The organism is Cyanobium sp. A1C-AMD (assembly GCF_024346495.1).
Taxonomy (GTDB): Bacteria; Cyanobacteriota; Cyanobacteriia; order PCC-6307; family Cyanobiaceae; genus Cyanobium_A; species Cyanobium_A usitatum.
Map to the genome: position 1 here is coordinate 1 of NZ_JAGQDB010000008.1, position 49,717 is coordinate 49,717.

61 protein-coding genes are annotated in these 49,717 nt (G+C 65.0%); 31 read left to right on the forward strand and 30 right to left on the reverse strand.

Features of this window, described 5'->3' with window-relative positions:
- Nucleotides 1-1,239, reverse strand: a 1,239-nt coding sequence (locus tag KBY74_RS02580; RefSeq protein ID WP_396123067.1) for a heavy metal translocating P-type ATPase, incomplete at its 3' end; no start/stop codon positions are given.
- Between the two features lie 71 nt (nucleotides 1,240-1,310).
- Here KBY74_RS02580 and KBY74_RS02585 point away from each other — a divergent pair.
- Nucleotides 1,311-1,832 carry a photosystem I assembly protein Ycf3 gene (locus KBY74_RS02585; protein WP_106632645.1) on the forward strand — a complete coding sequence of 174 codons (522 nt, stop codon included), beginning with the start codon at nucleotides 1,311-1,313 and terminating at the stop codon, nucleotides 1,830-1,832.
- 6 nt (nucleotides 1,833-1,838) lie between these two features.
- On the opposite strand, the gene radA is transcribed toward KBY74_RS02585, so the two are convergent.
- The gene (gene radA, locus KBY74_RS02590) at nucleotides 1,839-3,293 is read right to left on the reverse strand and encodes a DNA repair protein RadA (protein WP_254941378.1); all 1,455 of its coding nucleotides are present in this window, start codon (nucleotides 3,291-3,293) and stop codon (nucleotides 1,839-1,841) included.
- A gap of 112 nt (nucleotides 3,294-3,405) precedes the next feature.
- Here radA and rpaB point away from each other — a divergent pair, with 112 nt between their 5' ends.
- The 5 genes from rpaB (at nucleotide 3,406) to KBY74_RS02615 (ending at nucleotide 8,202) form a co-directional block, all read left to right on the forward strand.
- The gene (gene rpaB / locus KBY74_RS02595) at nucleotides 3,406-4,176 is read left to right on the forward strand and encodes a response regulator transcription factor RpaB (RefSeq protein WP_254941379.1); all 771 of its coding nucleotides are present in this window, start codon (nucleotides 3,406-3,408) and stop codon (nucleotides 4,174-4,176) included.
- Nucleotides 4,157-5,488, forward strand: coding sequence for a phosphate acyltransferase PlsX (gene plsX, locus KBY74_RS02600; RefSeq protein ID WP_254941380.1), 1,332 nt, complete (start codon nucleotides 4,157-4,159; stop codon nucleotides 5,486-5,488). Before rpaB ends, plsX begins: the two co-directional genes overlap by 20 nt.
- A gap of 79 nt (nucleotides 5,489-5,567) precedes the next feature.
- Nucleotides 5,568-6,560, forward strand: coding sequence for a beta-ketoacyl-ACP synthase III (locus KBY74_RS02605; RefSeq protein ID WP_254941424.1), 993 nt, complete (start codon nucleotides 5,568-5,570; stop codon nucleotides 6,558-6,560).
- 38 nt (nucleotides 6,561-6,598) lie between these two features.
- Nucleotides 6,599-7,492, forward strand: coding sequence for an ACP S-malonyltransferase (fabD, locus tag KBY74_RS02610; RefSeq protein ID WP_254941381.1), 894 nt, complete (start codon nucleotides 6,599-6,601; stop codon nucleotides 7,490-7,492).
- Complete coding sequence (locus tag KBY74_RS02615) at nucleotides 7,489-8,202, forward strand: 1-acyl-sn-glycerol-3-phosphate acyltransferase (protein ID WP_254941382.1); 714 nt, start codon at nucleotides 7,489-7,491, stop codon at nucleotides 8,200-8,202. Before fabD ends, KBY74_RS02615 begins: the two co-directional genes overlap by 4 nt.
- On the opposite strand, the gene KBY74_RS02620 is transcribed toward KBY74_RS02615, so the two are convergent.
- Genes KBY74_RS02620 through KBY74_RS02630 form a run of 3 tightly spaced genes read right to left on the reverse strand, consistent with a single transcriptional unit; the run spans nucleotide 8,144 to nucleotide 9,688 of the window.
- Nucleotides 8,144-8,809 carry a YdcF family protein gene (locus tag KBY74_RS02620; protein ID WP_254941383.1) on the reverse strand — a complete coding sequence of 222 codons (666 nt, stop codon included), beginning with the start codon at nucleotides 8,807-8,809 and terminating at the stop codon, nucleotides 8,144-8,146. The two genes, KBY74_RS02615 and KBY74_RS02620, sit on opposite strands and share 59 nt — an antisense overlap.
- A complete protein-coding gene (gene tsaB / locus KBY74_RS02625) occupies nucleotides 8,809-9,426 on the reverse strand; it encodes a tRNA (adenosine(37)-N6)-threonylcarbamoyltransferase complex dimerization subunit type 1 TsaB (protein WP_254941384.1) in 618 nt (205 codons plus the stop codon). Before tsaB ends, KBY74_RS02620 begins: the two co-directional genes overlap by 1 nt.
- Before the next feature lie 10 nt (nucleotides 9,427-9,436).
- Nucleotides 9,437-9,688: a Ycf34 family protein gene (locus KBY74_RS02630; protein ID WP_254941425.1), complete on the reverse strand. Its 252-nt coding sequence runs from the start codon at nucleotides 9,686-9,688 to the stop codon at nucleotides 9,437-9,439.
- 28 nt (nucleotides 9,689-9,716) lie between these two features.
- On the opposite strand from KBY74_RS02630, the gene KBY74_RS02635 reads away from it, so the two are divergent.
- The 3 genes from KBY74_RS02635 (at nucleotide 9,717) to KBY74_RS02645 (ending at nucleotide 12,519) form a co-directional block, all read left to right on the forward strand.
- On the forward strand, nucleotides 9,717-11,045 hold the full coding sequence (locus KBY74_RS02635; protein ID WP_254941385.1) for a CCA tRNA nucleotidyltransferase: 1,329 nt from the start codon (nucleotides 9,717-9,719) through the stop codon (nucleotides 11,043-11,045).
- 68 nt (nucleotides 11,046-11,113) lie between these two features.
- A complete protein-coding gene (locus KBY74_RS02640; protein WP_106632655.1) occupies nucleotides 11,114-11,542 on the forward strand; it encodes an RNA-binding protein in 429 nt (142 codons plus the stop codon).
- A gap of 65 nt (nucleotides 11,543-11,607) precedes the next feature.
- Nucleotides 11,608-12,519, forward strand: a complete 912-nt coding sequence (locus KBY74_RS02645) for an alpha/beta fold hydrolase (protein WP_254941386.1) — start codon at nucleotides 11,608-11,610, stop codon at nucleotides 12,517-12,519.
- Here the strand turns inward: KBY74_RS02645 and KBY74_RS02650 are convergent.
- Nucleotides 12,516-13,424, reverse strand: coding sequence for a phytoene synthase (locus KBY74_RS02650; RefSeq protein WP_254941387.1), 909 nt, complete (start codon nucleotides 13,422-13,424; stop codon nucleotides 12,516-12,518). The genes KBY74_RS02645 and KBY74_RS02650 overlap by 4 nt on opposite strands.
- A gap of 5 nt (nucleotides 13,425-13,429) precedes the next feature.
- On the reverse strand, nucleotides 13,430-14,803 hold the full coding sequence (pds, locus tag KBY74_RS02655; protein ID WP_106632657.1) for a 15-cis-phytoene desaturase: 1,374 nt from the start codon (nucleotides 14,801-14,803) through the stop codon (nucleotides 13,430-13,432).
- 105 nt (nucleotides 14,804-14,908) lie between these two features.
- On the opposite strand from pds, the gene KBY74_RS02660 reads away from it, so the two are divergent.
- Nucleotides 14,909-15,301 (forward strand): NAD(P)H-quinone oxidoreductase subunit M, encoded by a 393-nt coding sequence (locus KBY74_RS02660; RefSeq protein WP_254941388.1) that lies wholly within the window; start codon nucleotides 14,909-14,911, stop codon nucleotides 15,299-15,301.
- Complete coding sequence (locus KBY74_RS02665) at nucleotides 15,298-15,984, forward strand: DUF3172 domain-containing protein (protein ID WP_254941389.1); 687 nt, start codon at nucleotides 15,298-15,300, stop codon at nucleotides 15,982-15,984. Before KBY74_RS02660 ends, KBY74_RS02665 begins: the two co-directional genes overlap by 4 nt.
- A 6-nt stretch (nucleotides 15,985-15,990) precedes the next feature.
- On the opposite strand, the gene KBY74_RS02670 is transcribed toward KBY74_RS02665, so the two are convergent.
- Nucleotides 15,991-16,965, reverse strand: a complete 975-nt coding sequence (locus KBY74_RS02670; protein ID WP_254941390.1) for a LysR family transcriptional regulator — start codon at nucleotides 16,963-16,965, stop codon at nucleotides 15,991-15,993.
- Nucleotides 16,966-17,105: 140 nt separating this feature from the next.
- Between KBY74_RS02670 and KBY74_RS02675 the strand changes: the two genes are divergently transcribed.
- The 6 genes from KBY74_RS02675 to KBY74_RS02700 all read left to right on the forward strand — a co-directional run bounded on the left by KBY74_RS02675 (nucleotide 17,106) and on the right by KBY74_RS02700 (nucleotide 24,446).
- Nucleotides 17,106-17,807, forward strand: a complete 702-nt coding sequence (locus KBY74_RS02675; RefSeq protein ID WP_254941426.1) for an NnrU family protein — start codon at nucleotides 17,106-17,108, stop codon at nucleotides 17,805-17,807.
- A gap of 100 nt (nucleotides 17,808-17,907) precedes the next feature.
- Nucleotides 17,908-19,926: an NAD(P)H-quinone oxidoreductase subunit 5 gene (locus KBY74_RS02680; RefSeq protein ID WP_254941391.1), complete on the forward strand. Its 2,019-nt coding sequence runs from the start codon at nucleotides 17,908-17,910 to the stop codon at nucleotides 19,924-19,926.
- A 281-nt stretch (nucleotides 19,927-20,207) separates the two neighbouring features.
- Nucleotides 20,208-21,788: an NAD(P)H-quinone oxidoreductase subunit 4 gene (locus KBY74_RS02685; RefSeq protein ID WP_254941392.1), complete on the forward strand. Its 1,581-nt coding sequence runs from the start codon at nucleotides 20,208-20,210 to the stop codon at nucleotides 21,786-21,788.
- A 79-nt stretch (nucleotides 21,789-21,867) separates the two neighbouring features.
- On the forward strand, nucleotides 21,868-22,257 hold the full coding sequence (locus KBY74_RS02690) for a lipopolysaccharide assembly protein LapA domain-containing protein (RefSeq protein WP_254941393.1): 390 nt from the start codon (nucleotides 21,868-21,870) through the stop codon (nucleotides 22,255-22,257).
- 93 nt (nucleotides 22,258-22,350) lie between these two features.
- Nucleotides 22,351-23,241: a segregation/condensation protein A gene (locus KBY74_RS02695; RefSeq protein ID WP_254941394.1), complete on the forward strand. Its 891-nt coding sequence runs from the start codon at nucleotides 22,351-22,353 to the stop codon at nucleotides 23,239-23,241.
- A gap of 23 nt (nucleotides 23,242-23,264) precedes the next feature.
- The gene (locus KBY74_RS02700; RefSeq protein ID WP_254941395.1) at nucleotides 23,265-24,446 is read left to right on the forward strand and encodes an NDP-sugar synthase; all 1,182 of its coding nucleotides are present in this window, start codon (nucleotides 23,265-23,267) and stop codon (nucleotides 24,444-24,446) included.
- Here KBY74_RS02700 and KBY74_RS02705 read toward each other — a convergent pair.
- Nucleotides 24,443-25,357: a methylenetetrahydrofolate reductase gene (locus KBY74_RS02705; RefSeq protein ID WP_396123071.1), complete on the reverse strand. Its 915-nt coding sequence runs from the start codon at nucleotides 25,355-25,357 to the stop codon at nucleotides 24,443-24,445. The two genes, KBY74_RS02700 and KBY74_RS02705, sit on opposite strands and share 4 nt — an antisense overlap.
- Before the next feature lie 50 nt (nucleotides 25,358-25,407).
- Here KBY74_RS02705 and KBY74_RS02710 point away from each other — a divergent pair, with 50 nt between their 5' ends.
- A complete protein-coding gene (locus KBY74_RS02710; RefSeq protein ID WP_106632665.1) occupies nucleotides 25,408-25,689 on the forward strand; it encodes a response regulator transcription factor in 282 nt (93 codons plus the stop codon).
- On the opposite strand, the gene KBY74_RS02715 is transcribed toward KBY74_RS02710, so the two are convergent.
- The 9 genes from KBY74_RS02715 to KBY74_RS02755 form a co-directional block, all read right to left on the reverse strand.
- Nucleotides 25,686-26,252 carry an adenylate cyclase gene (locus tag KBY74_RS02715; RefSeq protein ID WP_254941397.1) on the reverse strand — a complete coding sequence of 189 codons (567 nt, stop codon included), beginning with the start codon at nucleotides 26,250-26,252 and terminating at the stop codon, nucleotides 25,686-25,688. The genes KBY74_RS02710 and KBY74_RS02715 overlap by 4 nt on opposite strands.
- A 31-nt stretch (nucleotides 26,253-26,283) precedes the next feature.
- Nucleotides 26,284-27,219: an NAD(+) kinase gene (locus tag KBY74_RS02720; protein WP_254941398.1), complete on the reverse strand. Its 936-nt coding sequence runs from the start codon at nucleotides 27,217-27,219 to the stop codon at nucleotides 26,284-26,286.
- 14 nt (nucleotides 27,220-27,233) lie between these two features.
- The gene (gene nuoK, locus KBY74_RS02725) at nucleotides 27,234-27,575 is read right to left on the reverse strand and encodes an NADH-quinone oxidoreductase subunit NuoK (RefSeq protein WP_254941399.1); all 342 of its coding nucleotides are present in this window, start codon (nucleotides 27,573-27,575) and stop codon (nucleotides 27,234-27,236) included.
- Between the two features lie 69 nt (nucleotides 27,576-27,644).
- On the reverse strand, nucleotides 27,645-28,247 hold the full coding sequence (locus KBY74_RS02730; protein WP_106632669.1) for an NADH-quinone oxidoreductase subunit J: 603 nt from the start codon (nucleotides 28,245-28,247) through the stop codon (nucleotides 27,645-27,647).
- Nucleotides 28,244-28,840 (reverse strand): NAD(P)H-quinone oxidoreductase subunit I, encoded by a 597-nt coding sequence (gene ndhI / locus KBY74_RS02735; RefSeq protein ID WP_106632670.1) that lies wholly within the window; start codon nucleotides 28,838-28,840, stop codon nucleotides 28,244-28,246. The genes KBY74_RS02730 and ndhI overlap by 4 nt, the downstream gene beginning before the upstream one ends.
- Before the next feature lie 80 nt (nucleotides 28,841-28,920).
- Nucleotides 28,921-30,051: an NADH-quinone oxidoreductase subunit NuoH gene (nuoH, locus tag KBY74_RS02740; RefSeq protein WP_254941400.1), complete on the reverse strand. Its 1,131-nt coding sequence runs from the start codon at nucleotides 30,049-30,051 to the stop codon at nucleotides 28,921-28,923.
- 24 nt (nucleotides 30,052-30,075) lie between these two features.
- Nucleotides 30,076-31,230, reverse strand: coding sequence for a citrate synthase (locus KBY74_RS02745; protein ID WP_254941401.1), 1,155 nt, complete (start codon nucleotides 31,228-31,230; stop codon nucleotides 30,076-30,078).
- A 27-nt stretch (nucleotides 31,231-31,257) separates the two neighbouring features.
- Complete coding sequence (locus tag KBY74_RS02750; RefSeq protein ID WP_254941402.1) at nucleotides 31,258-31,764, reverse strand: histidine phosphatase family protein; 507 nt, start codon at nucleotides 31,762-31,764, stop codon at nucleotides 31,258-31,260.
- A 5-nt stretch (nucleotides 31,765-31,769) separates the two neighbouring features.
- Entirely contained in the window at nucleotides 31,770-33,401 is a 1,632-nt protein-coding gene (locus KBY74_RS02755; RefSeq protein ID WP_254941403.1) for a DUF3352 domain-containing protein, read from the reverse strand.
- A gap of 30 nt (nucleotides 33,402-33,431) precedes the next feature.
- Here KBY74_RS02755 and KBY74_RS02760 point away from each other — a divergent pair, with 30 nt between their 5' ends.
- From KBY74_RS02760 to KBY74_RS02770, 3 genes are all read left to right on the forward strand, one after another.
- Complete coding sequence (locus KBY74_RS02760; protein WP_254941404.1) at nucleotides 33,432-33,788, forward strand: rhodanese-like domain-containing protein; 357 nt, start codon at nucleotides 33,432-33,434, stop codon at nucleotides 33,786-33,788.
- A 126-nt stretch (nucleotides 33,789-33,914) separates the two neighbouring features.
- On the forward strand, nucleotides 33,915-34,823 hold the full coding sequence (locus tag KBY74_RS02765) for a heat-inducible transcriptional repressor HrcA (protein WP_254941427.1): 909 nt from the start codon (nucleotides 33,915-33,917) through the stop codon (nucleotides 34,821-34,823).
- An 87-nt stretch (nucleotides 34,824-34,910) separates the two neighbouring features.
- The gene (locus KBY74_RS02770; RefSeq protein ID WP_254941405.1) at nucleotides 34,911-35,360 is read left to right on the forward strand and encodes a hypothetical protein; all 450 of its coding nucleotides are present in this window, start codon (nucleotides 34,911-34,913) and stop codon (nucleotides 35,358-35,360) included.
- Between the two features lie 16 nt (nucleotides 35,361-35,376).
- Here KBY74_RS02770 and trpB read toward each other — a convergent pair whose 3' ends face one another.
- A complete protein-coding gene (gene trpB, locus KBY74_RS02775; protein ID WP_254941406.1) occupies nucleotides 35,377-36,648 on the reverse strand; it encodes a tryptophan synthase subunit beta in 1,272 nt (423 codons plus the stop codon).
- Nucleotides 36,649-36,756: 108 nt separating this feature from the next.
- On the opposite strand from trpB, the gene KBY74_RS02780 reads away from it, so the two are divergent.
- A complete protein-coding gene (locus KBY74_RS02780; RefSeq protein WP_254941407.1) occupies nucleotides 36,757-36,933 on the forward strand; it encodes a diacylglycerol kinase in 177 nt (58 codons plus the stop codon).
- A 41-nt stretch (nucleotides 36,934-36,974) separates the two neighbouring features.
- On the opposite strand, the gene KBY74_RS02785 is transcribed toward KBY74_RS02780, so the two are convergent.
- On the reverse strand, nucleotides 36,975-37,373 hold the full coding sequence (locus KBY74_RS02785) for a type II toxin-antitoxin system VapC family toxin (protein ID WP_254941408.1): 399 nt from the start codon (nucleotides 37,371-37,373) through the stop codon (nucleotides 36,975-36,977).
- Nucleotides 37,373-37,609 (reverse strand): AbrB/MazE/SpoVT family DNA-binding domain-containing protein, encoded by a 237-nt coding sequence (locus KBY74_RS02790; RefSeq protein ID WP_254941409.1) that lies wholly within the window; start codon nucleotides 37,607-37,609, stop codon nucleotides 37,373-37,375. Before KBY74_RS02790 ends, KBY74_RS02785 begins: the two co-directional genes overlap by 1 nt.
- A gap of 113 nt (nucleotides 37,610-37,722) precedes the next feature.
- On the opposite strand from KBY74_RS02790, the gene KBY74_RS02795 reads away from it, so the two are divergent.
- Nucleotides 37,723-38,067, forward strand: a complete 345-nt coding sequence (locus tag KBY74_RS02795) for a translation initiation factor (RefSeq protein ID WP_254941410.1) — start codon at nucleotides 37,723-37,725, stop codon at nucleotides 38,065-38,067.
- A 9-nt stretch (nucleotides 38,068-38,076) separates the two neighbouring features.
- Here KBY74_RS02795 and KBY74_RS02800 read toward each other — a convergent pair whose 3' ends face one another.
- Both KBY74_RS02800 and KBY74_RS02805 read right to left on the reverse strand, forming a co-directional pair.
- Nucleotides 38,077-38,448, reverse strand: coding sequence for a type II toxin-antitoxin system VapC family toxin (locus KBY74_RS02800; RefSeq protein ID WP_315859025.1), 372 nt, complete (start codon nucleotides 38,446-38,448; stop codon nucleotides 38,077-38,079).
- Complete coding sequence (locus KBY74_RS02805) at nucleotides 38,445-38,687, reverse strand: type II toxin-antitoxin system VapB family antitoxin (RefSeq protein WP_254941411.1); 243 nt, start codon at nucleotides 38,685-38,687, stop codon at nucleotides 38,445-38,447. Before KBY74_RS02805 ends, KBY74_RS02800 begins: the two co-directional genes overlap by 4 nt.
- Nucleotides 38,688-38,820: 133 nt before the next feature.
- On the opposite strand from KBY74_RS02805, the gene cysC reads away from it, so the two are divergent.
- Nucleotides 38,821-39,477: an adenylyl-sulfate kinase gene (gene cysC, locus KBY74_RS02810; RefSeq protein ID WP_254941412.1), complete on the forward strand. Its 657-nt coding sequence runs from the start codon at nucleotides 38,821-38,823 to the stop codon at nucleotides 39,475-39,477.
- On the opposite strand, the gene KBY74_RS02815 is transcribed toward cysC, so the two are convergent.
- Nucleotides 39,434-40,546: an AI-2E family transporter gene (locus KBY74_RS02815; protein WP_254941413.1), complete on the reverse strand. Its 1,113-nt coding sequence runs from the start codon at nucleotides 40,544-40,546 to the stop codon at nucleotides 39,434-39,436. The genes cysC and KBY74_RS02815 overlap by 44 nt on opposite strands.
- Nucleotides 40,546-41,103, reverse strand: coding sequence for a 5-(carboxyamino)imidazole ribonucleotide mutase (gene purE / locus KBY74_RS02820; protein WP_254941414.1), 558 nt, complete (start codon nucleotides 41,101-41,103; stop codon nucleotides 40,546-40,548). The genes KBY74_RS02815 and purE overlap by 1 nt, the downstream gene beginning before the upstream one ends.
- Before the next feature lie 50 nt (nucleotides 41,104-41,153).
- On the opposite strand from purE, the gene KBY74_RS02825 reads away from it, so the two are divergent.
- The 4 genes from KBY74_RS02825 (at nucleotide 41,154) to KBY74_RS13830 (ending at nucleotide 43,508) form a co-directional block, all read left to right on the forward strand.
- Complete coding sequence (locus KBY74_RS02825; protein WP_254941429.1) at nucleotides 41,154-42,323, forward strand: N-acetylglucosamine-6-phosphate deacetylase; 1,170 nt, start codon at nucleotides 41,154-41,156, stop codon at nucleotides 42,321-42,323.
- A 26-nt stretch (nucleotides 42,324-42,349) separates the two neighbouring features.
- Nucleotides 42,350-43,063, forward strand: a complete 714-nt coding sequence (bchM, locus tag KBY74_RS02830) for a magnesium protoporphyrin IX methyltransferase (RefSeq protein ID WP_254941415.1) — start codon at nucleotides 42,350-42,352, stop codon at nucleotides 43,061-43,063.
- Nucleotides 43,064-43,152: 89 nt separating this feature from the next.
- Nucleotides 43,153-43,359: a 2-oxoisovalerate dehydrogenase gene (locus KBY74_RS02835; protein WP_254931865.1), complete on the forward strand. Its 207-nt coding sequence runs from the start codon at nucleotides 43,153-43,155 to the stop codon at nucleotides 43,357-43,359.
- Nucleotides 43,356-43,508 carry a type II toxin-antitoxin system HicA family toxin gene (locus KBY74_RS13830; RefSeq protein WP_396123070.1) on the forward strand — a complete coding sequence of 51 codons (153 nt, stop codon included), beginning with the start codon at nucleotides 43,356-43,358 and terminating at the stop codon, nucleotides 43,506-43,508. The genes KBY74_RS02835 and KBY74_RS13830 overlap by 4 nt, the downstream gene beginning before the upstream one ends.
- Before the next feature lie 117 nt (nucleotides 43,509-43,625).
- On the opposite strand, the gene KBY74_RS02845 is transcribed toward KBY74_RS13830, so the two are convergent.
- From KBY74_RS02845 to KBY74_RS02860, 4 genes are read right to left on the reverse strand one after another with little or no spacing between them, the layout of a single operon-like run.
- Nucleotides 43,626-44,270: an alpha-ketoglutarate-dependent dioxygenase AlkB gene (locus KBY74_RS02845; RefSeq protein ID WP_254941416.1), complete on the reverse strand. Its 645-nt coding sequence runs from the start codon at nucleotides 44,268-44,270 to the stop codon at nucleotides 43,626-43,628.
- On the reverse strand, nucleotides 44,263-45,234 hold the full coding sequence (locus KBY74_RS02850; RefSeq protein WP_254941417.1) for an RluA family pseudouridine synthase: 972 nt from the start codon (nucleotides 45,232-45,234) through the stop codon (nucleotides 44,263-44,265). Before KBY74_RS02850 ends, KBY74_RS02845 begins: the two co-directional genes overlap by 8 nt.
- Nucleotides 45,224-45,952, reverse strand: coding sequence for a response regulator transcription factor (locus tag KBY74_RS02855; RefSeq protein ID WP_254935541.1), 729 nt, complete (start codon nucleotides 45,950-45,952; stop codon nucleotides 45,224-45,226). Before KBY74_RS02855 ends, KBY74_RS02850 begins: the two co-directional genes overlap by 11 nt.
- A 34-nt stretch (nucleotides 45,953-45,986) precedes the next feature.
- The gene (locus KBY74_RS02860; RefSeq protein WP_254941418.1) at nucleotides 45,987-46,487 is read right to left on the reverse strand and encodes a hypothetical protein; all 501 of its coding nucleotides are present in this window, start codon (nucleotides 46,485-46,487) and stop codon (nucleotides 45,987-45,989) included.
- A 19-nt stretch (nucleotides 46,488-46,506) separates the two neighbouring features.
- On the opposite strand from KBY74_RS02860, the gene KBY74_RS02865 reads away from it, so the two are divergent.
- Nucleotides 46,507-47,652, forward strand: a complete 1,146-nt coding sequence (locus KBY74_RS02865; RefSeq protein ID WP_254941419.1) for a cysteine desulfurase family protein — start codon at nucleotides 46,507-46,509, stop codon at nucleotides 47,650-47,652.
- 23 nt (nucleotides 47,653-47,675) lie between these two features.
- Here KBY74_RS02865 and KBY74_RS02870 read toward each other — a convergent pair whose 3' ends face one another.
- Complete coding sequence (locus KBY74_RS02870) at nucleotides 47,676-48,188, reverse strand: DUF456 family protein (RefSeq protein WP_254941420.1); 513 nt, start codon at nucleotides 48,186-48,188, stop codon at nucleotides 47,676-47,678.
- A 65-nt stretch (nucleotides 48,189-48,253) separates the two neighbouring features.
- Between KBY74_RS02870 and KBY74_RS02875 the strand changes: the two genes are divergently transcribed.
- Both KBY74_RS02875 and KBY74_RS02880 read left to right on the forward strand, forming a co-directional pair.
- Nucleotides 48,254-49,021: a hypothetical protein gene (locus KBY74_RS02875; protein WP_254941421.1), complete on the forward strand. Its 768-nt coding sequence runs from the start codon at nucleotides 48,254-48,256 to the stop codon at nucleotides 49,019-49,021.
- A gap of 142 nt (nucleotides 49,022-49,163) precedes the next feature.
- Nucleotides 49,164-49,717, forward strand: a 554-nt coding sequence (locus KBY74_RS02880) for a hypothetical protein (RefSeq protein WP_254941422.1), incomplete at its 3' end; no start/stop codon positions are given.

The following is a 49,717-nucleotide window of genomic DNA, read 5'->3' on the forward strand; positions in this document are numbered from 1 at the left end:
CACCACCCACACCGCAAGTGCTAATTGCAGGGCCAATGCAAAGGGGGTTTCGGCGCTGGTGCCGAGCACCCCATGGCCGGCGTGGCCCCCGGCATGACCGGCGGCATGGGGGGAGTTGAGCACCTGGGGCCAGATCTCGGTGCCTAGCAACCACCAAAAAAGCAGCGTCGCCACCGCTAGAGCCAGCACCACCAGGGTGAAACGCCCGGCGATCCGGTCGACTAGGGCCTGAATGGGCGCCTTACGCGCCTGGGCCCGCTCCACCAGATGGATGATCCGGGCAATGGCGCTATCGGCCCCACGGCGACTCACCTCCAGCACCAGGGGCGCCTCCAAATTGAGGCTGCCGGCGGCGAGCTCGCTGCCGGCAGCGGCCTGCAGGGGAAGCGGTTCGCCGGTAAGGCCTGAAACATCCACCGCCGAGCAGCCCTCCAGCACCACGCCATCAACTGGCACCCGGTCGCCGGGCAGCAACCGAACGCGGTCACCGGGGCGCAGGCCGCCAACCCGCACCGGACGCGGAGGCCCATCACCAAGCAGCAGCAGAGCGGTGTCAGGTTGGAGCTCAGCGAGCTGCTCGAGGGCACGGCCGGTGCGAAAGCGGGCCCGTTCCTCCAAGAAGCGGCCCAGCAGCACAAAGCCAAGCAGCATCACCGGCTCATTGAAAAAGCAAGGCCAGCGTGTGTGGGGCCAAAGGAAGGCCACCAAGCTGGCCCCGTAGGCACTGAACACCCCCAGCCCCACCAGGGTGTCCATGCTGGGCAAGCCGGCCAGAGCTCCCTGGATTCCCCGCACCAAACTCGGCCGCCCGGGCCCTGCCAAGGCTGCAGTGGCCACCAAGGCGTGGATCCAGAGGGCACCTAGCCCCGCCCCTGGCAGATGGCCGAGCACGGACACCAGCAGCAGCACTAGGGCCACAACCAGCTGGCGCCACTGTTGCCACCAGCTGCGCGCCCGCAAACGCTCCCGACGACTCGACAACTCGACTTCACTGGAGCGCAGTCGCGCCTGGAAACCCAGCTCTGCCAAGGCCTCAAGCAGGTTTCCTTGATCCGCTTCCGCAGAGGCGAGATCGACCCAGGCAGTGCGGGTTAAGAGGTTGACGCTGGCCTGGCGCACCCCGGGCTGATCCAGCAGGCGCTGCTCCACGGCCCGCACACAGCCGCCGCACTTCATCCCCTCGATCTCCAGCAGGAGGGGCTCCAGCAGAGGCGGCTCCTGGAGCGAGTGCAAGGCCAAGCAGGCATAGGAGTCGGCTCAGGCTAGGGACATCCGCCAGGATGGGCCCACGAAGTCCGCAGCCCCAGCCCGTGCCCCGCAGTCAGCGCAACGACAACTTCATCGATAAGAGCTTCACGGTGATGGCCGACTTGATCCTCAAGGTGCTGCCCACCAACCGGCGCGCCAAGGAGGCCTTCGCCTACTACCGCGACGGCATGAGCGCCCAGGCCGACGGCGAATACGCAGAAGCCCTTGAGAACTACGAGGAGGCGCTAACCCTCGAGGACGACCCCAACGACAAGGCTTTCATCCTCTACAACATGGCGTTGGTGTTTGCCTCAAACGGTGACCACGCCAAAGCTCTTGACTTCTACGGCCAGGCCCTGGATCTCAACAGCAAGATGCCCCAGGCCCTTAACAACATGGCTGTGATTCACCACCACTTGGGCTCGATCGCCGAAGAGAGCGGCGATGCCGATGAAGCTGACCGCTGTTTCGATCAGGCAGCCGACTTCTGGGGCAAGGCGATCCGGCTGGCACCAAACAACTACATCGAAGCCCAGAACTGGCTAAAAACCAGTGGCCGCGGCAGCGTCGACGTGTATTTCTGAGCCGGATCAACCCCGGTCGTCGGCCGGATTCACCCCCAGGGCGGCTACCAGCGCCTCGGCTACACCCCCGGCTTCCAGCAGCTGCAAACCAAACCCAGCGGCCGCCTTGGCCAGGCCCGTGCCCTTAGGCACCACCGCCCTGGTGAAGCCCAGCCGGGCCGCCTCCTGCAGCCGCAGCTCCAGCTGCCCCACGGGCCGCAGCTGGCCGCCCAGGCCCAGCTCCCCCACCAGCACCGTGCCGGGCGGCAGGGTGAGGTCGCGGTAGCTGGCCACCACCGCCGCGGCCACACCGAGATCCGCCGCGGGCTCCTCCACCTCCAGCCCACCGGCCACCGCCAGGTAGCAGTCAAAGCGCGACAGGGGCAGGCCCAGGTGCTTTTCGAGCACGGCCAAGATCTGGTGCAAGCGATTAACGGCGATGCCGGTGGCGCTGCGCCGCGGGCTGGCGTAACTGGTGGTGCTCACCAGGGCCTGCATTTCCACTACCAGGGGTCTGGTGCCCTCGCAGGCCACGATCGTGGCGGTGCCGGCGCTGGGTTCATCGCCGCCGAGAAATAGCTCGCTGGGGTTGGTCACCTCGGCCAGGCCCCGATCACGCATCTCGAAAACGCCCAGCTCATGGGTGGCGCCGAAGCGGTTTTTCACCGCCCGCAGCAGCCGGTGGCTGGCAAAGCGGTCGCCCTCGAAGGTGAGCACCGCTTCCACCAGGTGCTCGAGCACCTTCGGGCCCGCCAAGGCGCCCTCCTTGGTCACGTGGCCCACCAGCAGCAGGGCGGTGTCCTGGCGCTTGGCGATGCGGGCCAAGGCGGCGGCACATTCCCGCACCTGGGACACCGAGCCAGGGGCGCTGCCCAGTTCGGCGTCATGGAGGGCCTGAATGGAGTCAATGATCGCCACCGCTGGCCGCAACGCCTCCAGCTCCTGCAGCACCAGCTCCAGATCGGTTTCGGCGAGCAGCTGAAAATCAGCCCCAGCTTTGGATTCGCCAGCTTCTGGTTGAGCAGGAGACGCCTCGGCCAGGCGACGCCAGCGCAGCTTCACCTGCTGGGCCGACTCCTCCGCACTCACGTAGAGCACCGACGCCCGACCCGCCATGGCGCGGGCGCTCTGCAGCAGCAGGGTGCTCTTACCAATCCCCGGGTCGCCGCCCACCAGCACCAGGGAGCCGGGCACCAGGCCACCGCCCAGCACCCGATCGAATTCGCCGTAGCCGCTGCTAAGCCGCTGCAAGGCCCGCTCGCCCACCGCTTGGATCGGCTCGGAGCGTCGCGGCTGGCCGGCGACAACGGCTTCAGCGGCAGCAGCCTCGGCCACCGGCCGCCGGCGCCGACTGTCGGCCGCCGGAGCAGCTTTTTGCTCCACCAATGTGTTCCAGCTACCGCAGCTGGCGCACTTGCCAAAAAACTGGCGGGCCTGGGCTCCGCAGCTAGTGCATACAAAAAAAGTGCTGGGCTTGGCCACGAACTAAGGGCGGAGGAGAGAGGGCTGTATGAAGAAAGGTGGCATTGAATAAATTTCGCCCCCTCCCGCCTTTTCAGTGGGGGCTATCTGATGTAGCAGCCCGGCTGCAGTGATGACGGCATCCGCCCCAACCACCACCCTCGGGAACAATCACGGCAAGGAAATAATCCTTGTCGTCGACGACGAAGCCAGCATCCGGCGGATCCTGGAGACCCGGCTATCGATGATCGGTTATCAGGTGATCACGGCCTGCGACGGCATCGAGGCCCTGGAATTGTTCAAGACCACTCAGCCTGACCTGGTGGTGCTGGACGTGATGATGCCGAAGCTCGATGGCTATGGCGTCTGCCAGGAGCTGCGCAAGGAATCGGATGTGCCGATCGTCATGCTCACCGCCCTAGGCGATGTGGCAGATCGCATCACCGGCCTCGAGCTCGGCGCCGACGACTACGTGGTGAAACCATTCAGCCCCAAGGAGCTGGAAGCCCGCATCCGCTGCGTGCTGCGCCGGGTGGAGAAGGAGTCCATCGCCGGTTCTCCCAATTCCGGAGTGATCACGGTGGGCGAACTGCGCATCGACACCAACAAGCGTCAGGTGTATCGAGGTGATGAGCGCATCCGCCTAACCGGCATGGAGTTCAGCCTGCTGGAGCTGCTGGTGAGCCGCAGCGGCGAACCCTTCAGCCGGGGTGAAATTCTCAAGGATGTGTGGGGCTACACCCCGGAGCGTCACGTAGATACCCGGGTGGTGGATGTCCACATTTCCCGTCTGCGCTCCAAACTGGAGGATGATCCGGCCAACCCCGAGTTGATCCTCACAGCTCGCGGAACCGGTTATTTGTTCCAACGCATCGTTGACGCCGTTGCCTCCGAAGGGACCTGAAAAGCGCGCCAAGCCCAGCCGGGCCATCCGCCGGCTGGTGATCTGGTATCGCCGCAACGCGGCGGTAACCAGCCTGGTGGATAGCGCCACTTCTGCCGCCAGCTCCGCCGCCAACACTGCTGGCAATGTGGCTGGCACCGCCACCAGCGTGGCCGGCAACATGGCCAACACGGTGCTGCAGCCGCTGGTGTTCGACCCCCTACGCCGCCTGCAACGGGGCCTGGGCGGACCGGGCGAAGACACTCCGATCAACGACTCCGACCGCCTCTGGGTAGCGGTGGATGGCATGGGTGGGGACCACGCCCCTGGGCCAATTCTGGAGGGCTGCCTGCGGGCCGTGGAATTGTTGCCCCTGCGTGTGCGTTTCGTGGCCGAAACGACCCTGCTACAGGCCGCCGTGACCGCCATGAGCCTCCAGGACGAACTCAACGAAGCCGTGGCTCGCGGCCTGATCGAGCTTGTGGCCAGCGGCCCCTCGGTGGGCATGAACGAAGAAGCCACGGTGGTGCGCAAGAAGCGCGACGCCAGCATCAACAAGGCCATGGATCTGGTGAAGCAGGGCGAGGCCACGGCGGTCTATTCCGCTGGCAACTCCGGCGCCGTGATGGCAGCGGCGATATTCCGGCTGGGCAGACTTAAGAGCATCGATCGCCCAGCCATCGGCGCCCTATTCCCCACCAAAGACACGGAACAGCAGGTACTGGTGCTCGATGTGGGCGCCAACATGGATTGCAAGCCCGCCTACCTGCACCAGTGGGCACTGCTTGGCCACATTTACAGCCGCGATGTGTTGCAGGTGGCCCAGCCCCGCATCGGCCTGGTGAATATCGGCGAAGAGGAGTGTAAGGGCAACGAGCTCTGCCTGCGCACCTACCCCCTGCTGGCAGAAGAGGAGCGCTTCACCTTCGCCGGCAACTGCGAAGGGCGCGACATCCTCTCGGGTCAGTTCGACGTGGTGGTGTGCGACGGCTTCACCGGCAACGTGCTGTTGAAGTTCCTGGAATCCGTGGGCAGCGTGCTGCTGGATGTGATCAAAGAGGAACTGCCCAGGGGCCGCCGCGGCAAGGTGGGCTCGGCCTTCCTGATCAACAACCTGCGCCGCATTAAAAAACGCCTCGACCATGCCGAACATGGCGGCGCCCTACTGCTCGGGGTTAACGGGGTATGCGTAATCGGCCACGGCAGCAGCAAGGCCCTCTCGGTGCTCAGCGCCCTGCGCCTGGCCCACTCCGCCGCCAGCCACGGTGTGATGGCCAACCTCCACGCCCTCAGCGAAGCGGGCAGCCCCGAAGCGCCAGTCGCCTGTGATTGACTGAGCCAACTGTGGGCCTTTCCCGGTGTCGCTCGGCGGAGTCAACACACTAGAGCTAAAAGCAACGGGCCTGCTGGGCATGGCCTTAGTTGGATGTGGCAGCGCAGTGCCAGCCGCCAGCATCACCAATCAGCAACTCAGCGAGAGGGTTGACACCAATGACGAGTGGATCCGCACCCGCACTGGCATTGGCGCCCGCCGGATCGCTGGCCCCAGCGAATCCCTCACCTGCCTAGCGAGCCGCGCCGCCCAGGCCGCCCTCAACCATGCCGGCTGGAGCCCAGACGATGTCGACCTGATCCTGCTGGCCACCTCAAGCCCCGACGATTTATTCGGCACGGCGCCGCGGGTGCAGGGGGCCTTAGGCGCCAAACGGGCGGTGGCCTTCGATCTCACCGCCGCCTGCAGCGGCTTTCTGTTTGCCCTGATCACCGCCAGCCAATATTTGGGCAGCGGCGCCATGAAGCGGGCTCTGGTGATCGGCGCCGACCAGCTCAGTCGCTGGGTCGACTGGGACGACCGCAGCACCTGCGTGCTGTTTGGCGATGGTGCCGGCGCCGTGGCGGTGGAGGCTTGCGGAGCGCACGACGGCGGCCTACTGGGTTTCCGCATGCGCTCCGACGGCAGCCGCAACGGCTGCCTAACTCTTGCCCAGCTGGATAAACACGCACCCCTGCTCGGGGAGCTCACGGCCCAGCGGGGCGGCTTTGCCCCGATCCAGATGAACGGCCAAGAGGTCTACAAATTTGCGGTGCGAGAGGTGCCGGCAATCCTCAGCGAGTTGCTGGAAGCCACCGGCACCGCCCCCGAGCAACTCGACTGGCTGCTGCTGCACCAGGCCAACCAGCGCATCCTCGACGCCGTTGCCGACCGCTTCGCCATAGACCACTGCCAGGTGCTGAGCAACCTGGCCCTCTACGGCAACACCTCGGCCGCCACGATTCCATTGATGCTCGATGAAGCCGTCAAGGACGGCCGGGTGCAGCCTGGCCATCTGCTGGCCAGCAGCGGCTTCGGCGCCGGCCTTAGCTGGGGTGCAGCGCTGCTGCGCTGGCAGGGCCCCACCGACTGAGACCTAATCTCCTGCCGACTTAGTTAGACGGTAAAGGTATGGGCATTGCCTGGGTGTTTCCTGGCCAGGGCTCGCAGAAAGTGGGCATGGCAGAACCGGTGCTGCAGCTGCCTGGCGCCCGGGAGCGTTTCGAGCAAGCCTCAGCCCTGCTGGGCCGTGACCTGCTGGCGATCTGCTCAGGCACGGGGGGTGGCGGCGACCTAAGCGATCTCAACGACACCCGCAACACCCAACCGGCCCTATTTGTGATTGAAAGCCTGCTGGCAGAAGCCCTGCAGGCCCAGGGACGGGTGCCCCAACTAGTAGCTGGCCACAGCCTGGGCGAGCTGGTCGCCTTGCATGTGGCGGGGGTGTTCGACTTCGCCACCGGTCTGCAGCTGATGAAAAGCCGCAGCACCTTGATGGCCGCTGCCGGCGGCGGCGCCATGACGGCGGTGATGGGCTTCGAGCGCAGCGAGCTGGATGACCTGGTGGCAGCCACCGAAGGGGTGGTTGTTGCCAACGACAACAGCGACGCCCAGGTGGTGCTCTCCGGAAGCGCCGAGGCGGTGGCAGCCGTCAGCAGCAGCTTGAAGTGCAAACGGGCGATTCCCCTGGCCGTTAGCGGTGCCTTCCACTCCCCCTTCATGGCGGCAGCAGCCACCGCCTTTGCCACCGAGCTGGAATCGGTGGCCTTCGCCGATGCGGCGATCCCCGTACTCAGCAATACCGATCCCAGCCCCGAAACCAACGCAGCCGCGCTCAAGGCCCGCCTTGTGCGTCAGATGACCACTGGCGTGCGCTGGCGCGAAACCATGGCTCAGTTCGGGTCTCTGGGCATCGATATCGCCGTGGAGATTGGACCTGGAGCCGTGCTCAGCGGCCTAATCAAACGCAGCTGCCCGGGCATCCAAACCGCCCAGATCAGCAGCGCCGCCGACCTGGCGCTATGAGCCAATCAAGCCAGCCGCCGGCCCTGATCCGCACACCGCGGCCGAGCCTCACCTACCGGCTGATCAGCTATCTGCTGGTATTTCCGATTTACCGGTTGTTGTTTCGCGGCCGCACCGCTGGCAATGGCAACGTGCCCAGGAAAGGGGCTTTGGTGGTGGTGGCAAACCACGGCTCCCACCTTGATCCCCCCCTCCTGGGCCACGCCCTTGGCCGGCCAGTGGCCTTCATGGCCAAGGCCGAGCTGTTCAGGGTGCCGATACTTGGCGCCATCATCCGGGCCTGCGGCGCCTACCCGGTGTCCCGAGGTGCCAGCGACCGCGAGGCCATCCGCACCGCCACCAACCGCCTGCTCGAGGGTTGGGCCACCGGCGTATTCATCGACGGCACCCGCCAGAGCAATGGCCGGGTGAATGATCCCCAGGCTGGCGCCGCCCTGCTGGCGGCCCGAGCCGGCGTGCCCCTGCTGCCGGTGGCGATCATCAACAGCCACCGTGCCCTGGGGCCTGGGCAAGCGGGGGCACGGCTACTGCCCATTCACATCCGGATTGGCACGCCAATTGCACCACCCGCCTCACGGCGGAGAGCCGACCTCGACGTCGCCACGGCCGCCTGTCAGGCCCAGATCAATGCTCTGCTCGACCAGGGTTTGATCAATGGCCGCCAGCTGGGCCCAGCTGGCCAGGCAGGCGAGCTGCCGCCCAGTCCTTGAGGTCTCGGCCACTCAGCACCCACAAGGCAGCCCGGAGTCCATCGCCCCACACCTTGCGCCGCCCCTCCGGCTGACAGCTATCACCACACGAAACTGGCACCGGAGTGAGGTGGATGCCGCGGCTGCCGGCCACGATCCTTCCCACCAGCAGAGCCCGGTCCATGTGGTCACTGCTGGTGACTAGCAGGGCGTGGCGGATGCGGGCTTGGCGCAGATCGTCCACCAGGGAGGTGAAATTGGAAAGGGTGTCGCGAGCTCGGTAGTCGAGCTGCACCTGGTGGGATGGCAAGCCCTGGCGTTGCTCAAACAACCAGTGGGCATATTCAGGATTACTGCCGCCACTGACCACCACCGGCAACCCCCGGCGGGCCGCCAAAGCCGCCGCCTCCCGCTCCCGCGCCAGATCGCCGCCCAGCACCAGGATCATCTGGGCTGGCGGGGGCGCCGGCCACCACCAACCGCGCGACAGCCAAAGAAAACCACCAGCCAGCAGCAGCGCCACCAGCCCCCAGGGGCTGGGGCGAGGCCGGCGAGAGCGCCGCTTGCGGGAGCGCCCCTGAACACGGCGAAGGGGAGGGCGCTGCAGCCGATCGGGTTGGGAAACCATCAGAGCCCCGCAACCGGCGAAGTGGGGTAGGAGGGCAACACGGGCTGCCAGGGGGCTGCCAGGCCCTTATCTGCCGCCTGCACGCTTAGCTCAAGCAACTGCTCAACGTCGTTGGGCAGCAGGGCCGCGGCGGACAGCTGGGGACCCGGAGGCAAGGGCGTATCTGGGGCAAACAGCCGGGGCGCCTGCAACTCGATGATGGCGCGATCTGGGCCAGCAGGGGCATAAAGCCCAGCCACCACACCGCGGCGCGGCAGCTCCTGCACCAACCAGGTTGGCTCGCCAATCCCCAGCCGATGGGCCACCAGCAAAAAGCTGCTCACCCCGTCGAGGGGCAACTGCAACTGCTGGGCCAAGGTGCGGGCCAGCACCACCGTGAGCCGGGTGCCGGTGAACCCGCCTGGACCAGTGGCTACCGCCAGGCGGCTGAGCTGGGGCCACCGCTCAGCGGGCAATAGCTGTTCAATGCAGCTGAACAGCTGATTGGAGAGCTCGCGGCCGAGGGGAAAGGCGCGCACCACAGTAGTGCTGCCCGCCAGAGCGCTTGGCCCGTCAAGCCAGCGAACTCCTACACCGAGCACCTCACTGGAGCTGTGCAAGGCCAAAACGGCAGCCATCAGCTTGTCCTCATCGCGGCAGGGCTGCACCTGGGCAGAGACGCTGCCAGCGGCCCGCATCCCGCTGAAAACTGCCGCAGGCGCGCACGTCCCACTCCACTCCCACCCCACCTGCGGGAAGATCCTGCACCTGCACGTGAATGCGTGGCTCGGTCGGGCTGAGATCGGGCTCCAGGCAGAGGTGGGGTGCACCGTGCTGACGCTCCACCGCGTGGTAGGCCTGACAGCGGTCGACCCAGTGGCAATCCACGCAGATGCACATGCTGCCCAGGCTGAGCCAGGAGCCCATTGTGACGGCTCACCGCCCCGCTGGCGAGGTGGCAGAAGAGCTGTGGCAGCGCCTGCTGGCCGAGCCCTGGCCCCTTCCCCGAGAAGCCCTGCCGCCTGGCACGGCCCTGGTGGGCGGCGCCGTGCGCGATGGCCTGCTGGGGAGCCTCGAGCGCCAGCCAGACCTGGACGTAGTGGTACCTGGAGATGCCCTAGCCCTGACCCGGCAGCTGGCCAGGGACCATGGCGGCACCTGCGTGGTGCTGGATGCGGAGCGCAGCATCGCCCGGCTGGTGCTGGGGGGCTGGAGCCTCGACCTGGCCCGCCAGGAAGGTTCAAGCCTGGAGGCGGACCTGAGGCGCCGGGACTACACGATCAACGCCATCGCCCTGCCCCTGCCCGCCGCCGGCGCCGCCCCGGCAGTCCTGGTGGACCCCACCGGCGGTCTCAGCCACCTGGGCAGCCGCCAGCTGGTGGCGGTGAGCGAAGCAAATCTGCTCGCCGACCCCCTGCGCCTGCTGCGAGGCATCCGCCTGGCCTGCTGCCTGAACTTTGAACTAGACCCCACCAGCCGCCGCTGGATTGAATCCCATGCCAACCAGCTCGCCCAGGTAGCCGGCGAACGGGTGCTGGCGGAGTTGGAGAAATTGGCCAGCGCTGCCTACGGAGAAACGGGCCTGGCCCTGGCCCTGGAATGCGGCCTCCTAGAAAGTTGGGGCGCCGATGCCACTCCCACCGGTGCCACTCCCACGGATGCCACTGCAACGGGTGCAGCCGCCCTGAGCGCACTGGGCCTGGATCAAGCCCAGGATCGGGGCCTGGAAGCCGAAGAAATCTCTTGGGCCCTGCCTCTTGCGCGCCTAGCTGCCCTGCTGTCACCTGAAGCCCTGGCCGGCCTGCGCAGCAGCCGCAGGCTGCAGCAACGCTGCCGGGCCCTGCGCCACTGGCGCCAGGAGCTGGGCTTGGCGGGTGGCTGGGATGGGCTGCCGGAGGCTGGACGCCTGGCCCTATGCAGCGAATTGGAGGCCGATCTGCCCGCCCTGCTGCTGCTGCTCCCCCAGTCGGCGGCGGGCCTGCTGGAGCGCTGGCGCCTGCCAAGCGACCCCCTGTTCCATCCAGCGCCGCCCCTAGATGGCCTCAGCCTGCAGCAGGAGCTGGCTATTCCCCCAGGGCGCCTGCTGGGGCGCCTGCTCGCATACCTAACCCTCGAGCGAGCATTCGGGCGCCTGGTTGCAGGGCCTGAGGCCCATGCTGATGCCCGCGCAGAAGTGCTGGCTGCGGCACAAAGCTGGTGGCAGCAACACGCACGGGAAGGAGGCGCGGTGGGAGGTATGGGCCCGCGGCGTGATTAACTTTCTGATGTAAAGGCGCTTCGAGAGGTTTCTCCTCGCCTGCAGAAAGTTTTTCTTCCCCCTTCCCCATGAGCATTCGCCTCTACGTCGGCAACCTGCCGCAGACCTTTGATGCCAAGGAGCTCGAGGCTCTGTTCAGTGCCGTGGGTGAAGGAGTGCGTTTCAAGGCCGTCAACGACCGCGACACCGGCGCTTGCCGCGGCTTCGGCTTTGCCAATGTCGAAGATCAAAAGACTGCCGAAACGGTGATCGAGCAGCTCAACGGCAAGGATTTCGGCGGCAATGCCATGCGCATCGAAATCTCTGAGCGCAAGGACAGCCGCAGCCCTGCTCCCGGCGAGCGTCGCCCCGGCGGCGCGGCTCCCACCGCTGCCCGCAAGGCCGTCAATAAGGTTGTGCACGCCGACAACGTCGACAGCGAAGCTCCCGATCCCCGCTGGGCCGGCGAACTGGCCAAGCTCAAGGACCTGCTGGCTAATCAGAAGGCTGCGGTCTGAGCCAAGCACTTACTGATACGGATCCGATCTCCAGCAACTGGAATTGGCAGGGACATAGGATCCACATGCTTGCAGCAGGGTCTCCCAGCAGCACCGACCGGTTTGTGCTCATCCATGGCTTTGGGGCGTCTGTGGGCCATTGGCGCCACAACCTGCCGGCCCTCGCTCCCCATGCCCGGGTGCTCGCACTCGACCTACTGGGCTTTGGCGCCAGCGATAAGCCAGTTTCCCGATTATCTCAAGAGCCGCCAAGGCAGGGCGCTGTTCAGTACTGCTTCGACCTCTGGGGCCGCCAGGTAGCCGACGCGGTGAGGCAATTGCTTCTGGCTGAACCTGGCAGCGGCCCAGCCCAGCCCCGCGTGCACCTGGTGGGCAACTCGATCGGCGCGATGGTGGCCCTCACCGCCGCCAGGCTGCTACTGGCAGAGGGTTTCCCACCCTTTCAGGTGATCCTGATCGACTGCGCCCAGCGCACCCTCGACGACAAACGGGCGGCCAAGCTGCCGGGCTGGGAACGGGCCAGTCGCCCTCTGGTGAAGCAGCTGGTGCGGCAGCGCTGGGTGATCGCACCCCTGTTTCGCCTACTGGCTCAGCCGGCCTTCATTCGCAGCGTGCTGGCGCGGGCCTACCCGAGTGGTGCCCACATCGACGACGAGCTGGTAGCCCTGCTGCACCGGCCCAGCACAGATCCAGGTGCCACGGAAAGTTTTCGCGGCTTCGTCAACCTGTTTAACGACCACCTAGCCCCCGAGCTGCTGGCCGACCTAAGCGCCGCCACGCCAGCGCTGCCGGTGCGCATGATCTGGGGGGAAGCAGATCCCTGGGAGGATCCAGCCGAAGCACGCCTCTGGGCAGAGCAGTACTCCTGTATTCAGGATCTACGCGTGCTGCCGCGGCTTGGGCACTGCCCCCACGACGAAGCACCTGAGCTGGTGAATTCAATCCTGCTGGAGTGGATTGAAGGCGGCGCTACTTAGCGCACTTGAGCGACCAGATAGGAAAAAGGTAGATCGAATAGCTTGCCAGCCCTAGGCACAAAGGCTCGCTTGTTAAAAACGTCGTAGTGGTGCTCCTCAATTACATCAAGAATACCCCTATATAGCCGCAGCGATGCCCATACGGGCCATCGAGCGTCGGGAGCAAGCCAGCGCACTCCTGCCTCTGAGCGGGCAAACCACATTCGAGCTCTCTCTAGCTGAAATCGCATCAGGGCACGCCAATTGTCGTTAATAGTGCCCGCAAGCAATTCGGCTTCGCTATAGCCAAATCTCTCCAGATCTTCCTGGGGAAGGTATATACGCCCTCTAGAACGATCTTCGCCCACGTCGCGAAGAATGTTGGTGAGCTGGTTGGCGATGCCGAGGGCTACAGCTGCGTGGGAGGTGTCCGGCCGATCACTCCAAGGGGCGCTTGTGTAGGCAGGATCCAATCCCATCACCTCCTGAGTCATCAGGCCAACGGTGCCTGCCACCCGATAGCAGTAGAGCTCTAGATCTTCGAAGGTGGGGTAGCGGTGCAGGCGTAGATCCATCCTCTGCCCCTCGATCATGTCTAAGTAAGCCTGCAAGGGCTGGGGGTAACGCTCCATCGTGTCCCGCATAACCAGATCAAGGCCATCGCAAACCTCGCCAGCAAACAGGGCCCTAGTGCGCTCCTCCCAGGCATCTAGGCGATCTGCCAGCTCTGCCACAGGACGGGCTTGGGCCTCCGCACTATCCATCAGCTCATCTGTGCGGCGGCACCACACATAAATCGCCCAAATCGCCCGACGCTTGGCCGGCGGCATCAACAAGGTGCCCAGATAAAAGGTCTTAGCCCACTCGGCCGTCTCCTGCCGGCAGGCCTCATAAGCCTTCTCCAAATTTGGGAGCGAGGACACCACCACGACTAGACCGCCGTACCAATCGCCTGGGCACACTGCTTGCCGCTCAGCACCGCCCCCTCCATTGAGGCCAGGTAGCGCTGCATGGTGTAGCAGCCGGCCAAGAAGAAGTTGGGGATCGGCGAGGCTTGATCGGGCCGCAGTTGCTGGCAGCCAGGCACGGTTTTGTAAACCGACAGCGGTGTTTTGACCACGATCGACTTGCGCAGAGTGGCCTGGTCGTTGCCGGTGAAGTGCATCGGGAATAGGCGCTTGAGCTCCTCCATCGTGGCCGCCACGATGTCCTCGTCAGAGCGACCAATCCAGTCTTTGGCTGGGGCAAAAACCAGCTCGAGCATCGAGCGCTCCGGATCCTCGTATTCCTTACAAGTATTGCTCATGTCTGCATAGACGCTCAGCAGCGGGCTCCGGCTGAACAGAAGGTGGTCAATATCGGTGAGCTTGCGATCAAACCAGAGGTGAATATTGATCACCGGCACCCCATTGAGGCCGTCGAGCTTCTTGAAATAGGGAATCTCCTTCCAAGCCTCAGGCAGCAGCAGCTTGAAGGGATCTACCGGCATGGCACTCACGTAGGCGTCAGCCGTAAGCGTGCGGGGCTCCTGGCCCTTGATGCCACCAATCTGGAAAGCCTTCACCGTGCCATCGGCATTGAGCTCGATCTGGCGCAACGGGGAATTCAGGTGAACTTCCCCGCCACGGGCTTCGACGTAATCGACGATCGGCTGGCACAAGCGCTGCGGTGGGTTGCCATCAAGGAAGGCCATCTTGGAGCCATCACCCTCCTGCAGGAAGCGATTTAGGGCGGTGAGGACCACCGTGCTGGAAATTTCATCGGGATCGATGAAGTTCAGCGCCTTGGCCATGGCGATGAATACCTCGTCATTGACCCGCTCGGGAATGTTGTGCAGCCTCAGCCACTCGGTCCAGGAATACTTATCGCATTCTTCTACATACTGCTGGCCGCGCAAAATTGCCGGCACCAAACCCATGCCGAAGGCAATCTTCTCGGGCCAGGTGAGCAGGTCGTTGTTGCTGAGAATTGCCGCCAAACCATTGAAGGGGGCGGGGATGTCGGGGAAGTCAAAGCGGCTGTAGGTGCCTGGCGTCTCCATTTGGTTGAAAATCATGGAGTGGCTTTTCCACTGCAGACGGTCTTCGATATCCAGCTCCTTAAACAGCTGGCGCATGTTGCGGTAAGCGCCGAAAAAGATGTGCAAGCCGGTCTCATACCAGTCGCCGTCTTCGTCCTGCCAGGCCGCCACCTTGCCGCCCAGCACGTCGCGGGCTTCCACCACCACCGGCGTATGGCCGGCATCACAGAGGTACTTCGCGCACGACAGCCCGGCGAGCCCTGCTCCGGCAATGACGACGCGCATACCAACTTTCAAAAATCCAGATGCAACCTTAAAGGGGGCGACTGACCCCTGCGGCTGGGGGGGGTTTCTAGAGTTGGTGCATCGGGTGCCCGCAATCCCCTCCCCATGGCTGACCCTCGCCTCGCTGACTCACTCCCTGCCGAATCCCGCCCTGCAGAGACCTTGCTGAAGTCCACCACCCGCCACGTGCGGCTGTTCACCGCCCGGGTGGAGGACGGCAACCTGCTGCCTGATCCCAGCCAGCTCACCATGGATGTGGATCCCGATAACGAGTTCCTCTGGGACGCCCCGGTGCTGGCCAAGGTGCAAGACCACTTCCGCGAGCTGGTGGCCGCCCAAGCCGGCGCCGACCTCACCGAATACAACCTGCGCCAGATCGGTTCGGAGCTGGAAGGGCTAATTCGCCAGCTACTCCAGGCCGGCGAGCTTCGCTACAACCCGGATGCCCGGGTGCTCAACTACTCCATGGGCCTGCCCCGCAGCACGGAAAGCCTGTGAGCCGCTCCCGCTACAGCTCAGATCGCTACGCCGGTGAGCGCCCGGATGAGGGTCGTCCCCCCGGAGGGCGGTACGCAGATGATGCCTATGAGCGGGGCGGTCGCCGCAATGAGCCCAGGCGGCCGGCCGGGGGCGGCAATAAAGGCGGTCCTGGTGGCCCTGGTCCTGGTGGCAATGGCCCTGGCGGCACAGGCCCCTTTCAGTTCAACGTGGGCACCCTGGCGATCCTGGCTGGAGTGCTGGTGGTGGGCATCGGCATCGGCACCGCCATCTCCAGTACCACCCAGGGCGACCAGGGCAACATCGCCAGCAGCCAGCAGCTCGACATGGCGGTGCCTGATCCGGAGTTCTGTCGCCAGTGGGGCGCCAGTGCCTTCGTGATGGACGTGGAGCTTTACACCACCATGAACCCCAGCTCCAGCTTCGTGACCCAGCCGGAGCTCAAGGCCGGCTGCGTTATTCGGCGGGAAAACTGGAGCGTGTTGCAGAAGGAAGGAGCCGTAACCAACGAACAGATGCGCCAGTGCAAGCAGCGCATGAACACCTTCGCCTACATCGGCTCAGTGAAAGACAAGCCAATCGTGCGCTGCGTCTACCAAACAGACACCAGCCAAAACAAATTCCTTACCAAGGGCGTGGCTGATGACACGGTGGGAGTCACGCCTGAAGCTGATCAATTTTGAAGCAGATCAGTTCTGAGTGAGAGCCTCCTGCTGCTGCAACGGCCGGCGCAGGGGGCTATCGGGGCTGGCAAACACGGGCAGAACCTCCTTGCGGAAGGCATCGGCAGCCCGGGAGCAATAGCGGGCTGGATGGGTGATCAGCTTCAGCTGGCGGCGCACGAGTAGGTCGGCCACATGGGGACGATGCAGGCTGCCAGCAGAGAGCTCCCGCTCAATTGAGACCACCGGCAGGAAGGCAGCCCCAAGACCCGACTGAACGGCGTTTTTGATCGCCTCAAAGGAATTGAGCTCCATCTCGATCTTGAGCCGGCCCACATCCAGCCCGGAGCGGGCCAGCAGCTGATCGACCATTTTGCGGGTGGTCGACTGGGCATCAAGGCAGACAAAGCCCAGCCGGTAGAGGTCGTCTTTAGTGAGCTCGGGCAGGCGGGCCAGCGGATGCTTCACCGGCAGCACCAGGGCCAGCTCATCGCTGGCATAGGGCACCACCTGCAGCAGCTCACAAAGCTCCGTTGGAAGCTCGCCGCCGATGATCGCCAGATCCACCTGGCCGTTAGCCACGCTCCAACCCGTGCGGCGGGTGCTGTGCACCTGCAACTGCACCGCCACTTCGGGGTACTTCTGCCGAAACAGACCAATCATTCGCGGCATTAAATAAGTGCCGGTGGTCTGGCTGGCGCCAACGATGAGCGAGCCGCCGCGCAGGTTGTGCAGGTCTTCTAGAGCCCGGCAGGCCTCCTGGCACTGGCTCAGGATTCGGTCGCAGTAGCTGAGCAGCAGGTGGCCGGCCTCGGTGAGTTGGGCCTTGCGCCCGCCCCGGTCAAACAGGCTGACGCTGAGCTGCTTCTCCAGATTCTGAATCTGCAGGCTCACAGCCGGCTGAGTCACATAAAGGCTGTCTGCGGCCTTCTTGAAGCTCCCCTCAGAGGCGATGGCCCGCAGGATGCGGAGCTGATCAAGAGTGAAAGGCAGGTCTGCCATTGGGTTGCCTGGATCGGCCGGAGCCTGCCAGCTGGCTAGTTCAAAACTCTAAGGGGGAAGCCTGGCAGCGAGAATCGAGAGCTTCACAACTCCCCATCCGGCCCGTGCCCCCCAGCTCTTCGCACCACAGCAGCTGGGTAATGCTCGCCCTGTTGCTGGCTTTCGCCATAGTTCACAGCGGCGGAGCCTCGCTGCGGGTGTGGGGCGCAGCAAAAATTGGCGAACGGGCCTGGCGGCTGCTGTTTGCCGCGGTGAGCATCCCCTCAGCCGTGGTGGTGATCGGCTACTTCCTGGCCCATCGCTACGACGGGGTGCGCCTCTGGAATCTCCAGGACCAGCCCTGGATCGTGCCCGTGGTGTGGGCCGGCACCGCTATCAGCTTTTTGTTTCTTTATCCAGCCACCTACAACCTGCTGGAAATCCCGGCGGTGCTCAAGCCCCAGGTGCGGCTCTATGCCACCGGCATCATCCGCATCAGCCGCCATCCCCAGGCCGTGGGCCAGGTCCTCTGGTGCGCCACCCACCTGCTCTGGATCGGCAGCAGCTTCATGGTGGCCACCTGCGCCGGCCTGATCGCCCACCATCTGTTCGCCATCTGGAATGGCGACCGGCGCCTGGCCAAGCGCTTCGGTAGCGCCTTTGAGGAGCTGAGGGCTAGCACCTCGATCCTTCCATTTAGGGCGATATTGACCGGCCGCCAGCAGCTGGTTCCCAGCGAATTTCTAAGGCCAGCCCAGCTGGGCATTGCCATTGCCGTAGGGGTGTTTTGGTGGGCCCATCGCTTCATCGGCCTCGGCGCAACGAGCTTCGCTCGCACAGGCTTGGCCCACCTACTGGGCTGAGTACGGCTCGCCGCGAAGCCCCCGCCCATGGGCGAGCCCGCACAGGCCTGGATATGCACCTGTTTGGCTGCCTACACTTGCGCCAACCAGCTTGCAGCGCATGCCGTCAGCCGCCGAACTCGCCTGGTTGATTCCGGTGCTGCCCCTGGTAGGGGCTTGTATTACCGGGCTGGGGCTGATCAGCTTCAACCGCACCGTCAATCGGCTGCGCAAACCCGTGGCCTGGTTACTGATCAGCTGCGTGGGAGCGGCTGCAGTTCTGAGCTACGCCGTTTTGGCCCAGCAACTGGCGGGTGCACCGCCCACCGAAGTGCTGTTCAACTGGGCCAGCGCCGGCACCTTCAACCTGCAAATGGGCTTCCGGGTGGACGCCCTCGGCGCCGTGATGCTGTCGTTGGTGACCACCATCGCCGTGCTGGTGATGGTTTATTCCGATGGCTACATGGCCCATGACAAGGGCTATGTGCGCTTTTTCACCTACCTAGCCCTATTCAGCAGCTCGATGCTGGGCCTGGTAATCAGCCCCAACCTGCTGGAGATTTATGTGTTCTGGGAGCTGGTGGGCATGTGCTCCTACCTGCTCGTGGGCTTTTGGTACGACCGCGATGGCGCCGCCAATGCCGCGCAAAAAGCCTTTGTGGTGAACCGAGTTGGCGACTTCGGTCTGCTGCTGGGAATCCTGGGTCTCTTCTGGGCCACCGGCAGCTTCGGCTTTGAGGAAATTGGCAGCCGGCTGCAGGAGGCCGTGGCCGGCGGCAGTGTTTCCAACGCGGCGGCGATCCTGCTGTGCCTGCTGGTGTTCATGGGACCGATGGCGAAATCGGCCCAATTCCCCCTTCACGTCTGGCTGCCGGATGCGATGGAGGGCCCGACCCCCATTTCCGCCCTGATCCACGCGGCAACCATGGTGGCCGCCGGTGTGTTCCTGGTGGCCCGGTTGCAACCCGTTTACGAACCCTTCCCGGCTGTGCAGGCCACGATCGCCGTCGTGGGAACCATCACCCTGGTGCTGGGAGCCTCGATTGCTCTCACCCAGATGGATCTCAAGAAGGGTCTGGCCTACAGCACCGTTTCCCAGTTGGGTTACATGATGCTGGCCATGGGCTGCGGCGCTCCGGTGGCCGGCATGTTCCACCTGGTGACCCACGCCTTCTTCAAGGCGATGCTGTTTTTGGGATCCGGCTCGGTGATCCACGCCATGGAAGAGGTGGTGGGCCATGAGCCCGTGCTCGCCCAGGACATGCGGTTAATGGGTGGGCTGCGCAAACACATGCCGATCACCAGCAGCACCTTCCTGATTGGCTGCGTCGCCATCGCCGGCATTCCCCCTCTGGCTGGCTTCTGGAGCAAGGACGAGATCCTCGGCGTGGCGTTTGGTTCATTCCCCGTGCTGTGGGTGGCTGGCTTCATCACCGCCGGCATGACCGCCTTTTATATGTTCCGCCTCTACTTCCTCACCTTTGAGGGGGAGTTTCGCGGCAATGATCAGGCCATGCGGGCCCAGCTGCTGGCTGAAGCAGGGAAAACCACTGATGACCAGGGCGATAGCCACGGCGACGACCATGGCCACGCCAGCCATCCCCATGAATCTGGCTGGCAGATGGCCATGCCCCTGGCTGTACTGGCCGTGCCCTCTGTGCTTGTTGGCCTGCTGGGCACCCCCTGGAACAGCCGGTTTGGCAACCTGCTCGACCCCAAGGAGGCGGCAGAGGTGGCCGAACACTTCAGTTGGAGTGAATTCCTGCCCCTAGCCGGAGCCTCAGTCGGCATCTCCATCGCTGGCATAACCGTCGCCGTGCTCGCCTACGCGCTGCACAAAATCGATCTAGGCAAAGCCGTAGCCGCTCGCTTCCCCGCCCTCAATGCCTTCCTGGCCAACAAGTGGTATCTCGATGCGATCAACGACAAGTTGTTTGTACAGGGCAGCCGCAAACTGGCCCGCCAGGTGCTGGAGGTTGATTCCAAGGTTGTTGATGGAGTCGTCAACCTCACCGGCCTGGTGACCCTGGGTAGTGGCGAGGGTCTCAAATACTTCGAAACCGGCCGGGCCCAGTTCTATGCCCTGATCGTGTTTGGCGGTGTCATCGCCCTAGTGGTTTTATTCGGCTCGCTTGGCTGAGCGGTTCGGCCGTTACGCCCGCTATGCGGGCAACACGGCCTCGGCCGCTCAGCCCAGCGAGCCTCACACCGCACGCGGACACCCTGCCGCACCAGAGCCTTCCCTGCCTCGCGACAACGCCTGCCGCTGCTTCGCTGATCCCCTGGCGTTAGCGCAAAGCGCGTGCCAGCGGATCAGCGAAGCAGGGGGCAGGACGCACAACTCTGTGTGACATCCACCATCAGCAGAGTGCCGGGCCCGACTGAATTTCTACACTCCGAGCAAACGGTGAGGCCTGGTTCGTGCCCTTCCCATGGTTGAGCGCGTCGATCCTTTTCCCGATCGCAGCGGCCCTGGTAATTCCTTTCATTCCCGATGCCGGCGACGGCAAGCGGATTCGCTGGTATGCCCTTGGCATCACCCTGATCACCTTCTTGATCACCGTGGGGGCCTACCTCAACGGCTATGACCCGGCGGTCGAAGGACTGCAGCTGGTGGAGCGGGTTCAGTGGCTACCCAGCCTGGGGTTGGCCTGGTCGCTGGGGGCGGACGGCATCTCGATGCCCCTGATCCTGCTCACCAGCTTCATCACCTCCCTGGCGGCTCTGGCGGCCTGGCCGGTGACCTTCAAGCCCAAGCTCTTTTATTTCCTGCTGCTGCTCATGGATGGCGGCCAGATCGCCGTGTTCGCCGTGCAGGACATGCTGCTGTTCTTCCTGGCCTGGGAGCTGGAGCTGTTGCCGGTGTATCTGCTGCTGGCTATCTGGGGCGGCAAAAAGCGTCAGTACGCAGCCACCAAATTCATCCTCTACACAGCCGGTAGCTCCCTGTTCATTTTGGTGGTGGGCCTGGCGATGGCCTTCTACGGCGGTGGCACCCCCAGCTTTGAGTACACGGACCTGATGGCCAAGGACTTCTCAACGAAGTTCCAGCTATTCGCCTACGCAGGCCTGCTGATCGCCTTTGGGGTGAAGCTGCCGATCGTGCCCCTGCACACCTGGCTGCCCGATGCCCACGGCGAGGCCACGGCTCCGGTGCACATGCTGCTGGCAGGCATCTTGCTGAAGATGGGGGGCTACGCCTTGCTGCGCTTCAACGTGCAGCTGCTCCCCGAGGGGCATGGCCAATTTGCGCCGCTGCTGGTGGTACTGGGGGTGGTGAACATCATCTACGCCGCTCTCACCTCGTTTGCCCAGCGCAACCTCAAGCGCAAGATCGCTTACAGCTCGATCAGCCACATGGGCTTCGTGCTGATCGGCATCGGCAGCTTCAGTGCCCTGGGCACCAGTGGGGCCATGTTGCAAATGATCAGCCACGGCCTGATCGGAGCCAGCCTGTTCTTCCTGGTGGGCGCCACCTACGACCGCACCCACACCCTGCAGCTCGACGACATGGGCGGGGTTGGCCAGAAGATGCGCAAGATGTTTGCCCTGTGGACTATCTGCTCCCTGGCCTCCCTTGCCCTACCAGGCATGAGTGGCTTTGTGTCCGAGCTGATGGTGTTCACGGGCTTCGTTACCAGCGAGGCCTATTCGCTCAGCTTCCGCATCGTGATGGCGGCTCTAGCGGCGGTGGGCGTGATCCTCACCCCGGTGTACCTGCTCTCGATGCTGCGGGAAATCTTCTTCGGCAAGGAAAACACTGAGCTCGCCTCCCACACCCACCTGGTGGATGCGGAGCCCCGGGAGATCTACGTGATCAGCTGTCTGCTGGTGCCGATCGTGGGCATCGGCCTCTACCCCAGGGTGATGACCGACACCTACCGGGCTTCGATCGAGGCCCTCGTGCAGCGGGAGACCACCGCCCTAGCCAAGGTGATTCAGCCGCCGCCGGGCGATCTGATTCGCCAACCGCTGCTGTCGGCGCCGGCCCTGCCGACCTGATCCGCCGCCCTGGGTAACAAAACTGTGCAGATAGCCCGCGGTGAGTTCAACCCTGGGTTGACCTAATTACGCTCCTGAGATGAAACAGCTGAACTTTCTGCTGATCTTCAGCTTTGGCCTAGCCATGGTGATGTTCACCCTGGAGAACACAGCACCCACCACGGTCCACTTCCTGCCAGGACTGAGCGGCACCCTGCCCCTAGCCGCCCTGCTGCTCCTAGTTGGCGGCATCGGCGCCACCGCTGCCTGGGTGTTTGCGGTCTGGACCGGGGTGGTGCGCAAGGTGGAAGCGGTGCAGAGCCAGGGCGAATTCGCCGCCCAACAGGTGCGCATCCAGGAGCTGGAAAACGACCTGCAGCGCTACCGAGCCACGGTGGATGCCCAGCTGGGGCTGCTGCCAGCGGCCGGGCAAAGCTCGGCTCCCGCCAGTCCCGATGCCAACGAAGCCGTGACCGTGTCAGTTGGCTGACCCCAGCGGTGGTGCTTTGGCAGGGGTGCTGGTACGAAATGGCCAACACCGGTAGCGTGCGGCCAATGACTCAGCGGAGGCCTCGGGGCACGATTGGCTGAAGGAGGCGCAAGATTGGCTATCCGCCTGCTCCAGGATGCGGCAGAGCGGGGCGATATCGACCCATGGGATGTGGACGTGATCGCCGTGGTGGATGGTTTTCTCGACCAGCTGCGCCAGCGCATTGAGGTGCCCCGCCTGGTGGTAGCAAACGCTCCAAGCCGGGGCGGCAGCTACGAACAGGACCTGGCTGAAACCAGTGAGGCCTTTTTGGCGGCCTCGGTGTTGGTGAGCCTCAAAGCCGAGGTGCTGGAAGCGGCCACCTTTGCGCAGGAGGCGCCAGAGCAGGACGACATCGGCTTTGATTTCGATGCCGATGGCCAAGGCTGGCTGGTGAACCCCGCCCTGGCCCTGCCTCAGCGACCGGAAAGGCACCTCTGGCGCCGGCCCGTAGCGCCGCCACCCCTGCAACGACCGGTGACCCTGGGGGAATTGATCCGCCAGCTCGAGGACATCGCCGAGCGACTCGAAGCGGACGAGGGTCGGATTCGGCCGCGCCACCGCCCCAAGCGCTACAGCGAAAGGGCCGCGATTGAGCAGGTAGCGGCCCTGGCGCACCGCGAGAAGTTGCCGGAAACCACCGCTGCTCTCAGCCAGTTTTTACTTAGCTGGGATCCAGCCCACGACTGGGCCGGCTTCAACGAGCTGGTGCAGGACTGGGCTGCCCACGTGGAAGCCAAGGCTGCGGACGCCGAGCTGGACCGGGACCGGGTGGGGGTTTTCTGGGCTCTGTTGTTTCTCTGCCACCAGGGCAAGGTGGAACTCGACCAGCAGGGCGGGCTGTTTGGCCCTCTGCACCTGCGGCGCCTGCTCCATCCTGGCGAGACCCGCCAACTGCCCCTAGTGCCAGCCCTCGGTGCGGCGGAGCAGGCGCTGGCGGCTTAAGCGGTGGGTCTAGGCTGGCGCCCATGAAGGCGATGATCCTGGCTGCTGGCAAGGGAACACGGGTGCGGCCCATTACGCACACGATCCCCAAGCCGATGATCCCCATCCTGCAGAAACCCGTGATGGAGTTTCTGCTGGAGCTGCTGCGGGAGCACGGGTTCACCGAAATCATGGTGAACGTCTCCCATCTGGCTGAGGAGATCGAGAACTACTTCCGCGATGGTCAGCGCTTCGGTGTTGAAATCGCCTACAGCTTTGAAGGCCGCATCGAAGACGGTGAGCTGATCGGCGACGCGATGGGATCGGCAGGAGGGCTGAAGAAGATCCAAAATTTCCAGCGCTTCTTCGACGACACCTTTGTGGTGCTTTGCGGTGATGCCCTGATCGACCTTGATCTGAGCGAAGCGGTGCGTCGCCATAAGGCCAAGGGCGCCATGGCCAGCATGATCACCAAGCGAGTTCCCAAGGATCAGGTGAGCAGTTATGGCGTGGTCGTCACAGACGATGACGGCAGGGTGCGCTCCTTCCAGGAAAAGCCGGCGGTGGATGAGGCTGCCAGCGACATGATCAACACCGGCATTTATATCTTCGAGCCAGAGGTGCTCGACTTTGTGCCAAGCAACCAGCCCTTCGATATCGGCTCAGACCTATTTCCCAAACTGGTGCAGGCCGGCGCAGCTTTCTACGCCCTGCCGATGGAGTTTGAATGGGTTGATATCGGCAAGGTGCCGGATTACTGGCAGGCAATCCGCAGCGTTTTGCAGGGCCAGGTGCGTCAGGTGCAGATCCCTGGCAAGGAAGTGCGGCCAGGGGTATTTGCCGGCCTCAACGTTGCTGCTGACTGGGATCAGATCAATATCACCGGCCCCATTTATGTGGGCGGCATGACTCGCATTGAAAATGGCGCCACAATCATTGGCCCGGCGATGATTGGCCCCAATTGCCACATCTGCGAAGGAGCCACAATCGACAACTCGATCATCTTTGACTACTCCCGCATCGGGGCTGGAGTGCGTCTGGTGGAGAAGCTGGTGTTTGGCCGCTATTGCGTTGACCGCAACGGCGACCACTTCGACCTACAGGAGGCCGCCCTCGACTGGCTGATCACCGATGTGCGCCGGCAGGATGTGGTGTCGCCATCGCCGCAGCAGAAGGCGATGGCCGAACTACTGGGCACCGATCTGGCCCTGAGCAACTCCAACTAGCCCAGCGCTAGGGGCTTTAGGCCGGCCTGCCGCAGGATCGCCGGAATTCGCTCCTCAGCCTTAATGGCCATCAGATGTACCCCCTGGGCAATCTGGAGATAGGCGCCCACCTGTTCCGCGGCGATAGCTACGCCCTCAGCCGCCGGATCTGGCGCCGCAGCCAGCCGGTCGATCACGGCCTGGGGAATGTTGGCGCCGGGCACCACCCGGTTGATGAAGGCGGCGTTGCGGGCCGATTTGAGTAGAAACACACCCGCCAGCACGGGCAGATCAAGCGGTGCGGCGAGGTCACCAACAAAGCGCTTGAGAGCTTCGGCGTCCATCACCATCTGGGTTTGAATGAAGCGGGCACCGGCCTGCTTCTTGCGCAGCAGCCGGCTCTTGAGACCACTCCAACTAGCCGACTGGGGATCGGCAGCTGCACCGGCAAATAGGTCGGTGGGTCCATCGGGCAGCTCACCTTGCACCGGATCCTGCCCGCCATTGAAGTGCTGTACCAGCTGCAACAACCGCACCGCCTCCAGCTCATTCACCGGGCGAGAACCGGGCTGGTCGCCGGCCCGCACGGGATCGCCGGTGAGGCAGAGCAGGTTGCGCACGCCCAAGGCATGGGCGCCTAGTAATTCGGCCTGCAGGGCAATGCGGTTGCGATCGCGGCAGGCCAGCTGCAGCACCGGTTCGATGCCGGCGTCAAGCAACAGGCGGCATAGGGCCAGGCTGCTCATCCGCATCACGGCGCGGCTGCCATCAGTGACGTTTACCGCATGGACCCAGCCCCGCAGGGACCCTGCGGCCGCCAATGAGCGCGAGGGATCCCCTCCCCTAGGTGGCATCACCTCTGCGGTGAGAGCTGGCTGCCCGCTAGCAAGTGCCCGTTGAAGCAACAAACCAATCGCGCCACTTAGGACCATCATGGAACAGCACCCTGCCTACAGTGCTGATAAGTGCTCGCCTTGGGCCCATGGATTCCAATCACGCCACGGGAGGCTCCCTCGGCCAGGTGCGCCATGAGCTGTCGGAGCGGGAAATTGAGATAATTGAATTGGTGGCCAAGGGCCTAACCAACCAGGAGATCGCCGAATCGCTGACGATCAGCAAGCGCACCGTGGACAACCACGTGAGCAACGTCTTCACCAAAACAGGCGCCAAGAACCGGGTAGCCCTGCTGAATTGGGCCATGGACCACGGCAAAATCTGCCGTGACGGCTTCAACTGCTGCTCGATTGAACCTGGCAAGTCTTAGCTAGCTGCAGACTCGAACAGGGCCAAGCGCTCCGCTTCTGGCCAGAGAGCCAGGGGCCGGCGGGCCAGGGCCGCATTGCTTAGCTCATGGCGCCCAGTTAGCTCACGCCCGCACCAGGCGGGCGGCTGGAGGGCCAGGCCTTGCTCAAGCCCCTGCGGCTCCAGTTCCACCTCGGCCACCACCAGCGGTGCATTCGCACCCTCAAAGACGTCGAGCACCCACTCCCCACCTGGCAGATCAAGGCCGTAGCGCACTTTGCAAAGGCCCTGGGGCGCCAACGCCAGCAGGGCAGCAGCATCCGCCTCTGGAATGGCGTATTCGAATTCCTGGCGCACCAAGCCCTCCGGCAGCAGGCCTGGGGCTTCAAGAAGCTGCTCGGTGCGGGCCTTGAGGGTGAGCCAGGCACCGGCTACGGCCTCTTCACCGCTGGCACGGCGCACCCGCACGGTGAAGCCATCGGCGCTCGCCACCAGGTAGCCCTGCTGCAGCTGGGCTTGCCAGCAGATATGGCGGCGCCAGTCCAGCCCCTGCACCAGAAAGCGGCGTTCAATTTCCAGGGCCATGGGGCGATTTGGGGCGGGGGGAGCAGGGGGTTTAGTTGTGGGAGGGCTCGATGGCGGTGAGGCTGCCAGCCCAATGCAGCTTGTGGGTGAGGGTGCGGTAGTAAGAAGGGCTTTGCTCCAGCAGCACCTGCAGGGCCGGGTGAGGGCTGCGCTCCACCAAGGCCCGATCGCCGGGTTCAAGCACGGTGGCGTGGGCGCCATCTTTCCAAAGCTTGACCCGGCGACTGGTTTCGCCCAGGGGCCAGACCGAAAGCTGGGCCCTGGGCGGCACCACCACGGCCCGGCTCGAGAGGCTCATCGGGCAGATCGGATTAACCACGATCGCTTCGATGCCCGGGTGCAGGATCGGCCCACCTGCAGCCATGGAATAGCCAGTGGAGCCGGTGGGAGTGGCAATGATCAGGCCGTCGCCGCGGTATTGATCCACTACCTCACCATCGATCTCCAGCTCCAGCACACAGGTGGGGGAGACCTCATCGAGGCAGGGCCGGAAATAGAAGTCGTTGAGAGCCAGATGGCCGATCTCTGAGCCATCAACGCCGTCGCCCCGGTCGATATGGGCCTGTAACATCATGCGCCGCTCCAGGGCAAAGCGGTCTTGACGCAGCCGGTCCCAAAGGCTCTCCTCCTCGCTCTTAAGGGCGTCGCTGCTCAGGCGCAGCAGGCGGCGATCGTGGGTGAGAAAGCCGAGGTGGCCGCCCACATTGAAACTGAGGATCGGCACATCGAGGGGGGCCAGATGGCGCGCCGCACCGAGCACGGTGCCATCACCCCCCAGCACCAGGGCTAGATCGGGCAGCTCGGCTTCCGTGGCCAGCAAGCCGGGAAAGGGATTGCGGGCCAGGCCACTAGAGGCCACCACCACGTGCACCCCCTGGGCCGACAGATCTTCTGCGCAGCGCTTGGCCTGGCGGTGGGCCGCCTGGCTGCCAGACCTTGAAATCAGCCAGACCCGCTCAAGCCGCATCGCTAAAGGACCAGCTACCAGCGCAGCAGGTTGAAGCGCTCCATATCAACCGTTTCGCGGTTGCGATAGAGGGAGAGCAGGATCGCCAGACCAACAGCTGCCTCAGCAGCGGCCACGGTGATCACGAAGATGGCGAACACCTGGCCACGGATCAGCTGGCCGTCGAGATAGTTGGAGAAAGCCATCAGGTTGATGTTGACGGCATTGAGCATCAGCTCGATGCTCATCAGCACCCGCACCGCATTGCGGCTGTTGATCAATCCCCAGACACCGGTGCAAAACAACACCGCCGCCAGGGCCAGGTAGGCCTGCAAGGGGATGGTGGTGGGGATGGTGGTGGGGATGGTGAACTCCATGACGGTGGCAACGATGACGGTGGCAATAATGGCGGTGGCAGTGAGGCTGAGAGGGCGCGGAAACGCCCGCTAGCGAGGAGAGTTTTCCAGCAACAGGGGGGTGCGCTCCTTCTCGATCAGGCCCTGATCGACTGCCTCACCTGTGATCACATCGCTGCTGAGCACATCGCGGCGGGCCAAAACGATGGCGCCGATCATCGACATCAGCAGCAGCACCGAAGCCAGCTCAAAGGGCAGTAGGTAGTCACTGAAGAGGTGCTCGCCAATGCGAATCGTGGCCTCCTCGCCCACGGGTTCTGGGCCAGGTAGGGGCCAAGGGGTAGTGAAGGCCACCCGAATCAGCAGCAAAAACAAGCCACCGCAGACAGCGCCGGAGAGCAGACGCCGGAGACCAAGCCCGGGAATGGCCGCCAGATTTTCCTTTTTATTGACGAGCATGATCGCGAACAGGATCAGCACGTTGACGGCGCCCACATAGACGAGCACCTGGGCCGCTGCCACGAAACTGGCGTTTAGCAGCAGGTAGAGACCCGCCACCGAAAGAAATACTCCGCCCAGCAGGAAGGCCGAATAAACAATGTTGGGCAGCAACACCACCCCGAGGGCTCCCAGCACCAAGGTGGCTGAGAGAGCAACGAAGCAGATCAGCTGGGTAATGGAGGAGATAGTCATGACGCGTCTCCGCTAGGCAGGGATTCGAGCACCTGCTCGGGCAGTTTGCCCACCCGCGGCGCCGTATCCGGCACATCGTGAGGATCCAGTACTCCCTTGGGCAGGTAGACCAACTCCCGCAGGGGAACGACCGCCGGATCGCTGGTAACACTGGTAGGCAGGCGACCAAGGGCGATGTTGTCGAAGTTGAGGCTGTGGCGATCAAAAGCTGCCAGCTCGTATTCCTCGGTCATCGACAGGCAGTTGGTGGGGCAATACTCCACGCAGTTGCCACAGAAGATGCACACCCCGAAATCAATCGAGTAGTTGCGCAGCTCCTTTTTCTTGGTGGCTTTGTTCATCACCCAATCCACCACCGGCAGGTTGATCGGGCAGACCCGCACACACACCTCACAGGCGATGCACTTGTCGAATTCGTAGTGGATGCGGCCCCGATAGCGCTCGGAGGGGATCAGCTTCTCGTAGGGGTACTGAACGGTGATCGGCCGGCGTCGCAGGTGATCAAAGGTCACCGCCAGACCCTGGGTCAGGTAGTTGGCCGCACCCACCGCATCGCGGGTGTAGTCACCGACTTTCTTGAGAAACCCGAACATGGAGTTGGCTCTGGGGGGAGGCGGTCGGAATGGGTCAGCCCATGATGGCTGGTCTGGAGAAAAGCTGGGTTCACGCGGGGTCAGCCGCCAAACACAGCCGGGAAGGCCAGCTTGAGCGCTGCCGTGATCAGCAGGTTGACCAGGGCAATCGGTAGCAGAAACTTCCAGCCCAGATCGAGCAGCTGGTCGATGCGCACCCGTGGCGTGGTCCAGCGCAGCAGGATCGCCAGAAACACCAGCAGGTAGGCCTTGAGCACCGTCATGACGATGCCTACCGAGCCGGTGATCAGTTGCACCAAGGGTGCATCTATCGGCTGGTGCAGGCAGCTGGCCAGCCACTCCACGGGGATGGGGAAACCCCAGCCGCCTAGGTAAAGCACCGACACCAGCAGGGCCGAGAGCACCAGGTTGATGTAGCTGCCCAGATAGAAGAGGGCGAACTTCATGCCCGAATACTCGGTCTGGTAGCCAGCCACCAGCTCCTCTTCCGCCTCAGGAAGGTCAAAGGGCAGGCGCTCACATTCGGCTAGGGCGCAGATCCAGAAGATCACGAAGCCCACCGGCTGACGCCAGATGTTCCAGCTGAGGATGCCAGCGCCGGTCTGCTGGTTGACGATGTCAACGGTGCTGAGCGAGTTGCTCATCATCACCACGGCCAGCACAGCCAGGGCCAGGGGGATCTCGTAGCTGATCGACTGGGCCGCCGCCCGCAGACCGCCCAGCAGCGAATACTTGTTGTTGGAGGCGTAGCCGCTCATCAGCAGGCCAATCGGCTGGATGCTGCTCAGCGAGATCCAAAGGAAGATACCGATGCCGACGTTGCTGATCAGCAGGTGCTGGCCGAAGGGCACCACCAACCAGCTGAGGATCACCGGAATCAGCACCAGCACTGGGCCGAGGGTGAACAGCAGGCCGTCAGCCCGGGCCGGAATGATGTCTTCCTTGAAAACGAGCTTGAGGCCATCGGCCATCGGCTGGAGAACGCCGAGGGCGCCGGCATATTCAGGACCGATGCGCTGCTGCACCGCTGCTGAGATCTTGCGCTCAAGCCAGACGTTGACCAGCACGCCCACCACGGCCGCCACCAGCACCAGCACCATGGGCAGGGGCAGCCACAACAGGTGGGCGGCGGCAGGACTCAGGCCGAAGCCCTGCAGGGCCTGCTCAAAACTGGCCTCTAGATCCAGGCCCGGAGCCGTGGTGGTCAGCATGGCGGCAGCTTAGATGGGGTCAACTTAGCGGGCCCCCACGGGCTGCCAGTCACGGGAGGGCTGACCGGTATAGATCTGGGAGGGCCGGTAGATGCGATTAGCCCCCAGCTGCTCCTTCCAATGGGCCAGCCAGCCAGCCGTGCGGGCGATAGCAAAAATGGGCGTGAAGAGGTCTTCAGGGATACCGAGCTTGCGGTACACAAGGCCTGAATAAAAGTCGACGTTGGGGAAAATTCCCTTAGGCCCCAGGCGCTCGGCCGCGACCTCCTCCAGCTTGCGGGCTAGGTCGTACATCGGATCGTGACCGAACTGGTCAAAGAGCTGCTCCGCCAGACTTTGGAGAATCACAGCCCGGGGGTCCTTGACCTTGTATTCCCGGTGGCCAAAACCCATGATTTTTTGCTTGCCGGCAATCGCCCGATCCAGCCAGGGCGCCACCTGATCTGGGCTGCCGATCTGGCCGAGCATCTCCAGCACATCTTCATTGGCACCGCCGTGCAGGGGGCCCGCCAGGGTGCCAACCGCTGACGCCACCACGGCATAGGGGTCGGTGAGGGTGCTGGCCGTCACCCGGGCGCTGAAGGTGCTGGCGTTGAGGCTGTGCTCAGCGTGCAGGATCAGACAAGCGTCAAAGATGCGGGCCGCCAGCGGATCGGGCTCCCGCTCCGTGAGCATGTAAAGAAAATTGGCGGCGTAGGCCAGGTCGTCGCGGGGCTGGATCGGATCTTGACCCTTCCTGATCAGCTGGAAGGCCGCCACCATCGTGGGGATCTTGGCGATCAGCCGCACCACCGCCGAAACGATGTATTCGGGGTTGTCGAGGGCTCGACGGGAATAAAAAAGGCCCAGGGAGGCGGCGCTGCTCTGCAGCGCATCCATCGGATGCCCCCCGGAGGGGAAGCACTTCATCATGTCCCGAATGCGGAAGCTGACCCGGCGGTGCATCTGCACCTCCTGCTCAAACTCCTGCAGCTGCTCAGCGGTGGGTAGCTCGCCCCAGATCAGCAGGTAGGCCGTCTCCAGGAAGGAGCTGCAAGATGCCAGCTGTTCTACGGGGTAGCCGCGATAGGTGAGCACCCCCCGCTGGCCATCGATGTCGCAGATCGACGATTGGGTAGCCGGCACCCCCTCCAAACCCGGCCGAAATGGGGCTGGGGTCGCCGCTCCTGTAACTACCAAGCTTCCACCGCACTCAGTAAGGCGAACTTACGGCTGCCGCTGGCCATCCCGCCGTAGCCGCAGCAACCTTGGGCCAATTAGGGCCTCCAGGCTGGCGCCGGTTGGGCCCAGGCGCAGCAGCACGATGCCGGCCTTACGCACCGAAATCGAGCCCGCCGGCAACCCCAGCAGGCTCGAGGCCAGCTCGCCCAGGTCTGGCTCATGGCCCACCAGGCCAAGGCGCCGCCAAGGGCCCGCCTGCAGCAGCGGCCGCGGATCACCACCCGGCGCCAGGCGATCCTCCAACTCCAGCGCCGGCGCTAGACCAGCCGCCACGCCAATTTCAGCGGTCTGCAGCGCCCGCCGCAGGGGGCTGCTCAGCAGGCGATCACAGTGGAGCTGCAAGCGGCACAACTCCGCCGCCACGGCCGCAGTGCGCTGACGGCCTTCAGCCGTAAGAGCCCGCTCCTGATCAGGGCGATCAGGATGGCGATCTTCGGCAATGCCGTGGCGCCAGAGCAGCAGTTCGCGCTCAACTGGTTCAAGTTTTGCCATAGCCATCAACCGAATTCAAGGCGGGCCTTGAGGTGCAGGTTGGCGTCAGGCTGAGCTTCCCAGCCCAGGCTCAGGCTCTGCACGGCCGGGGCCAGGGGCTGGCCAGCCAGGGCCGACAAAAGCTGCCAGGTGCTCCAGCGCTGCAGCAAGGGCTGGGCCCGGCCCGCCGCCATAGCCCACTGCAGGGGAGCCTGGGGTAGATCGAGGCCGGCGAGCTGCTCCAGCCGCAGCCGGGGCGGCTTGCGGGAGTCACGCTGCTCCTGCAGCACCGCGAGGGTCTGACCCCACCAGGCCAGGCGGCCCTGGCTGGAGCGGGCGCCCTCCAGGCTGGCCTGCAGCTGGTTGGCATCGCCGCGGACGAATCGGCGTCCAGCCTGGCCAGCCTCCAGCCTGGTCCAGACCCGCAGATCGGGATCCCCTTCCACCGGCAGCGGCGCGGCGATCAATCCCTCGGCCGCCAGCACCCCTGCGAGGGCCTCCGGCTGCGGTTGGTCGGCGCCAGTGCCCAGCAGCCAGCCCTGACTTGCCTCACTGCGCAGCAGCGGGCCATCGGCGGCGGCAGTCACCAGGGCCGGGAATGATCCCGGCTCGGCCTGCAGGACTGCCGCCAGCAGGGGCTGCCAGTAGGCCGGCCAAGCGGCGGGGCGCTGCACCAGGGCCAAGCTCTCTGAAGGGCCCTGCAGGGCCGCTAAAAGAGCGGCTCCCGTGGAGTCAATTTCCCCAATGCCATCCGCAGAGGGAGCCGGCACTGCGGCATCTGCAGCGAACTGCAGAAGGGCATCCAGCTCCAAGGAGCGGTTATCGGGACGCAGGCTGGCCACCAGCTCCTGCACGACCCCAGGCGCCGTGAACTCATCCGGCAACCCCAACCAGGGCCCCAGGGTTTCTGGCCGGGCTGTTAACAGCAGCGCCCCCTGCTCAAGGCGTTGCACCGCCTGCTTAAAGCGGGGGCTGGCCGCTTGGTTGAGCTCATCAATCTGGGAGACGTCAAGGGCCTGCTCCAGCACCCCCCGACCCGACGCGATCAACACCAGGTCGTCGTCGATCAGCGCCGTAGCGATCGGCACCGGGGTGGTGCCCACCAGGGCACCACGGCCACTGATCAAACCCATGCCGCGGTAGCTGCTGATCTGCAAGTCGGTGCCAGCAAGACTGCGGGTCTGCCAGAAGCGCTGCAGAAAGCGGCGGGCACCGTCAGCGTCGCGACTGCGCAGGGCAAGCAACCAACCATCAGGCGCCTCCCCGGGCTCGGAAGCCAGTAGGGCAAAGCCAAGTTCGCGGCCCAACCAGGGGGCCAGCTCGCCGGGATAGTCGAGGCCGGCGGCGGCGAAAGCGCCATCCCTAAGGCCGGCGACCGCCTCAGCCGCCTGGCGCCGCTGGCGGGGGGGGGCCACCGCCCGGGCGTAGCCCACCGGCTGCTCGCCATCGCTGAGCAAATAAAGGCTGAGGGCGGCTTGGCGGGGCACAAAGCGGGCCGCCCGGGGCGACACCAGCTGCTGGTGCTGCAGCTGCAGGGGGGAGAGCTGCAGCACCAGCCACCAGCCACCCGCCGCCAGGCTCAGCAACAGCAATGCCACCGCCAGCACGACCGCCAAAAACGGGCGGGCCTTCATGCGCCCCACGCAGGATGGGTCCATCTTGACCCCAAGCCACCCCGTCTGCCCGCCATGGCACCTATCGAGACGACACCGCAGACAATCCGGGCCCGCGACCTGCAAGAGCGGCTGGAGCGGGGCGAGGCGATCCAGCTGGTGGACGTGCGCGAAGACACCGAACTGGAATTGGCCCGCCTGCCCCATGCCGTGGTGCATCTGCCCCTGGGCAGATCTAACGAGTGGATTGGCCAGCTCAACCAGCTGCTCGACCGCGACCGGCCCGTGGCCGTGCTGTGCCACGCCGGTGTGCGCAGCTGGCATCTGGGCTGCTGGCTGATGCAGGAACACGGCTTTACTGCCGTCTGGAACGTGCAAGGGGGCATCGACGCCTGGAGTGTGGAGGTGGATCCGGCCGTACCCCGCTACTGAGAACCGCTGGGCTGCGTACGATCGCCTCACTCCTGCGGCGCCCGCTTGCAGTCCGCCTCCCCCAGGCCCTTGCCCGCCAGGCAGCAGGAAGTACTGCAGCTCGCCGTGCGCCACTACGTCGACACGATGGAGCCGGTGGGCAGCCAGACCCTGGTGCGCCGTTTTGGCCTGCAGGCCAGCCCGGCGACGGTGCGCTCAGCCATGGGGGCCCTGGAGCAGCGTGGCCTGCTCACCCAGCCCCACCCCTCCGCTGGCCGAATCCCCAGCCAGCAGGGCTACCGCACCTACGTTGATCAGCTGCTGCCCGCGCCAGGCGCGGCCGCCCTACAGCTAGAGCGCGAACTCACCGGACTCAGCCTGCAGTGGGCAGCCCTCGACGATCTGCTCCTGCATCTGAGCCGGCGCCTGGCAGATCTCACGGGCCTGCTCAGCCTGATCACCAGGCCCCAACGCCAGCAGTCCCAGCTGCAGGCCCTCCGACTGGTGGCCAGTGGTGAACGCCTGCTGGTGTTCCTGGTGGAGGGGGGCTCCACAGCCAGCAGCCTCAACTTGCGGCTGCCCTGCCTTGCAGTAGCGGAACTGGCGTCCCTGGAGCGCTGGGTCGCGGCCCAGCTGGATGGCGGCAGCATCGACTGGGCGGCCCTGCCCTCCCACCTAACCAGCAGCGGCGCCGTGCTGCGCCAAGCGCTGGCTAGCCATGGGCAGTCGCGGCAGCTGGAGGGCGAAGGCGCTGTAGCCATGGGCCTCGCTGGCCTGCTTGCCCAGCCGGAATTCAGCCAGACCCTCAGCCTGCGCCCCTTAGTGGAGCTGGTGGAGGATGCGCCCCAACAGCTGCTACCCCAGCCGGGCATTTGGATCGGCGCCGAGCATCCCCACCGGGCCCTGCACCAGTGCGCCGTGGTGCAGGCCAACTACCGCAGCGGCGACGGCGGCGTGGGCCAGGTGGCCCTGGTGGGGCCGATGCGCATGGCCTACGCCACAGCCCGAGCTGCCGTGGGCTCGGTGGCCCAGGCACTGGAGAGGCTCTTGCGCTAGATCGGACCCTTAGCGATCAATTGCAATATCAAATATTTCACCAGTCGAAGCCGGTAAACTGATTCCAAGTATCAGCTCAACCAGTTAATGGACCACCAATCAGCAGGGGTGATCCTGAGAATTCTCAATCTGGTTGCCCTTGCCGATGGCGGGGTATCTCTTGAAGAGGAAAACCTCCTGGACTCTCTGAGTAAACAATATAAACTTCAGGCCAAAATTATTAATTGGGAAGCTCAATTATCTGATCCAGCCTGCATCGAGGAGCTGGCCGCCTTGATAAATCCAGAGCAACGGGAACTGGCCATGAAAACTGCCGTGATGGTGGCTTCCGCATCAAGGCATCAGCAGGATGATGAATTCATCTGCGAGCAAGAGCGCGAGATACTTGCTCGTCTTGCCACCGGCCTCGAGCTGAGCCCCGATCAGCTGCAAACGATTGAGAGCGAGGCAGCCCGAGAGCTCGAGGAGCACCCCAACCTGTGGCAGGTGCTATTTTCGCTCTTCTGCAATCGTTTCGACTTCCCGGTCTTGGGCTGAGGCCAGCAGGCTGGGATCAGCCCCCCATCTTGTCGCCGAGCTTCTCAGCCACGGTGTTGACGTCCTTGTCGCCGCGGCCCGAGAGGTTGAGGACCACCTCGGTGCCGGGGGCCAGAGTGGGGCATAGCTTCTCCAGCCAGGCGAAGGCGTGGGCCGTTTCCAGGGCCGGGATGATGCCCTCCAGCCGGCACAGAAGCTGCAGGGCGTCCAGCGCCTCGGTGTCGGTGACGGCGCCGTATTCGGCCCGGCCGATGGTTTTGAGGTAGCTGTGCTCAGGGCCCACGCCGGGGTAATCCAGGCCGGCGCTGATCGAGTGGGCCTCCTGCACCTGGCCCTCCTCGTCCTGCAGCAGCAGGCTCATGGCGCCGTGCAGCACCCCAACACGGCCCTCGGTGATGGTGGCTGCATGGCGGCCGGTGGCCACGCCATCGCCGGCGGCCTCTACCCCCACTAGGCGCACGGAAGTGTCCTGAACAAAGGGATGGAACAGGCCCATGGCGTTGGAGCCACCGCCCACGCAGGCCACCAGCACGTCGGGCAAGCGGCCAAAGGCCTCGTGGCACTGGCGCTTGGTTTCCTCGCCGATCACGGCGTGGAAATCGCGCACCAACATCGGGAAGGGGTGGGGACCAGCTACCGAGCCGAGGATGTAGTGGGTGCTCTCCACATTGGTGACCCAGTCGCGAATGGCTTCGCTAGTGGCGTCTTTAAGGGTGGCCGTGCCGGCGGTGACGGGACACACCGTTGCCCCCAGCAGCCGCATGCGGAACACATTGAGGGCTTGACGGCGCATGTCTTCCGCGCCCATGTAGACGACGCACTCCAAGCCGAAGCGGGCGCAAACGGTGGCCGTGGCCACGCCGTGCTGGCCAGCGCCGGTTTCGGCAATGATCCGCTTTTTGCCCATGCGCAGGGCCAGCAGCGCCTGCCCCAGGGCGTTGTTGATCTTGTGGGCGCCGGTGTGGTTGAGGTCTTCTCGCTTCAGCCAGATGCGGGGGCCGCCCTCGGGCCGGCGGTAGTGCTCGGTGAGGCGCTCAGCCTCATAGAGGGGATTGGGCCGCCCCACATAGGTGCGCAGCAGGTGGTTGAGCCGGTCGGTGAAGGCCGGATCCTTCCAGGCCTCAGCCGCGGCCTGCTCCAGCTCTGCCAGGGCGGGAATCAGGGTTTCGGGCACGTACTGGCCGCCGAACTGGCCGTAGCGGCCCAGGCTGTTGGGGCGGGCTGCCAGCTCCAGGGCGGAGGGATCGACGCCGCTGGCGGTGGACACAGGGGGAACGGTGCTTGTCACCGGTGGCGGGGCAATATCAACTCAGCGTAAGAAGCGGCCACGGCCAAGGGCGCAAAGAGGTGAGAGAGCTCACGGGCCTGATCAAGCTGACGGGTGGATTATGGGCTGATGCCAACCACCACCCCCAGGCCCTACGAGGAGCTGTGCGACTACGTGCAACCTGAACGGACACCCCAGATCGGGGCCACCAAGGACATCGCCGCTGCCGCCGTGAGCATTTGCATGGGGGCCTGGGTGATCGTGATGCTGATCGAGGGCTGGCGCCTGCTGCTGGCAAGGGCGTAGCACCTCGTTCTATCGGTGGTGGTCATCTATGGAGTCGGCCCTCAGGGCAGGATTAATTTCAAACCGGGAAATGCCTGGCGATAGCGGCGCTCATCCCTGGTGATCAGTCCCGTGGACTCCAGCAGGGCATGGGCGCCGATCAGGAAATCGGGAAGGATCATTGAGCGCTGGCCACCGCGCTGGCGGTAATCGGCGTGGGCCATGGCGGCGAGGAAGGAGGCCTCGCGGGGGATCGGCCGATAGGCATAGAGGTGCTGCGGCAGAAGCTCATCCACCGCCTCGATGGCGTCGCTGGCAAAGGCGATCTCGGCGTAAACGATGGCGTTGATCAGCACCGGCCCGGCATCGAGGGCCTGGGCGAGCTGGGTGGCACTCCAGGCGGCCCAGAGGGGATCCGCCGTGATCACGTCGAGGATCACGTTCGAATCCACAAACAGCATTACTGCTCCTCACCCCGGCAAAGGGCCAGGAGCTCATCGGTGCTGAGGCGGGTGCGCAGGCGGGCCTGCCGCAGCAGGCGCAATCCCTCCTCACCTCGGCCACCGGGTGGGTCCTGTTTCACCAGCAGCAGCCGCCCCTCCTCGAGCTCAAAGCGCACCTCGGTGTGGGGCAACAGCCCACACTGCTCTCGAATCGCCTGGGGGATCGTGACCTGGCCCTTACTGGTGATGCGCATGGTGGCAGCGGCAGCCGATACAAATCAGCAGTAAGAATCCTACCGGTGCAAACGGGATCTGGGTGAAGCTGGCCCGATCAGACTCCCGGACATTGCTAATCGCAGGTTTCGGCATGGCCAAGAAGGGCAGCTGGCAGGAATTCAGCAGCAACGCCGCAAGCACGGCCAGACCCACCGCCGCTGGGTCAGGCCCGGCGGGCGCACCCAGCCCAAAGGCCCAGCAACGGGTGCGAGTGCAGCGCACCAAGGCAGGCAAAGGCGGAAAACTGGTAACGGCGATCACGGGCCTTGAGGCGCCGGAAGCCGAGCTGAAAACGCTGCTCAAGCAGCTCAAGGCCGCCGCCGGCACCGGCGGCACCGTCAAAGATGGCGTGATCGAGCTGCAGGGAGACCAAGTGGCCGTGGCCCTGGGGGCGCTGGAACAGGTCGGCTACCGGCCCAAGCAGGCGGGAGGCTGAAGCGCAAGCTCAGAAACCCGCCTTGGTGAAATCGTCGCCGATGTAGCCAAGGGGCAATTGGTCACGCTCAGCCAGGGCCGCCGCAAAACAATCCCCGAAGTTGAGCTGGGCCGGATGGCCCTGGCCCTTGCCAAAACGCTGGAAGATGCCGAGAGCGCGCTCTGCCAGATCCGCATCCACCGGCACCAGATCGGGGTCAATGAGATTCAGCAACGTCCGCATCGGTTCGAGTACACGACGGCAGTGAGCAACCAGCAGCAGCTCCTGCAGGGTGCCTGCGGACATGCGTAGGACTTCAGCTTGCTCGAGCGCCTGCTGGTGTCGCTCCCAACCAGGTTCTCGCTGAAGAATTGCCAGCAGCACAGAAGTATCCAGAATCACGACGGCAAGCCCTGCTCGTCGTAAAGCGAATCGGGATCGAAAGGTTGAACCGTCTCAAGGGCCTGTTCCTGCAGAACGGGTAACTCGGCAGCGAGGCGCCTGCGCCGGCTCAGACAGCGCTGCCTCTGCAGCTCCAGCTCCAGGGCATCCCGCACAATCTCCGTGGACCCTCTGCCCGTGAGCTGGCGCAGCTGCTCGAGCAGGGCGTCAACCCTAGGGCTCTTGATGCTGACAGCCATTGCGGAAAGCATTTATAGATTTCCATTCTAGAAACAAAATCAGCCCTCGGGCACCAGACAACAAAGCACCTCTCAAGGGCCTGACGCGGGGCACAGGAGAGAATGCCCCCATCCGTCCCAACGCCCTGCGCCGATGTCCGCCGCTCCCACCAACCCGACCTACGGCGAAGTCACCACCCAGGGAGCCTCCACCAACATCGCCTGGCACCACACCTCGGTGGATCGCTCTGGCCGGGCCCTGCAGCGCGGCCACCGCAGCGCCATCCTTTGGTTCACCGGCCTCAGCGGCTCGGGCAAAAGCACCCTGGCAAACGCCGTGAACTCCGCCCTGTTTGAACAGGGACTCAGCTGCTACGTGCTGGATGGCGACAACATCCGCCACGGCCTCTGCAAGGACCTGGGCTTCTCCGATGCTGCCCGCGAGGAAAACATCCGCCGCATTGGCGAGGTGAGCAAGCTTTTTCTAGATGCGGGGGTGGTTGTGCTCACGGCCTTCGTGTCGCCCTTCAAGGCCGACCGCGACAAGGCCCGCGCCCTGGTGGGCGCCGGCGACTTCATCGAAATCCACTGCGCCGCTGACCTGGAGGTTTGCGAGGGGCGCGACACCAAGGGCCTTTATGCCAAGGCTCGGGCCGGCGAAATCAAGGAGTTCACGGGCATCTCCAGCCCCTATGAGGCCCCAGAGCAGCCCGAGCTGCGGGTGGATACCGGCGCCCAGAGCCTGGAGGATTCGGTGGCCGTGGTGCTCAGCTATCTGGCAGCTCAGGGCGTGATCCCGCAGGGGAGCTGAACACCGGCACCTCACCGGAGCGGAGCTGGTCGCCCCAGGCATCGAGGAAGGTCTTGGCACAGCTGGCCACCGGCACCGCCAGCACCAGGCCGAGCAGATCCCCCAGGCCCAGCAGGCTGCCCAGGCGCGCACCCAACGGCAGGCTGATCAACAGCCAGGCCGGCTGCAGGCCCACAATCCGGCCCATCAGGCGGGGCTGGATCACCTGGTCCACCACCTGGCCAACGCTGATGGCTGCGGCCAGCACCTCGAGGCCCGTGCGGGGATCATCCAGGGCGAGCAGCACGCTCACCGCCACGATCGTGAGGGCACTGGCGTAGGGCACCAGGGTGGTGAAACCGATCGCTACCGCAAACAACACCCCATAGGGAATGCCCAGCAGGGTGAACACCACGATCTGGGCCAGGCTGAGGATCAACGCCAGCACCACCTGGCCGGCGAAGTAGCCGCGGAAGGTGCGGTTCAAGGTGGCCACCACCAGCTCCCGCACCCGCGGCGGCAGCCACTGGGCCAGGCCGGCACTGATGCCCTCCCCTCCCAGCAGCAGAAACACCGCCAGCACCAGCACGATCACGGTGTTGACCGTGAGGCCCACGGTGGTGCCAAGCAAGCTCAGCAGCTGCTGGCTGAATTGGCGGGCCAGCTGGCTGGTGCGGGTGAGCAGTTCGCTGCTGATGTCGCCGAAATCGGTGGGCAGACCCCGCGCCACCGCCCAGGCCTGCAGCTGCTGCAACAGGGTTTCCCCCTGGGCCAACCAGCCCGGCAGGGCCGTGATCAGCTCGCCCAGCTGCTCGATCAGCCGGGGCACCAGCCAGACGGCGGCCAGGCCGATCAGGCCCACACTCACCCCCACCACCAGGGCGTAGGCAAGCCAGCGCGGTAGACCGCGGCCCATCAGCCAGCGGCTGGGCAAATCCAGCAGGAAGGCGATCAGGGCCGCCGCCACAAACAGGGCCGGGAAGGGCGCCAGGGGCAACAGCAGCTGGCGCAGCACCCAGAGATTGAGCACCAGCAAGGGCAGGGCCAGGCCGGCCTTGAGCCAGGGGGGCAGAACGAGCCGTTCCAGCATCAGCCCATCTGCTCCAGGTAAACCCGGCTGCCCAGCTGCTGCAGCCGGGTGTCCTTGGCCGTTACCTGGCCGTGCAACCCATCTCGGTAGTCCGAGATCTCCTGGGCGAGGCGGGGATCAGCGGTTGCCAAGATTTGCGCCGCCAGCAGGCCAGCGTTGAGGCCATTACCGATCGCCACCGTGGCCACCGGGATACCAGCGGGCATCTGGACGATCGAATGGAGCGAATCCACACCCGATAGGGCCCGGCTTTGCACCGGCACTCCGATCACCGGCAGGGTGGTGAGGGCCGCCACCATGCCGGGCAGATGGGCGGCGCCGCCTGCGCCAGCGACGATCACCTTGAAGCCGCGCCCGCGGGCCATCTGGGCAAATTCCACCATCTCCAGGGGAGTGCGATGGGCAGAGAGCACCCGCACCTCTACCGCCACCCCAAACTGCTCCAGCACCTGCACCGCCGGCTGCATCGTGGGCAGGTCTGAGTCGCTGCCCATCACCACCGCGACTCTGGGAACACCGGGGGCCGCGGGCGAATCGGAAGGGGGGACGGCAACCACGCAGGCGCAGGCGGAGAATGGCATTGTCCCGTCTGGCGGCCCTTCTGCCCATGCGCTGGCTCAGCAATGTGCGACTGCCCCAGGCCCAGCGCTGCAGCCATGGCGCCAACCAGCGCTGGCGCATCGGCCTGGATGACGACGATCTGATCAGCCTGGTGGAGCCTTTGCCCGCCGGCAGCCGGGCCGCCGGTGACGACTGGCACGGCGACTGGCTCAGCCCGGCCGGGGTGGATCTGCAGATCAACGGCGGCCTTGGCCTGGCTTTTCCGGAGCTCACGCCGGCCGATCTTCCCCAGCTGGAAGCGCTGCTGGAGCTGCTCTGGCGCGATGGGGTCGAAGCGATCTGCCCCACCCTGGTGACCTGCGGCGTTGCACCCCTGCGCCAGGCCCTGGCCGTGCTGGCCGAGGCGCGGGCAGCCCACCGACCGGGCCGCTGCCAGCTGCTGGGCGCCCACCTGGAGGGTCCCTTCCTTGAACCCAGTCGCCGGGGCGCCCATCCCGCCCAGCACCTGGCCGCCCCGAGCCTGGCCGCCCTGCTGCAGCGCATCGACGGCTTTGAAAGCGACATCGATCTGGTGACCCTGGCCCCAGAACTGGAGGGGGCCGGCGCCGTGATCACCGCCCTGGCCGAGCGGGGAATCGTGGTGAGCCTGGGCCACAGCGCGGCCACGGAAGCCCAGAGCCACGCCGCCTTCACTGCCGGGGTGACGATGCTCACCCACGCCTTCAACGCCATGCCTGACATGCACCGGCGCGCGCCAGGGCCGGTGGCGGCTGCCGCCCTGCGGGGGGATGTGGCAATCGGCCTGATCGCCGATGGGGTGCACGTGGCCCCCACCATGGCGGTACTGCTGCAGCGACTGGCACCAGAGCAGGTAGTGCTGGTGAGCGATGCCCTGGCCCCCTACGGCCTCGGCGAAGGCCAGCACCGCTGGGATGAGCGCTTGCTGATCGTGGCCGACGGCAGCTGCCGGCTGGAAGACGGCACCCTGGCCGGCGTCACCCTGCCCCTGCTGGAGGGGGTGCGGCGCCTGGCCCAGTGGACCAGTGAGCCGGCCCGGGCCATCGCCGCCGCCACCGTGCTGCCCCGGCGGGTGCTGGGCGATGACCGCAGCCTCGACCAGATGCTGCTGGGCATGCCCCTGGCGGAAACCCTGCGCTGGCAGGTGGGGCCCGCCGGACTCAGCTGGCAGCGGCCCGGAGCAGAAGTCACTCCCTAGGATCCGCGCCACGACCGGATATGCCCATGGCCCCCGACCAGCTACTGGAAGCCAACCAGGCCGAAAAACTCGAGGTGAAGGGCTACTTCGAAACCACCGGCTTTGAGCGCTGGAATCGCATCTACAGCGACAGCGACGACGTCAACCGGGTGCAGCGCAACATCCGCATCGGCCACCAGAAGACGGTGGACAACGTGCTGGCCTGGCTGCAGGAGCAGGGCGGATTGGAGAGCCGCAGCTTCTGTGATGCCGGCTGCGGCGTAGGCAGCCTGACCCTGCCTTTAGCCCAGCTGGGTGCGGGCTCAATCGCCGCCTCCGACCTCTCCGCCGCGATGGTGCAAGAAGCGGAGCGCCGCGCTGGTGAGCTGGGCGTCAAGCCCGGCCAGATCAGCTTCCTGGCCTCCGATCTCGAGAGCCTGGAGGGCCGCTACGACACGGTGATCTGCCTGGATGTGTTCATCCACTACCCCCAGGCCCCGGCCGAGGAGATGGTGCGCCACCTGGCCTCGATGGCGGAGAGCCACCTGATCGTGAGCTTCGCTCCATACACGCCGCTGCTAGCCCTGCTCAAGGGAATCGGCCAGCTGTTCCCAGGTCCCAGCAAGACCACCCGGGCCTACACCCTGCGCGAGGCGGGCATCGTGGCCGCCGCGGCCAAAGCCGGCTTCAAGCCCATGCGCCGCAGCCTCAACAAGGCGCCCTTTTACTTCTCAAGGCTGATCGCCTTCGAGCGGGACTGACCCCGCAAAGCGGGCAATCCCGCAGACCAACCAGCCCCCTGATTCGATGCCAGACTCTTGCTTGGCAGAGGGCCCCGGGCAAAAGCACGATGAATGAAATTCTTTTTGTCGTGGAAGAAGCCGAGGACGGGTCATTCCGAGCCAACGCCGTTGGCAGTTCTATTCACACAGAGGCGGAGGATTTGGAGCAGCTGCATCAAGAGATTCGTGATGCAGTGCACTGCCACTTTGAGGAGGGTGATGCGCCCCCGTTGATACGGCTTCATCACGTGCGCCAGGAACTGCTGGCCCTGTGAAGATCCCCCGTGATCTCGATGGTGCAGAACTAGCGCGGCGGTTAGCCCGATTTGGCTATGCCGTGACGCGACAAAGTGGCAGCCACATGCGACTCACTCGCCTGCTGCCGAACGGGCGGGCAGCAACACCTCACCATCCCCGCCCATAAACCTTTGCGTGTGGGCACACTCCGACAGATCCTCAAGGACGTGGCCAATCAAGTTGGCACCAATCTGGACGCGCTGATCCAAGCGCTGGATGCCTGATCGCCTTCGAGCGGGGCTGATTAGCGGCTGGCCCGCACCACCCGAAACGTCAGGTTGAGGCGCTGCTGCTGCAGCCGCAGCCGGCGCGGCAGGGCGTGCTGCCACCACAGCTGGGTGGGGGGCTCCATCAACAGCAAATCGCCGTTGTGCAATGGAATGCTGAACGGGGTGCAGTCGTCAAAACCAGCAGGCAACTGGCAGGCACCGGAGGCGACAGCGGCGCGATTGCGCGGGCTCGGCTGGGGCCGCAGGCGGAAGTCGCGGGGGGCTCCAAGGCTGAGGGAGGCGATCGGTGCGGCGGGCTCGAGCTCGGGTTCATCGTCCGCATGCCAGCCCATGGCGTCGCGGCCGTCGCGGTAGCGATTGAGCAACAGGGAGTTGAAGCGCCAGCCCGTGAGCACCTGCAGGGCCTCGCGCAGCTCGGCGGCAGCCGGCGACCAGGGCTCAATCGCGTTGGCCAGGCCGCTGTAGCTGTAGCCGCAGCCGGGATCGGCCATCCAGCAGGTGAGCCGCGGCAGCAGGTGGCGGCGGCCGTAAATCGTGATCGCCTCCTGCTTCCAGGGCACCTCGAGCTGCAGGCGCTCCAGCAGCTCAGCCGCGGCGCTGGGCGCCAGCCAGGCCGGCCAGTGGCGCAGGTGCAGGCCCGGGGCTTGAACTTCAGCCATCGGCAGCTCCGCGCAGGGCTTCGGGCAGGGGCGCCTCCAGCGCAAGCAGGCCGCCATCGGGGCAGACCAACCGCAGCCGGTGGGCGTGCAGGTGGTAACCACCATCCCCCGGCAGGGCCTGCTCGGCGGCCAACCCGCCCGGGACGTAGAGCGGATCGCCCAGCAGGGGCGCCCCGGCGGCGGCGGTGTGGATGCGGATCTGGTGGGGCCGCCCCGTAGCGATCGTGACCTCCACCAGCCAAGCCCGCTCGCCTCGCTCCAGCAGACGCAATTCGCTGCGGGCCGGCAGGGCAACCGGATCCGCCGGAGCCGCGGCCCATATGGTGCCCAGCCGGGTATGGGGACAGCGACCAATCGGCGTGGTGAGGCTGAGCTGTTGGTCGGGCTCCAGCGCCAGCAAGGGGGAGTCGGGGACCGGGGGCTGGAGCAGGGCCCGGTAGGTCTTGGTGCAGCGGCGTTGCGCCGTGCTCTCCCGCAGCAAGGCACTGAGCCAGGCACGGCTGGCGGAACGGCGGGCACACACCAGCAGGCCGGAGGTGAAGCGGCCCAGGCGGTGCACGGGCCGGGCGTCAGGCCAGCGGGCCTGCAGCTGGGCCAGCAGGGTGTGCTCCAGGAAGCCACCGGCCGGCAGCACCGGCAGGCCGCTGGGCTTGTTGAACACCAGCAGGTCGCCGTTGTCGAACAGGGGGCTGGGCAGCACCGGCACGGCCGCCTCCTGCCAGGGGGGCCGATGCCAGATCAGCTGATCTCCGGCTGCGAGGGCCCCATCGGCCTGGAGCTGCTGGCCGTTCCTGGAGATCTCCCCGGCGGCGAGGCGCTGCAGCCAATCGGTAGGCGTTGAATGGCGATAGCGACCGGCATAAAAAGCGCTGACGCTCTGGCCGGCGACCCTGGGGGCGATGCGATCCCTGTAGGCGAAGCCGCCATTGAGGGCGGGACCTAGCCAGCCTGTCTCAGTCAACAAGCCCGTGCTCGAGGGCGTAGCGCACCAGTTCGGTGCGGCTGGCGGTGCCGGTTTTGATGAACAGCCGACTGACGTACTTCTCGACGTTGCGGATCGAGGTTTCCAGCCGCCGGGCGATTTCTTTATTCATCATCCCCTCGGCCACCAGCTGCAACACGCTGGCCTCCCGCGGCGTGAACACATGCTCGGGCGCGCTGGCTGGCTTCTTGGCACTGCCCGTGGCGAGCAGGGAGCGAATCTCGGTAATCTGCTTGGACAGCTGGCCAATGTCGGCATCGGCGAAGCGGGCCGCCTCCGCCAGCAGCCGCTGCTGGCGCTTGACGACGTTATGGACCCGGGCCACCAACTCGTCGGGATCGAAGGGTTTGGGGATGTAGTCGTCGCAGCCGGCCTGGAAGCCGGTGACGCGATCAGCAGTCATGCCCTTGGCGGTGAGGAAGATCACCGGCGTGCCACCCAGGCGCTCGTCGGCGCGCAACTTCTGGAGCAGCCCGTAGCCATCGAGGCGGGGCATCATCACGTCGCTGAGAATGACGTCAGGCAGCATCTCCTGGGCCACGGCCCAGCCCTCCTCGCCATCGTTGGCGGTGGTCACCGCGAAGCCCTCGTCCTCCAGATAGGCCTTTACAGCTGTGCGCAGGCCGGGCTCGTCGTCGACCAGCAGCAGGCGCACGGGCGTCACTTCTGGTTCCTGGGCCGGGGTCAGATCTGGGTTCATGGCGGCCACTCTGCACAAATCAGTCTGCAGGCGCTCAGCGGGAGCGTCCAGGCACGATCTGCTCGGATTCCCGCAAGCTGCCGCTATAGCCGAGCTGGCGGGCCAGGGGGCCCAGGCCAGCTGGATCCTTGCCGGCTTGCTCGGGGAAGCAGGTGGCCCACCACACCAGGTGGTCGATGTGATTGGCGGGCGTTATCGCTCCGCCCGGGTTCAGCTCGCGGATGTAGAGGTTGGGGCCATCGCTAGTAACCCGCATCGGCGCCGAAGGGGTGCAGCGGATGGTTTCGCTGCGCACCTTGACGTCGTTGGGCTGCTCATCCCAGAGCTTGATGCGCCACAGGCCGGGGGTCTTGGCATCAGCTACAGCCCCATAAATACCAATCGCCTGCTTGCCGCCCAGGCCGGGGCGCTCCTGCAGCAGCAGCAGTCCTGGCGGCCGGGCATCCTCTGGCCGCACCCCGCCGCCCTCCGCCCAGCTGGGTGGCGCCAGCGCTGCTGCAAGGGCCACCAGCAATAGGGTTCTGGTTGGCAACATGGAAGCCTGCAAGCACCCCATGCTCGCCTACCTCGACCACCACGCCACCACTCCCTGCGATCCGGCGGTGGTGGCGGCGATGGCGCCCTGGTGGAGCGAGCACTGCGCCAATCCAGCCAACCGCCTTTATCGCCCGGCCCTGGAAGCTGCCGCCGCCGTGGAGCGGGCCCGGGGCCAGCTGGCCCGAGTGCTGGGCAGCAGCGCCGAAACCGTGATCTTCACCAGCGGCGCCACCGAAGCCAACAACCTGGCCCTCAAGGGGGTATGCGAAGCGGCCCTGGCAGCTGGCACCCCCCGGCGGCGACTGGTGAGCCTGGTGAGCGAACACCGGGCCGTGCTCGACCCTCTGGCCTATCTGGGCCGCCACGGGTTTCCGGTGAGCCTGGTGCCCATCCAGCCCGATGGCCTGGTGGATCTGGCCCAGCTGGAGGCGGCCCTCGGCGACGACGTCCTGCTGCTGAGCGTGATGGCCGCCAACAACGAAATCGGTGTGCTCCAGCCCTTGGCCGCCATCGCGGCCCTCTGCCGGCAGCGGGGAGTGCTGCTGCACGTGGACGCCGCCCAGGCCGCCGGCCACATCCCCCTTGCCATCGACAAGCTGGGCATCGACTTGCTCAGCCTCAGCGGCCACAAGTTTTATGGACCCAAGGGGGTAGGGGCTCTGCTGGTGCGCCCGGGGCTCAAGCTGGCTGCCCAGCTCCATGGCGGCAGCCAGCAGGACGGCCGCCGGGCCGGCACCCTGCCGGTGCCCCTGGTGGTGGGGCTGGGCCACGCGCTACTGGGGGCTGAGGCTGATCGGGAGGAGCGGGCCGGGCAGCTGGGAACCCTGCGAGACCAGCTCTGGGAGGGCCTGCGCGACCTCGGCGGCATCGAGCTCAACGGGGTGGAGCTCAACGGTGGAGCGCCGCGGCTGGCCCACAACCTGAACGTGACGGTGCAAGGGGTGGATGGCACGCGCCTGCACCGGCTGCTGCGCCAGCGGCTCGCCGTGAGCAGCGGCTCGGCCTGTAGCCAGGGCTCCCCCTCCCATGTGCTGGCGGCCCTGGGCCGCAGCCGTCAGCAGGCGGCCGCCTCGATCCGCTTCGGGCTGGGGCGTGGCAGCAGCGATGCCGAGATCACCCTGGCCATCGAAACAGTTGCGGCCGCGGTGCGGGAGCTGCGCTGAGAGCAGAGGCCAGCCCACCAAGCTCAGCGCGTCAACAAAATGAAGCCGAGTACCCCCACCACACCCAGCAGGGCTTGAGCCAACCTGCTCACCAACATCCCCACCAGCACCGCCAACCCCACCTGCAGAGCCCTGCCCAGGCCACCGCGGGCCGCCAACCACTGGGCCAGACTCGCCCCCAGGAAGGGGCCCAACAGCAGGCCCAGCAGGGGGCCACCAACGGGCAGGGCCGGCAGCAGCCCGAGAAGGCCCACCAGCAAGCCCAGTCCGGCGCCCAAACCCGCCCAACGACTGGCCTGAAGCTTGGCTGGACCAAGCACCAACCCCAGGGCCTCGGCGCCCCAGCCGAGCACCAGCAGCACTAGCGCCAGCAGCAACGACGGCCAACCCGCACTCCAGCCCACAGCCCAGATCCACAGCAGCGCCCCTAGGGGCAGCAAGGCCAATCCCGGCAGCACGGGCAGCAACGCACCGGGGATGGCTAACGCCTGAATACCCAGGCAGAGCCACCAAAGCAGCGGGGCGGCATTGCTCAAAGCATCACAACTGGGATGCGCGCTGCTGCCTTCATAGCTACCGTCCGGCGCATCTGCCCTTGATCATGGCCCTCACCCCATCCAGCGACAGCCGACTGCACGTGCTCCAGGCCGTGGAAGACGGCTGGGCTGCTTTTTGCCGCGCCCCCTGGGCTTTTTTGCTGTTTGAGGCCCTCTCTGCCCTGATCCTGCTGCCCTTCGCCGCCCTGGCCGCCGTAGGCGGGGCTCGCCTAGCCAGCGTGAATGAGGTGATGGCTGTGCACCCCACCGGCGCCTGGGCCGCCCTGATCGTGGGCGTGATCGGCTACGTGATCATTGCCCTGTGGACCGTGGTTGGCCTGACCCGCGGCGCCTGGCTGAGCCTGGAGGGCCGCAAGCCCTGCTTCGCCGACTTCACCCGCTGGGACCGTCCCGCCAGCGCCCGCCTGCTTGGTTCCGGCATCCTGCTGGCAATCGTCATAGCCGTGGCCGGTGCCATCGCCACCCTGATCGGGGCAGGCCTGGGCAAGCTCAACGAGGCCCTCAGCGTGATCCCCATGATCGTGGTGGCAATTTTCTACATCTGGCTGCTGGTCACCCAGAAGTTCCTGATTCAGGTGTCACTACTGGGCACAGCTAATCCCACCAAAACCATTGGTTCTGGCGTGAACGTAGTGAATCCCAGCTGGTGGCTGGTGCTATGGCTCGGAATCATCGAGGGCGTGGTCCACACCATCGGCGGCCTGTTCAGCTACGGCGGCCTACTGGTGGTGGTACCCCTAGTGCTGTGCATCTCAACCGCCGCCTTCCGCCAGCTGTTTGGCGCCGAAGACCGCACCGGCCTGATCGGCTGACATTTAAAAATTCAGCAAGAGTGCATCGAGCCCTCAAATTTAAGGCGACCTTAAGGATCGGCAAAAGAGGCTCATTGTGCTCAACAGCACAATCCCAACTAAACCCTTACAGCCAAAATAACTATTAGCTATAGATCCATCGGTGCCTCCGATTGTCAGCAGTCTAAAAGCACAAGCAAAATATTTTAATTACGTAATAATAGGTCCTCGGGTACTCCCCTCTAATTCATCACTTCTGCGTCAACGAGCAGCAAGGCTCAGCGTTTTACTGGTATGCGTTGGGCTTTTGGCATTCACGATTGACGTACCGATTGCCCTGCTTACCTCAACACACCCGCTGCCGAGAGAGATTAGCAATATCCTCCGGCTTGCAGAAATAGGTGGCCACGGCACTGGTGCAGCAATGATTCTCATTGCTGCTCTAGCGATAAAGCAAATCAACTGGCGCAAAAAGAGGGACCGATTAATTGCCTGCCAACTAATCGCCGGAAGCTACCTTGGCGCATTAATAGTTGACCTTCTAAAGCTAACGATAAACCGTGTAAGGCCCCATTCAGCACTGCTTAATCTACGAACCAGCTTTCTCGACACTTTCGGGCAAGAATTACTCAAACCCGATTCCGTTAGGGAGTCTCTGGGCAACATAGGATTAAGAATATTCTTATTTCTTAAGTGTGTCGTTTTTGTTAATTGTGT

Coding starts and splice junctions, on each gene's coding strand:
- KBY74_RS02730 (WP_106632669.1), bottom strand. CDS start 28,247: ATGACTATCTCCTCCATTACCCAGCTGATCTGCTTCGTTGCTCTCTCA.
- KBY74_RS02620 (WP_254941383.1), bottom strand. CDS start 8,809: ATGGTTTCCCAACCCGATCGGCTGCAGCGCCCTCCCCTTCGCCGTGTT.
- KBY74_RS02855 (WP_254935541.1), bottom strand. CDS start 45,952: ATGAACCCAGATCTGACCCCGGCCCAGGAACCAGAAGTGACGCCCGTG.
- nuoK (WP_254941399.1), bottom strand. CDS start 27,575: ATGGAGTTCACCATCCCCACCACCATCCCCACCACCATCCCCTTGCAG.
- KBY74_RS02795 (WP_254941410.1), top strand. CDS start 37,723: ATGGCCAAGAAGGGCAGCTGGCAGGAATTCAGCAGCAACGCCGCAAGC.
- tsaB (WP_254941384.1), bottom strand. CDS start 9,426: ATGGCTGCCGTTTTGGCCTTGCACAGCTCCAGTGAGGTGCTCGGTGTA.
- KBY74_RS02680 (WP_254941391.1), top strand. CDS start 17,908: ATGCCGTCAGCCGCCGAACTCGCCTGGTTGATTCCGGTGCTGCCCCTG.
- KBY74_RS02825 (WP_254941429.1), top strand. CDS start 41,154: ATGCGCTGGCTCAGCAATGTGCGACTGCCCCAGGCCCAGCGCTGCAGC.
- rpaB (WP_254941379.1), top strand. CDS start 3,406: ATGACGGCATCCGCCCCAACCACCACCCTCGGGAACAATCACGGCAAG.
- KBY74_RS02630 (WP_254941425.1), bottom strand. CDS start 9,688: ATGTGCATCTGCGTGGATTGCCACTGGGTCGACCGCTGTCAGGCCTAC.
- KBY74_RS02805 (WP_254941411.1), bottom strand. CDS start 38,687: ATGGCTGTCAGCATCAAGAGCCCTAGGGTTGACGCCCTGCTCGAGCAG.
- KBY74_RS02860 (WP_254941418.1), bottom strand. CDS start 46,487: ATGTTGCCAACCAGAACCCTATTGCTGGTGGCCCTTGCAGCAGCGCTG.
- KBY74_RS02640 (WP_106632655.1), top strand. CDS start 11,114: ATGAGCATTCGCCTCTACGTCGGCAACCTGCCGCAGACCTTTGATGCC.
- KBY74_RS02705 (WP_396123071.1), bottom strand. CDS start 25,357: ATGGTCCTAAGTGGCGCGATTGGTTTGTTGCTTCAACGGGCACTTGCT.
- KBY74_RS02770 (WP_254941405.1), top strand. CDS start 34,911: ATGGACCACCAATCAGCAGGGGTGATCCTGAGAATTCTCAATCTGGTT.
- KBY74_RS02755 (WP_254941403.1), bottom strand. CDS start 33,401: ATGGACCCATCCTGCGTGGGGCGCATGAAGGCCCGCCCGTTTTTGGCG.
- nuoH (WP_254941400.1), bottom strand. CDS start 30,051: ATGCTGACCACCACGGCTCCGGGCCTGGATCTAGAGGCCAGTTTTGAG.
- KBY74_RS02615 (WP_254941382.1), top strand. CDS start 7,489: ATGAGCCAATCAAGCCAGCCGCCGGCCCTGATCCGCACACCGCGGCCG.
- KBY74_RS02675 (WP_254941426.1), top strand. CDS start 17,106: ATGCTCGCCCTGTTGCTGGCTTTCGCCATAGTTCACAGCGGCGGAGCC.
- KBY74_RS02790 (WP_254941409.1), bottom strand. CDS start 37,609: ATGCGCATCACCAGTAAGGGCCAGGTCACGATCCCCCAGGCGATTCGA.
- ndhI (WP_106632670.1), bottom strand. CDS start 28,840: ATGTTCGGGTTTCTCAAGAAAGTCGGTGACTACACCCGCGATGCGGTG.
- KBY74_RS02760 (WP_254941404.1), top strand. CDS start 33,432: ATGGCACCTATCGAGACGACACCGCAGACAATCCGGGCCCGCGACCTG.
- cysC (WP_254941412.1), top strand. CDS start 38,821: ATGTCCGCCGCTCCCACCAACCCGACCTACGGCGAAGTCACCACCCAG.
- KBY74_RS02780 (WP_254941407.1), top strand. CDS start 36,757: ATGCCAACCACCACCCCCAGGCCCTACGAGGAGCTGTGCGACTACGTG.
- KBY74_RS02845 (WP_254941416.1), bottom strand. CDS start 44,270: ATGGCTGAAGTTCAAGCCCCGGGCCTGCACCTGCGCCACTGGCCGGCC.
- KBY74_RS02700 (WP_254941395.1), top strand. CDS start 23,265: ATGAAGGCGATGATCCTGGCTGCTGGCAAGGGAACACGGGTGCGGCCC.
- bchM (WP_254941415.1), top strand. CDS start 42,350: ATGGCCCCCGACCAGCTACTGGAAGCCAACCAGGCCGAAAAACTCGAG.
- KBY74_RS02715 (WP_254941397.1), bottom strand. CDS start 26,252: ATGGCCCTGGAAATTGAACGCCGCTTTCTGGTGCAGGGGCTGGACTGG.
- KBY74_RS02720 (WP_254941398.1), bottom strand. CDS start 27,219: ATGCGGCTTGAGCGGGTCTGGCTGATTTCAAGGTCTGGCAGCCAGGCG.
- KBY74_RS02765 (WP_254941427.1), top strand. CDS start 33,915: ATGGAGCCGGTGGGCAGCCAGACCCTGGTGCGCCGTTTTGGCCTGCAG.
- KBY74_RS02815 (WP_254941413.1), bottom strand. CDS start 40,546: ATGCTGGAACGGCTCGTTCTGCCCCCCTGGCTCAAGGCCGGCCTGGCC.
- KBY74_RS02835 (WP_254931865.1), top strand. CDS start 43,153: ATGAATGAAATTCTTTTTGTCGTGGAAGAAGCCGAGGACGGGTCATTC.
- pds (WP_106632657.1), bottom strand. CDS start 14,803: ATGCGCGTCGTCATTGCCGGAGCAGGGCTCGCCGGGCTGTCGTGCGCG.
- KBY74_RS02710 (WP_106632665.1), top strand. CDS start 25,408: ATGGATTCCAATCACGCCACGGGAGGCTCCCTCGGCCAGGTGCGCCAT.
- KBY74_RS02660 (WP_254941388.1), top strand. CDS start 14,909: ATGGCTGACCCTCGCCTCGCTGACTCACTCCCTGCCGAATCCCGCCCT.
- KBY74_RS02605 (WP_254941424.1), top strand. CDS start 5,568: ATGGCCTTAGTTGGATGTGGCAGCGCAGTGCCAGCCGCCAGCATCACC.
- KBY74_RS02785 (WP_254941408.1), bottom strand. CDS start 37,373: ATGCTGTTTGTGGATTCGAACGTGATCCTCGACGTGATCACGGCGGAT.
- KBY74_RS02750 (WP_254941402.1), bottom strand. CDS start 31,764: ATGGCAAAACTTGAACCAGTTGAGCGCGAACTGCTGCTCTGGCGCCAC.
- KBY74_RS02690 (WP_254941393.1), top strand. CDS start 21,868: ATGAAACAGCTGAACTTTCTGCTGATCTTCAGCTTTGGCCTAGCCATG.
- KBY74_RS02645 (WP_254941386.1), top strand. CDS start 11,608: ATGCTTGCAGCAGGGTCTCCCAGCAGCACCGACCGGTTTGTGCTCATC.
- KBY74_RS02670 (WP_254941390.1), bottom strand. CDS start 16,965: ATGGCAGACCTGCCTTTCACTCTTGATCAGCTCCGCATCCTGCGGGCC.
- KBY74_RS02865 (WP_254941419.1), top strand. CDS start 46,507: ATGCTCGCCTACCTCGACCACCACGCCACCACTCCCTGCGATCCGGCG.
- KBY74_RS02875 (WP_254941421.1), top strand. CDS start 48,254: ATGGCCCTCACCCCATCCAGCGACAGCCGACTGCACGTGCTCCAGGCC.
- fabD (WP_254941381.1), top strand. CDS start 6,599: ATGGGCATTGCCTGGGTGTTTCCTGGCCAGGGCTCGCAGAAAGTGGGC.